The organism is Streptomyces sp. ISL-12 (genome assembly GCF_018614415.1).
GTDB lineage: Bacteria > Actinomycetota > Actinomycetes > Streptomycetales > Streptomycetaceae > Streptomyces.
Genome location: NZ_JAGGOO010000110.1, coordinates 1 through 56,869, shown reverse-complemented (window position 1 = coordinate 56,869; position 56,869 = coordinate 1). Strand labels below are relative to the sequence as shown.

Genomic DNA, 56,869 nt, shown 5'->3' with positions numbered 1-56,869 from the left:
CGAACTGCTCTCGCTGCAGCAGCCGCTCACCCCGGCGGAACAACGGGACCTGAGCGACAGCGAACGGCTCTTCATCGTCGTCCACCAGGCGTCCGAGACCCTGCTCAGCCAGGCCCTCGTCGACCTCAGACACATCGAGCCCGCCCCGTGCGGACCGCAGTGCCTCGCCGACCGGCTGGAGCGCGTGATCCGGCTGATGGACGCCCTGACGGGGCAGTTGACGCTGCTGCGCCACGCGCTGCGCCGGGAGGACTTCCTGCGGTTCCGGGACCGGTTCGGCACGGCGAGCGGGCTGGACTCGGAGCAGTTCAGGGAGCTGTTCACCCGGGTCAGGCGGCTGACGAAGAACGGCGTGGGGGACCGTACGCCGCAGGAGGCCCGGCTGCTCGGCGAGCTGGACGACGCCGTACGGCGGTGGCGCACCACCCACCTGGAGATGGTCAGCCACATGCTCGGCGAACTGCCCGGCACGGGCCAGACCTCCGGCGCCGGCTTCCTGGCCGCCCGCCTGGACGGCACACCGCAGCCCGAGCGGCCCGCCGCACCGCGGACCCGCCCGGCCTCCGAGGACACCCCCCACCCCCGGCCGCTGCCCACGCCGTCCGCCTCGTCCGCCCGCCCCTCGCTGGGGCACGTGGTCGTCATGGGCGGCAGTGTGGCGGGGCTGCTCACCGCACACGTCCTCGCGGACCACGCGGAACGGGTCACCGTACTCGAACGCGACCACTACGAGGCCGGCCCCGCACCCCGCGCGGGGGTACCGCAGTCACGCCACACCCATGTCCTGCTCACCAGCGGCATGCACGCCCTGGACGAACTGCTGCCGGGGCTGCTGCCCGAGCTGACCGAGGCGGGCGCGCCACGGCTCGCGGTGCCGGGGGACCTCGGGGTGTGGCAGGCGGAGCAGTGGATATCCCGCCGCAACCCGTCCCAGCCGATCATGACCCCGTCCCGCCCCCTCCTGGAACACCGCGTCCGCGGCCGGATCGTGTCCGACCCCCGCGTCGAGGTGCGGACGGGGGTGGAGGCGACGGGCCTGCTCGGCCGCCCGGGACACATCACCGGCGTCACCGTCCGGGACCGCGGCGGCGACCACCACTCCCGGCGGGAGCTGGCGGCCGACCTCGTGGTGGACGCCACCGGACGGGCCAGCCGCACCCCCCAGTGGCTGACCGACCTGGGCGGCCGGGCCCCCGCCGAAGAGGTGGTGGAGACCGGACGGGCGTACGCCACCTGCGTCTTCCACGCCGACGACCCGGACGCGGACCTCAGGGGCTTCTACATCGTGCCCGACGCCGGGCAGCCGTTCGGCGCCATCGTCCTGCCCGCCGAGGACGACCGCTGGATGGTCACCCTCTCCGGACCGCGCGACCGGACGCCGCCCATCGACGCCGAGGGCTTCGTCGACTACGCCGGCCTGCTGCCGCACCCCGCCGTCCACAAGTGGCTGAGCACCGCACGCCCGCTCGCCCGGCCCGTGGGCTACCGGCACACCGCCAACCGGCGCCGCCGCTACGACCGGCTGGGCCGGGAGAACACCGGACTGCTCGTCGTCGGGGACGCGGCGTGCGCGCTCAACCCCGTCTACGGGCAGGGCCTGTCCGCGGCGGCCCTGAACGCGGTCGCCCTCAGGAACGAACTGGCCGGCCCGCTCGCCCCCTCGGCGCACGCCCTGCAACGGGCGGTGCTGCGCTCCTCCCGCTCCGCCTGGGAGGTGGCGACGGGTGCGGACAGCCCCATGCCGGGCGCCACCGGCAACGCGGTGCGCACCGGCCCGCTCGCCCGGCTGCTCAACCGCTACCTCGGCCGGGTGCGCGACCACGTGCCGAGCGATCCGGTGATGTGCGCCGCCAACCGCGACGTCCTCTTCCTGCTGACCCCGCCCCACACCTTGCTCACCGACCCGCGGGTCCTGCGGCGGGCCCTGCTGGGCACCGCCCGGCCCACCTCCCGTGACCTGCCCACGCCGTGACCACCTCCAGCCGACGAAGGTGCAGCATGCGACACGCCAGTACGCCCCCGGACCGTCCCCGCGCGGACCGGTCCCGGACGGTTCCCCGACTCCCGGTCCAGCTCCCGGTCCAGCTCCCGGCCCGGCTCCCGGTCCGCCTCGCGGGTGGCCGGTGGGGCTCATGACGACGACCCCGGTCCGCAGCGAATCGCCGGTGCTCGACACCGGCCGTACGATGCTCGGCCCCGCCCTGCGCGACGCCGTCCGCGCCCACCTGGGGCCGGAGATGAGCCGGATCGCCCAGTACCACTTCGGATGGACCGACGCCGAGGGCCGGCCCACCGGCAGCTGGGGCGGGAAGATGGTCCGGCCCACCCTGGCCCTGCTGTCGGCGCGGGCGGCGGGCGCGTCCGCCGCGGACGGACTGCCCGCCGCGCTCGCCGTGGAGCTGGTGCACAACTTCTCCCTGCTGCACGACGACATCATGGACGGCGACCGCACCCGCCGGGGCCGGGCCACCGCCTGGACGGTCTTCGGGGCGCCCAACGCCATCCTGGCCGGCGACGCGATGGCCACCGCGGCCACCTCCGTGCTGCTGACCGCGCCGGGCGCGGGGGCCCGCTCCGCCACCGTGACCCTGATGGCCGCCACCCAGCGGATGATCGACGGCCAGGCATCCGACGTCGCGTTCGAACGGCGCGACGACGTGACCCTGGCCGAGTGCCTGCGCATGGCCGGCGACAAGACGGGCGCGCTGCTCGGCTGCGCCTGCGCGCTCGGCGCCGACCTGGTGGCTGCCGAACCCGCCCTGGTCGAACGGCTCGCCGCCTTCGGCGAACACATCGGCCTCGCCTTCCAGCTCGTCGACGACCTGCTGGGCATCTGGGGCGATGCGGACCGGGCCGGCAAACAGATCGGGGCCGACCTGCGGGTCCGCAAGAAGTCCCTGCCCGTGGTCGCGGCCCTCAACGCGCCCGGTACGGAGGAGCTGCGCGCCCTGTACCTGAGCCCCGAGCCGCTGACCGAGCGCGCCGTCGAGCGCGTCGCCGACCTCGTGGAGCGGGCCGGGGGACGGGACTGGGCACAGGACGAGGCGGCCCGGCAGGTCGCCGCGGCGGAGACGTGCCTGGCCACCGCCGGGATCGCCGACGACGTGCGCGACGAGTTCCTGGAGGTCGCCGGGTTCATCCTCGGCCGCCAGCTCTGACACCCCTCTCGATGTCCCCCTCCCGCTGTCCCCCTCTTGCTGACTTCCTCTTGATGTCTCCCTTCCGTTTTCCGTTGAACAGAAAGGCCGACCCATGACCGAGTCCAGGGCGATCCCCATCGGAGGCCGGGCCGACGGCTGCCCGTTCGCTCCCGTCCAGGAGCTGTACGACGCGCAGAAGGACGAGGAACTGCGCCGGGTCCAGGTGCCCAGCCCGATGCTGGGCTCCTTCGACGCGGTCGTCGTCACCCGGTACGAGGACGTCAAGGCCGTGCTCGCCGACGACCAACTGCGCATGGGCGGGTCCATGCCGTACCAGGCGGGCAACCTGCTGAGCTACGACGGACCCGAACACACCCGGCTGCGCCGCATGCTCACCGGCTCCTTCACCACCAAGCGGGCCCGGGAGCTGCGGCCGCAGATCCAGGGGGTCGTCGACTCCGCGCTGGACGCGGTGGAGGAGGCCGGCCACGGCGCGGACCTGGTGCAGCTCTTCTGCACCCCCATCCCGACGCTCGTCATCTGCGAACTGCTGGGCGTGCCCTACGCCGACCGCGAGGAGTTCCAGCAGCGCACCGTGGTCGCGCTGGACTTCAACTCCAGCCGTGAGACACAGATGCAGAAGGCCGCCGAGATGGAGGCCTACATGGCCGGGCTGGTGGCCCGCCACCGCGAGGAGCCCGGGGACAACGTCCTGGGCCGGGTGGTGCGCGAGTACGGCGACCAGCTCACCGACAGCGAACTGGCCGGCATCGGCAACATGCTGCTCATCGCCGGGCACGAGACGATCGCCAACACCCTGTCGGCGTCCGTCGCCCTGCTGCTCCAGCACCCCGACCAGCTCGCGGTGGTCCGCGACGACCCCGAGGCGGTCGACGGGGCGGTCGAGGAACTGCTGCGGTACTGCGCCCCGGCCACGATCCTGCCGCGCCAGGCGGCCGGCCCCATCTGCGTGCGCGACCAGCGGATCGAGGAGGGCGAGCGGGTCGTGGCGTCCGTCCTGGCCGCCAACCGGGACCTCGGCACGGCCGACCAGGACCTGGACCGGCTGGACGTACGCCGTCCCGTGCAGCGCCACCTCACCTTCGGCTTCGGCCCGCACCAGTGCCTGGGCCAGCAACTGGCGCGCATGGAGCTGCGGGTCGCCCTGCCGGCGCTGCTCACCCGGTTCCCCGCCCTGCGGCTGGCCGTCCCGCAGGAGGAGCTGGACTACCGCACCAACGCCCTGGTGTTCGGGGTGAACAGCCTGCCGGTCGCCTGGTGAGCGGCCTGCGCGTCGAGACCGACGAGAGCCGGTGCCTCGCGGTCGGCAACTGCGCCCTGCTCGCACCGGAGGTCTTCGACCAGAGCGACGAGGACGGCACGGTCGTCCTGCTGGACGCGGCCCCGCCCGAGCACGCGCACGCCTCGGTGCGGGAGGCGGCCGAGCGGTGCCCGGCCGCCGTCATCACCCTGCGCGCACACACACCGGCCGGCCATGAATGACCCACGACCCAGGGGAAAGAGACCAGGGGAAAGCAATGCGTGACACAGAGGTGCCCGTTCTCGTCGTCGGTGGCGGCGGCTGCGGACTCGCCGCGTCGGTCTTCCTGTCCGAGGCGGGCGTGCGCCACCTGCTGGTGGAGCGGCGCGAGTCGACATCCGTACTGCCCCGGGCGCACTACCTGAACCAGCGCACCATGGAGATCTTCCGGCAGTACGGCATCGCCGACGACGTCTACGGGATCAGCTGCCCGCCGGACAACATGAGCGAGGTCGTCTGGAGCACCTCGCTGGCCGGCGACGGCCCGGTGGACGCCCGGGAGCTGCACCGGATGGAGTCCTTCGGCGGCGGCAGCCCGACCGGACCGTACGCGGTCGACAGCACGGGCCCGTCGACCAACCTGCCGCAGCACCGGCTGGAACCGCTGCTGCGCCGGCACGCGGAACGACGGGCCCCGGACAGCCTGCTGTTCCACCACGAGATGACCGGCTTCACCCAGGACGAGCACGGCGTCACGGCGCGGGTGACCGACCGGACCACCGGCGAGGTGAGCACCGTACGCGCCCGCTACCTGCTGGGCGCCGACGGCGGCCGGAGCGTCGGCAAGGCGCTCGACGTGGCCATGGACGGCGCGGGAGGCGGCTTCACCATCATCTCCGTCCACTTCAGCGCCGACCTGTCGCGCTGGTGGCCCGGTGACAAGGTGCTGATGACCCACATCATCAGCCCTGAGGGCGAGGTCTCCGTGGTGGTGGCGACCGGGCCCCGCTGGGGCCTGGCCTCCGACGAGTGGGCGCTGCACTTCCGGGTGCCGCCCGGCGCCGAGGCGGACCTCGGCACGGAGGCGATCGCCGTACGGGTGCGCGAACTCCTCAAGCTGCCGGGGGAGTTGGATGTGCGGGTCCACCACGTCAGCGAGTACCGGCCGGAGGCCGTGGTCGCCCGCTCCTTCCGGGTCGGCCGGGTCTTCCTCGCCGGGGACGCCGCGCACCGGCAGCCGCCCGCCGCCGGGGGCGGCCTGAACACCGCCGTCCAGGACGCGCACAACCTCGCCTGGAAGCTCGGGGCCGTGCTCGACGGCCGCGCCGGCGAGGCGCTCCTCGACTCCTACGAGGCGGAACGGCTGCCCGTCGCCCGGCGCAACGTGGGCTGGGCGATGAACTGCCTGCTCAACTACGGTGTGCTCTTCGCGAGCCTCGGCGTGGTCCACGGCCGGCCCGAGGCCACCCGGGCCAACTTCCACGAGCTCCTCGCCGACACCCCCCTGGGGCAGACCCGGCGGACCGTGGTGCGCGAGGTGTTCGGCACCCAGCGCATCGAGTACCAGGCGCACGACATCGAACTCGGCCACTCCTACCCGGCCGGCGCGGTGGTCCCCGACGGCACCCCGCCGCCGCCCCGGGACCCCACGGGCGCGACGTACCACCCGGTGGCCCGGCCGGGACACCGGCTGCCGCACGCGTGGCTGCGGCACGGCGACACCCGGGTGTCGACCCACGACCTGGTCGACGGCCGGGCCGGCTTCGTACTGATCACCGGACCGCTGAGCGAGTGCTGGGCGGTCGCGGCGAAGAAGGCCGAGGACACCCTCGGGGTGCCGCTCACCGTGGTGTCCGTCGGCGGCCGGGCCGGCGCGGCGGACTACTGGGACGCCGACGGCGCCTGGACCGCGGTGCGCGGGACCGGCGACGACGGCGCCGTCCTGGTACGGCCGGACCAGCACATAGCCTGGCGCAGCGCGCAGGCGGGCCCGCGCGTCGACCAGGAACTCGGCGCCGCGCTCCGCCGGATCCTCGGGCACGCCGACGCGACCACCACCGGGAGCTGACCGTGCCCGTCACCGACGCCGAACGCGTCGTCCAGGACTTCCTGACCCGGATGGGGCCGACCCCGGACGACGTCAGGAAGACCATGGACGGTTTCCTGACCGACGACTGCGTGTGGGAGAACCCGGGGGCCCCGGTGTGCCGGGGCAAGGAGGAGATCTTCGCACTGCTGCCGGCCGACTTCGCGCGGCTGGAGGTCCGCTTCCGGCACCTGGCCACCACCGGGCACACCGTCCTGGCCGAGCGGATCGAGAACATGCTCCGCACCGACGGCACCCCGATCGCGCTGAACCTGAGGGTGATGGCGGCGTTCGAGCTGCGCGACGGCCGGATCAGCGCCTGGCGGGACTACTACGACCACACCCACCTCATCTCCGAGCGCCCGGACTGGTGACCATGACGAACGACCGAACGGAACTGCTGAACCTCCGGGCCGACCTGGTGAGCCGGGTCCACAAGTTCGGCCCGGTCTTCGCGGAGGGCGTCGCCGAGGGGGAGCGGGAGCGGCGGCTGCCCGAGGCCACGGTGCGCGCGATCGACGAGTCACAGGTGAGCCGACTGTGGACCGCGAGCGCCTACGGCGGCCTGGAGACCGACGTCCGCACCATGAGCGAGGTCGCCAAGGCCCTTTCCCACCACTGCCCGTCCACCTCGTGGGTGGTCAACAACATCAACGGGTCGAACCTGCTCGCCGCGAAGTTCCCGCAGGCCGCCCGGGACGAGGTGTTCGGGAGCGACCCCGGCGCCAAGCTGGCCTCGGTCTTCGCGGCCACGGGCACCGCGGTCCGTACCGACGGGGGCTTCCTGCTCACCGGCAACTGGCCGTACGCCACCGGCATCCTGCACGACGACTGGGCGATCCTGGTCGCCAAGGAGGTCGACGGCGACGGCCGGCCGGTGGGCGGGCTCTCCCTGCTGGTGCCCGCCGCCGACCTGACGGTCGAGGACACCTGGCACACCGTCGGCATGCGCGGCACCGGCAGCCACACCGTCGTGCTCCGGGACGCGTTCGTGCCCGAGCACCGGGTGATCCCGGCCGAGCGGCAGCGGGGACGGGAGAACGCCACCGACACCACCCTGCCCCCGCTGTTCCGGACGGCCGCGATCGCGGCCATGGGCGTCGTCTGCGCCTCCGTGGTGGTCGGCGTCGGCCAGGCCGCGCTCGCCCTCGTCGTCGACCGGGCGCCCGGCCGGTCCATCGCGCCCAGCACGTACACCAGCCAGCCCGGCTCCCAGACCTTCGTCTCCGCGCTCGGCCAGACCGCCCTGACGATCGACGCGGCCGAACTCCACGTCAACCGGGCCGCCGACGTCATCGACGACGCCGCCCGCGCGGCCGTGGACCTCCCGGAGAGCGAACTGCGCCGGATCCGCGGGGACGTCGGCCAGGCGGTCAACCTCGTCACCGTCGCCCTCGACGAGCTGATGTGGGCCCACGGCGCCGCCGCCTTCGCCGAGTCCAACCCATTGCAGCAGTACTGGCGCGACGCCAACACCGCGGCCCGCCACGCCCTGCTCAACCCCCGCATCGGGCGGGAACTGTACGGCGGTTCGTTCTTCGGCCTGGACCTCGTCGTGCCCAGTCTCTGACCCACCCACCAACCCAAGGATCACCATGGTCTGGTTGCCTCCCGTTCTCATCCCGATGTCGCAGGTCGCACCGGTCACGGAGGGGCCGGCCGACGTACCGGACGCGCTCTTCTGGGCCCTCGCCGGGCCGACCGCGGCCGGCTGGCTGCTGACCTACGTCCTGGCCATCCGGCAGGCGTTCACTGACCGGCGGGTGGGCATCCCCGCCTACCTGGTGGCGGTGAACTTCGCCTGGGAGTTCAGCCTGACCTTCGTGCTGGAACAGACCCCCACCCAGCGCCAGATCAACGTCCTGTGGGTGATGTTCAACGCCGTCCTGCTCTACCAGGCGCTGCGGTACGGACCGCGCGACTATCCCGGGCTCACCCCGCGGGTCTTCCGGTGGAGCTTCGCCGGGGTGCTGCTGTGGGCGGCGGTGATGGTCGTCGTGGGGGCCAACGAGTTCCACGACCGGGACGGCATGTACACCGGGATGATCATCCAGGTGCCGCTGAGCGCCTCCTTCCTGCTGCTGCTCAAGCGGCGCGGGTCCAGCACGGGGCAGTCCATGCAGCTCGCCGTCGCCAAACTCGTGGGCTCCCTCTTCGCCGGCCTGACCGCCTTCGTCGTCTACCCGTCCCACCACCTGCTCCAAGTGCTGGTGCCCACCTACGTCGCCCTGGACATCGCCTACGTGGTGCTGCTGCGCCGGACGATGCGCCGGGAGGGACGGCCGCTGTGGGCGTCTCGCGCGCCCGCGGCCGTCCCCGGCGCCTCCGCCGTCCCCGGCCCGGCCGAAGCCGGTGCCGACGCGGCGGAAGCCGGTGCCGGGCGGGCTCAGGAGCGCCGCAGCCCGGTCAGATGACGCCGCTGCGCAGCGCGTAGGCCACCGCGTGCGGCCGGTTGCGCAGGTTCAGGCGCCGGGTGACCCCGAAGACGACGCGTTTGACGGCCCGTTCCGACAGGCACATCCGGTCGGCGATCTCGGCGGTGTCCAGGCCCTCCGACATCAGCCGCAGCACATCGATCTCCCGGGGGGTCAGTCCGGAGGTGTGCAGGCCGTGCGGTGACAGCACCTCGCGCTGCATCCGCTCGATCTGCCGCAGCAGTTCCCCGAGCAACTGGGTGGGGTAGACGCCGCCGCCGGCCGCCGCGGTCAGCACCGTCTCCTGGATGCGGTTGCTGGTGGCGGCGACCCGCGGCAGTACCGCCACCACATTGCACTCCACCGCGGTGAACAGGTCGGTCCGGTCGATCTCGGACGGGATCAGCACCACCGGCACGCGGAGGGTGTCCTTGATCTTGCGCAGCAGCGACGTCACCTCCACGGTCATCCGCTCGGCGACGATCACGGCGACATCCACCGGATCGGGGCGTTCCGGCGAAACCACCTCGATGTTCGGCGCGGAATCGAGATGACCGCTCACCGCCGATTGCGTGAGCGGGTCCGGAGCACGCACGAGGGCTTTTATCGAACGTACCGTGGTGTTGGCGGTCATGGTGGATCCTCCAGGAAAGGCAGCGTGTTCGCCGGGACATCCGGTCGGAATGCCAGGCGTCGAAGTGGTACTTCCTGAGCCGTTTCGCGGTGTTCGCGGTGTCGTCCGCTCAACACGTCCGGAAAGGTCGACGCGACCGGGTGAGCCGGCCGCGGGACGGGCCCGGACAGGTGGTCCTGCTGCGCATCCCTGGGTCGTGGACGAGGTCCTGGCGCTGAAGCGCCGGTATTCGCCGCACAGCCGGTGTTTCGTGCGTGTCCGGCTTGGGGTCGTACTGTGCCAACACGTCAAAGCTCCCCGAGAGTGGCCTGATGTGGTCCGAGACAGTCGGAAAACGATGTCAAGAACGATACTGAGGCCGACCTCGGGGAGCCGGTGGAGCGCGGTGTTCCTGTTCCTTCAGGGGGAATCCCTCATTCAGCCGGCGACGACCGAGACCGACCCTCCGTCGACCGGTTCCATCGTCTCGGCGAGGACCAGGGCCTCCTCGATCAGGGTCTCCACGATCCGGTGCTCGGGCACGGTCTTGATGACCTTCCCCTTGACGAAGATCTGCCCCTTGCCGTTGCCGGACGCCACACCGAGGTCGGCCTCGCGCGCCTCCCCGGGGCCGTTGACCACGCACCCCATCACGGCGACCCGCAACGGCACCTCCATGCCCTCCAGCCCCGCGGTGACCTCCTCGGCGAGCTTGTAGACGTCCACCTGGGCCCGGCCGCAGGAGGGGCAGGAGACGATCTCCAGCTTGCGGGGCCGCAGGTTCAGCGACTGCAGGATCTGCCCGCCGACCTTGGCCTCCTCCACCGGCGGGGCGGACAGGGACACCCGGATGGTGTCGCCGATGCCCTGGCGCAGCAGCGCGCCGAACGCCACGGCGGACTTGATGGTGCCCTGGAACGCCGGCCCCGCCTCGGTGACCCCCAGGTGCAGCGGGTAGTCGCAGCTCTCGGCGAGGATCTCGTACGCGCGGATCATGATCACGGGGTCGTTGTGCTTGACCGAGATCTTCAGGTCGTGGAAGCCGTGCTCGGCGAAGAGCGACGCCTCCCACAGCGCCGACTCGGCCAGCGCCTCCGGCGTGGCCTTGCCGTACTTGCGCATCAGGCGCGCGTCCAGCGACCCCGCGTTCACCCCGATCCGGATCGGGGTGCCGTGGTCCCGGGCCGCGCGGGCGATCTCGCCCACCTTGTCGTCGAACTTCTTGATGTTGCCCGGGTTCACCCGCACCGCGGCGCACCCGGCCTCGATGGCCGCGAAGACGTACTTCGGCTGGAAGTGGATGTCGGCGATGACCGGGATCTTGGACTTCGCGGCGATCGCGGGCAGCGCCTCGGCGTCGTCGGCGCTCGGGCAGGCGACGCGGACGATGTCGCAGCCGGCGGCGGTGAGTTCGGCGATCTGCTGGAGGGTGGCGTTGACGTCGGCCGTCACGGTCGTGGTCATCGACTGCACCGAGACGGGGTGCTCGCTGCCCACCCCGACCGATCCCACCCGCAGCTGACGGGTGGGCCGGCGTTCGGCGAGGGTGGCAGGTGGCAGAGCGGGCATACCGAGCGCGACCTGGGTCACCGCGGTGTCCTTTCCGAAAGGGGTGCTGATGGGTGTGTCGCCGCGACGGCGCCGTGCAGGGCGAGCGCGGTCTCCGCGACGGAACGCGCGGTGAGGCCGTGTTCGGCGAGGACGGCCGGCCGTTCACCGTGGTCCAGGAACTCCCGGGGCAGTCCCAGCGCGTGCACCGGGGTGCCGACCCGGGCCTCGGCGCAGGCCTGGGCCAGCGCGGCGCCCACGCCGCCGACGCGCACCCCGTCCTCGACACAGAGCGCGATCCGGTGCCGGGACGCCAGATGGGTCAGGGCGGGACTGGCCGGCAGCACCCAGCGCGGGTCGACGACGGTCACCCCGACGCCCTCATCGGCCAGCAGCTCCGCCGCCTCCAGCGCGGGGGCGGCGAGGACGCCGGTGGAGACCAGCAGGACGTCGAGCGGCCGGGACCGGGTGCGGTGCAGGATGTCCACGCCCTCCATCCGGGTCAGCGCGGGGATCTCCGGACCGGCACCGCCCTTGGGGAACCGCAGCGCGGTGGGACCGTCGTCGACGGCCAGCGCCTCGCCCAGCAGTTCGGCGAGCCGGACGGTGTCGCGCGGCGCCGCCACCCGCATCCCGGGCACCGCGCCCAGCAGGGCGAGGTCCCACATGCCGTGGTGGCTGGGCCCGTCGGGGCCGGTGACCCCCGCGCGGTCCAGCACGAACGTCACCGGCAGGCGGTGCAGGGCCACGTCCATCATGATCTGGTCGAGGGCGCGGTTGAGGAAGGTGGCGTAGAGGCAGACCACCGGGTGCAGGCCGCCCATCGCCAGCCCCGCGGCGCTGGTGACCGCGTGCTGCTCGGCGATGCCCACGTCGAACACCCGGTCCGGGAACCGCCGGGCGAACCCGTGCAGACCGACCGGGCGCAGCATCGCGGCCGTCAGCGCGACGACGTCGGGCCGCTCGGCGGCGAGCCGCTCCAGCTCCGCGCCGAACGCGCCGGTCCAGCTGGGCGACGAACCGCCCCGCGGCCGTCCCGTGGCCGGGTCGAGGACACCGATGCCGTGCATGCGGTCGGCCTCGTCGTTCTCGGCCGGGGCGTAACCGCGGCCCTTGTCGGTGACACAGTGCACCACGACCGGCTGGTCCAGGTTCTTCGCCAGCTGGCAGGCCAGTTCGACGGCGCCGATGTCGTGCCCGTCCACCGGGCCGAGGTAGGCGAAGCCGAGCGTCTCGAACAGGGTCGGGCTCGGGGGCCTGCCGCCCCGCAGCTCCGCCAGGTGCTCGGCCAGCCCGCCGACCGTGGGGTCGTAGGAGCGGCCGTTGTCGTTGAGGACCACCACCACCGGCCGCTTGCCGCTGCCGAGGTTGTTCATGGCCTCCCAGGCCATGCCGCCGGTCAGCGCGCCGTCCCCGATGACCGCGACCACCCGGCGGTGCTCCTCGCCGAGCAGCCGCTGTGCCTTGGCCAGGCCGTCGGCGTAGGACAGGGCCGTGGAGGCGTGCGAGTTCTCCACCAGGTCGTGCGGGGACTCCGCGCGCAGCGGATAGCCGGACAGTCCGCCCGTCGCGCGGAGCGTGTCGAAGGCGGCCTGCCGGCCGGTGAGGATCTTGTGGACGTAGGACTGGTGGCCGGTGTCGAAGACGATGCGGTCCGTCGGCGAGTCGAAGACCCGGTGCAGCGCGATGGTCAGCTCCACCACGCCGAGGTTGGGACCGAGGTGTCCTCCGGTGGCGCAGACCTTGTCGACCAGGAACTCCCTGATCTCACGCGCCAGTTCGGGCAACTGCTCGGGAGGCAGTTCCTTGAGCTCCCGCGGACCGGTGATCCGGCCGAGCACACTCGATGACACGTCTCTCCTCGCTCAGCTGGAACGCCCGTCCGCCGTCCGCCGCGTGGTGCGGCGTACCGGCGAGGGCAGGTCGAAACTCACCGTCTCGCGGGCGATCTCGCGCTCCTCGACCTGGACCGGACCGAAGGTGCCCAGCCGGTCCACGACCTCGGTGACCAGGGCGGGCGGCGCCGAGGCGCCGGCCGTGAGCCCGACCGTGCGCACGTCCGTCAGCCACTGCGGCCGGATGTCGTCGGCCCGGTCGATCAGCTCGGCGCGGGTGCCCTCGCGGCGCGCGAGTTCCACCAGCCGTACCGAGTTGGAGGAGTTCTCCGAACCGACGACCAGGACGAGGTCGGACTCCTCGACGATTGCCTTGAGCGCGGCCTGCCGGTTGGTGGTGGCGTAACAGATGTCGTCCGTGGGAGGTTCCTGCAACTGCGGGAACCTGTCCTTCAGCGCGCCGACGACCTCGGCGGTCTCGTCGACCGCGAGCGTGGTCTGGGTCAGGTAGGAGAGCTGCCCGACGTCGGGCGGCAGGTCCTGGACCTCGTCGGGTGTCGAGACCAGCACCATCGACTCCGGTGCCTCACCGAGCGTGCCCTCGACCTCCTCGTGCCCGGCATGGCCGACGAGCACGACCGTGTCGCCGCGGGCCGCGAACCGGCGTGCCTCGGCGTGCACCTTGGCGACCAGGGGGCAGGTTCCGTCGATGACGTCGAGGCCGCGCCGGTCCGCCTCCCGGCGCACGGCGGGGGAGACCCCGTGCGCGGAGAACACCACCGTCGCCTCGTCGGGCACCTCGTCCAGCTCCTCGACGAAGACCGCGCCGCGCCGCGCGAGGTCGTCGACGACGGTGACGTTGTGCACGATCTGCTTGCGGACGTAGACCGGGGCGCCCCGCTGCTCCAGAGCCCGCTCCACGATCTCGATGGCCCTCTCGACACCCGCGCAGAAGGAACGGGGGCCGGCCAGCAGGACTCGGCGGGCGACGCCGTCCCCCGCGTACTCGTACGAGCTCACATCAGCCATGATCGGGACAGTAGGGACGGCACGGCAGCGGTTCTACGGCCGTTTCCAGTTTCCGGAACGGTGGTTGCTCCCGCGCCGGGCCACCGGCCGACAAAAGGGCCCGATCCCGAGCACCCTGGGGACAGCAACCCCGGCCGGCCTTGAGCCCGCCCGCGGCGCGCGGGTAGGCATGGACACCGGTTCGTGCGTGCCTCGGCGAGGGGAGCATCCGGGTGGACGGTGAACGACATCCGTATCAGGCGTCGTGCCCGGCGGCGGCCGTCGGCACGGAGCTGCGGACGGCCGCGCCCGCGTCCGTGGGAGGCCCGCTGCGCAAGGCGCTCACCGTACTGGAGGCACTGGCCGAGGCGTCCCGGCCACTGACCCTGTCGGAACTGTCACGGCTGGTGAACCTGCCGAAGTCGACGCTGCACCGCCTGATGCAGGCGCTCACCGACATCGGTCTCGCCGTCCGCCGGGAGTCCAAGTCCTACGAGATCGGCACCTATCTGTCCCGGCTGGCGGCGACGGGCGGCCCCGCCGGGGTGCAGCGCCTCAGTTACCCGGTCACCCCCTTCTTGCTCGAACTGTTCCAGCTCACCAACCGGATCGTCAGCCTCGGCACCCTGTCGGGGACGAAGGTCCAGCACGTCGGGACCCTCTACGGGCAGGAGCACGTCCGGCTCGCGATGGCGCTGCGCCAGCCGGTCCCGGCGTACGGCTCGGCGGCGGGCAAGCTCCTGCTCGCCATGTCCCAGCGGAACCCGGCGGACCTCTTCGGCACGGCGACGGCCGGCACCGGCATGACCCGGGCCCGGACGGAGGCGATGCGCCGCGAGTTCGAGCGCATCCGGCGCACCGGGCTGTCCTACGCCCGCAGCGAGACCATCCCCGACCTGGTCGAACTGGCCGCCCCGGTCCGGCTCGGCAAGGCCGGACCGGTCGCCGCGGTGGTGCTGGGCGACACGGTGAACACCAGGGACCTGCGCAGCGTCGCGCGCGCCCTGCTCGACACCGCCGACGCCATCGAGCAGCGACTGGCCGACGGGGGCTGATCCGCCTCCGCCGCCGCGGTGCGGGTCACGGCGGTCACAGGTGGCGGCGGCGGTCCGCGCGCGCCCGGTCGTAGGCCGCCCGCGCCTCCGTGGCGGCCGGCCGCGCGGACACCTCGGCCACCGGCACGTCCCACCACGCCTCCGCCCCGGGGGCGGTCGGTGCCGGGTCGGTCTCGACGTACACGCAGGTCGGCCGGGACGCGGCGCGGGCCGCGGCCAGCGCCGCGCGCAGCTCGCCCACGGTCTTGGGGCGCAGGACGTCCATCCCGAGGCTGGCCGCGTTGGCGGCGAGGTCCACGGGCAGCGGATCGCCGGTGAACGAACCGTCGGCGGCCCGGTGGCGGTACGCCGTGCCGAACCGCTCCGCGCCCACCGACTCGGACAGGCCGCCGATGGAGGCGTAGCCGTGGTTCTGCAGCAGGACCAGCTTGACGGGGAGGTCCTCCTGCACGGCCGTGACGATCTCCGTCGGGTTCATCAGATACGTGCCGTCGCCGACCAGCGCCCACACCGGGGTGCCCGGCGCGGCCTGCTGGACGCCGAGGGCGGCCGGGATCTCGTAGCCCATGCAGGAGTAGCCGTACTCCAGGTGGTACTGGCGCGGGGACCGGGCCCGCCACAGTCTGTGCAGGTCGCCGGGGAGCGAGCCGGCCGCGTTGATCACCACGTCCGTGTCGCCGACGACCTCGTCCAGCGCGCCGATCACCTGCGTCTGGGTCGGTACGGCGCTGTCGTCCCCGGCGCGCAGGGCGGCCTCGACGACCCGCTCCCAGCGTTCCTTGCCGGCGCGGTACCCGGCCGCGTAGGCGTCGTCCACGCGGTGGCCGGCGAGGGCGTCGGTGAGCGCCCGCAGGCCGGTGCGCGCGTCGCAGACCAGGGTGCGGGCGGCGAGCTTGTGGGCGTCGAAGGCGGTGATGTTGAGGTTGAGGAAACGGACGTCCGGGTGCTGGAAGAGGGTGCCGGAGGCGGTGGTGAAGTCGCTGTAGCGGGTGCCGACGCCGATCACCAGGTCGGCGGCGCGGGCCAGGGCGTCGGCGACCGCGGTGCCGGTGTGCCCGATGCCGCCGACGTCGGCCGGGTGGTCGTGGCGCAGCGAGCCCTTGCCGGCCTGGGTGGAGGCGACGGGAATGCCGGTGGCGTCGGCCAGTTCGCGCAACGCCTCCTGCGCCTCGCTGTGGTGGACGCCGCCGCCCGCGACGATCAGCGGACGGGCGGCGGAGCGGATCGCCGCCGCGGCGTCGGCCAGTTCCGCCGGGTCGGGCGCGGGGCGCCGTACCCGCCAGACGCGGTCGGCGAAGAACTCCTCGGGCCAGTCGGCCGCCTCCGCCTGCACGTCCTGCGGCAGCGCCAGGGTCACGGCGCCGGTCTCGGCGGGGTCCGCGAGGACCCGCATCGCGTTCAGCGCGGAGGGGATCAGCGCCTCGGGGCGGGTGATCCGGTCGAAGAAGCGGGAGACGGGGCGCAGGGTGTCGTTGACCGACACATCCGCCGCCGACGGGTGTTCGAGCTGCTGGAGCAGTGGGTCGGCGGGGTGGGCGGCGAAGTAGTCGCCGGGGAGCAGCAGCACCGGCAGGCGGTTGACGGTGGCCAGGGCGGCGCCGGTGACCAGGTTGGTGGCGCCGGGGCCGATCGACGTGGTGACGGCCTGCGCGGAGAGGCGGTCGAGCTGCCGGGCGTGGCCCACCGCCGCGTGCACCATGGCCTGTTCGCTGCGGCCCTGGTGGTACGGCATGACGCCGGCGTACTCGACGAGGGCCTGGCCGATCCCGGCGACGTTGCCGTGGCCGAAGATCCCCCACATCCCGGCGATCAGCCGGTGCCGTACGCCGTCCCGTTCGGTGTACTGGGCGGCCAGGAACCGCACCAGGGCCTGGGCGGTGGTCAGCCGGAGCGCGCTCATGCGGTCCCCTCAGGGGCGGTGTACAGGGGGAGCCGGGGGTCGACCGGCTGCTCGGGCCAGGTGTCGCGGACCCAGGCGTGGCCGGGGTGGTCGCTGATCAGCCAGGCGCGTTCGTCGGCGGGGCCCGCCATGACGTTGAGGTAGTACATGTGGTGGCCCGGCACGGCCATCGACGGTCCGTGCCAGCCGTCGGGGACGAGGACGACGTCGCCGTCGCGCACCTCGGCCAGCACGTCCGTGCCGCGGCCCCGGCCGGAGGGCGAGACCCGCTGGTAGCCGAGGCCGGGGACGCCGTCGTGGGCGGCGAACTCGAAGTAGTAGATCTCCTCCAGCTCCGCCTCCTCGCCGGGGCGGTGCTCATCGTGCTTGTGGGGCGGGAAGGAGGACCAGTTGCCGCCGGGGGTGAGCACCTCGACGGCGATGAGCTTGTCGCACTCGAAACCCTGCTCATCAGCGCCTCCGGCGCGGGCCGCCGCGCCGAAGTTGTTGACCTGGCGCGAGCAGGCGCCCGCGCCGCGCAGTTCCACCGGGACGGCGGAGGCCGGTCCGTAGCGGGCGGGCAGGCGGCGGGCGCAGCGGGCGCCGGCGAGCGCGAACCGGCCGCCGGCGGCGGACGAGACGGTCGCGCGGGCGTCGCGCGGGACGTAGGCGAAGTCGCTGACGGCGCTGAACACGTCGGGCCGGCCGTGCAGTGCGAAGGCGGCGTCGTCCGCGGTGACCGTGCAGCCGCCGGCCAGCGGCAGCACGATCCACTCGCTGTCCCCGGCGTCGAAGGTGTGCGAGCCGCCCGGCGGGAGGGTGAGGACCCGCAGGCCGCTGTACCCCCATCCGGCCGTCTCCGGGGTCACGTCGACCGTGTAGGGGCCGCTTCCGGCCTTGCCCGCGGGCAGGTGGTACGTCATCGCAAGCCTCCCTCTCCCAACAGCCCGACCGCCGTGTCCACCGCCCGCTCCACACTGCCCTCGGCGGGGTAGAGCAGCGAGCGGCCCACCACCAGGCCCTGGACGGTGGGCAGGCGCAGCGCCTTGCGCCAGCGCGCGTACGCCGCCTCCTGATCGTTCCCCACATCGCCGCCGAGCAGCACCACCGGCAGGGTGGAGGTCTCCAGAACCTCGGCCATGTCGTCCGGGTCGTGGGTGACGGGCAGTTTCAGCCAGGTGTAGGCGGAGGTGCCGCCCAGCCCCGAGGCGATGGCGATGGACCGGACGACGGCTTCGGCGGACAGGTCGGTACGGACCCGCCCCCCGGTCCGGCGGCACAGGAACGGCTCCACGAACAGCGGCAGCCGGTGCCCGGCCATCGCGTCCACGGCGTGGGCGGCGGACTCCAGGGTGGCCAGCGAACCCGGGTCGTCGAGGTCGACGCGCAGCAGCAGCTTGCCCGCGTCGAACCGGAGCCGGGCGAGGTCCTCGGCGCGGTGCCCGGTGAACCGGTCGTCCATCTCGAAGGCGGCGCCCGCCAGGCCCCCGCGGTTCATCGAGCCCACCGCTATCTTGCCGTCCAGCGCGCCGAGCAGCAGCAGGTCCTCCAGGATGTCGGCGGTGGCCAGCACGCCGTCGACGCCCGGCCGGGACAGCGCGGCGCACAGCCGCCCCAGCAGGTCCGCCCGGTTGGCCATGGCGAGCGGGCGGTCCCCGACGCCGAGGGCGCCGCGCGCCGGATGGTCGGCGGCCACGATCATCAGCCGCCCGCTCTCCCCGATCAGCGGGCGGCGCACCCGGCGGGCCGCCGCCTCGGCGATCGCCTCGGGGCGCCGTGCTCTGACCGTGGTGAGGTCGGCGAGGGTGAGGGGCACGACGGGACTCCGTTCGGGAGGTCAGGGGTAGGTCCGGCCGCCGGGGGTAGAGATCGGTCGCCCTTTCCGACGCGGGACGCCCTTTCCGGTGTAGGGCGCCGGATACCGTCCTGTCAATACTTTGTACGGACATTCGGACTTTTTGCTGAAGCGATGTCTTGACAAAGCATTGACATCGGGGGCGCGACGCACTTGTATCCGGTCTTGTATCCGGTCCCAGCGCAAGCCTTCTCCCTACGGCACTCAAGCACTACGGCACTACGGCACTCAGCTCCCGTCGCTACAGTGAGGTGCAGGAAAGATGGACCGCTCCGCTCCAGCCCGCCCCACCCGCCACCGCCCCCGGCGGTTCGTCCCGGCCCTGGCGCTCGCCGCGGCGGCGGCCCTGACCCTGGCCGGCTGCTCCAGCGGCTCCGGGGGCAAGGAGGCCGACGAGGAGGGGACGTCCGGAGCCTCCGCGGGCAAGGCCGACACCCCCCGGATGACGGTCGCCCTGGTCACCCACCAGGCGGTCGGCGACACCTTCTGGGACATCGTCCGCAAGGGCGCCGAGGCCGCCGCCGCCAAGGACAACATCAAGCTCGTCTACTCCAACGACCCCAACGCCGGCAACCAGGCCGGCCTGGTGCAGAACGCCATCGACCAGAAGGTCGACGGCATCGCGGTCACCCTCGCCAAGCCGGACGCCCTCAAGAGCGTGGTGAGCAAGGCCCGGCAGGCCGGCATCCCCGTCGTCGGGCTCAACTCCGGGCTGAGCGACTGGAGGCAGATGGGGCTGACCGAGTTCTTCGGGCAGGACGAGAGCGTGGCCGGCGAGGCGTTCGGCAAGAAGCTCAACGAGGTGGGGGCCGAGAAGGCCGTCTGCGTCCTGCACGAACAGGGCAACGTCGGCCTCACCCAGCGCTGCGACGGGGTGAAGAAGACCTTCGAGGGCTCGGTGGAGAACCTGTACGTCAACGGCACCGACATGCCGTCCGTGCTGTCGACGATCACCGCCAAGCTCAAGCAGGACAGCTCCATCGACCACGTCGTCACCCTCGGCGCGCCCTTCGCCATGACCGCGGTGCAGTCGGTGGCGGAGAGCGGGGGCGAGGCGAAGGTGGCCACCTTCGACCTCGACAAGGAGCTGACCGGCGCGATCCAGAAGGGCGACATCGAGTTCGCCGTCGACCAGCAGCCGTACCTTCAGGGCTACTTGGCGGTCGACGGACTGTGGCTCTACAAGAACAACGGCAACTACAGCGGTGGCGGTGAGCAGCCGGTGCTGACCGGGCCGGCCTTCGTCGACGAGTCCAACGTCGACCAGGTCGCCGAGTACGCCGCGAAGGGCACCCGGTGATGAGCGGCGCCCCACAGGCGGTGACCGCGCGGCCGGCCGCCGGGGCGCGGCGGACCGGACGCCCCCTGGTGCTGCGGCTGCTGGCCCGGCCCGAGGTCGGGGTGTTCCTCGGGGCCGTCGCCGTCCTCGTCTTCTTCCTGGTCGCGGCGCCCTCGGTCCGGCAGGGCGGCTCGCTGGCGACCGTCCTCTACCAGTCCTCCACCATCGGCATCATGGCGCTGCCGGTCGCCCTGCTGATGATCGGCGGCGAGTTCGACCTGTCGGCCGGGGTCGCCGTGGTCACCTCGGCGCTGACCGCGAGCATGCTCAGTTACCAGCTGACCGTCAACGTCTGGACCGGCGTGCTCGTCGCCCTGGTGGTCTCCCTCGCCGTCGGCGCGTTCAACGGCTGGATGCTGGTGAAGACCCGGCTGCCCAGCTTCCTCGTCACCCTCGGCACCTTCCTGATCCTCCAGGGCGTCAACCTCGCCGTCACCAAACTCGTCACCGGCAACGTCGCCACCGACGACATCAGCGACATGGACGGCTTCGGCCAGGCCGAGGCACTCTTCGCCTCCTCCTTCGGCATCGGCGGCGTCCAGGTGAAGATCACGGTGGTGTGGTGGCTGGTCTTCGCCGCCCTGGCCACCTGGGTGCTGCTGCGCACCAAGTACGGCAACTGGGTCTTCGCCGTCGGCGGCGACCAGGACAGCGCCCGCGCGGTCGGCGTGCCCGTGACCTTCACCAAGGTCTCCCTGTTCATGCTGGTCGGCTTCGGCGCCTGGTTCACCGGCATGCACCAGCTGTTCTCCTTCAACACCGTGCAGTCCGGCGAGGGCGTCGGCCAGGAACTGATCTACATCGCCGCCGCGGTCATCGGCGGCTGCCTGCTGACCGGCGGCCACGGCTCCGCGATCGGCCCGGTCTTCGGCGCCTTCATGTTCGGCATGGTGAACCAGGGCATCGTGTACGCCGGATGGAACCCCGACTGGTTCAAGGCGTTCCTCGGTGTGATGCTGCTCGGCGCCGTCCTCGTCAATCTGTGGGTCCGCCGCACGGCGACCCGGAGGTGAGCACATGACCGACACCCCCCTCGTCGAACTGCGCGGCGCCGGCAAGTCCTACGGCACCGTCCGCGCCCTGCACGGCGTCGACCTCGCCGTCCACCCCGGCCGGGTGACCTGTGTGCTCGGCGACAACGGCGCCGGCAAGTCCACCCTGATCAAGATCGTCTCGGGGCTGCACCAGCACACCGAGGGCGCGTTCCTCGTCGACGGCGCACCCGTCCGCTTCACCACCCCGCGCGAGGCCCTGGACCGGGGCATCGCCGCCGTCTACCAGGACCTGGCCACCGTCCCGCTGATGCCGGTGTGGCGCAACTTCTTCCTCGGCTCGGAACTGACCCGCGGCCCCTGGCCCGTCCGCCGCCTCGACATCGCCCGCATGAAGCGGACCGCCGACGAGGAGCTGCGCGCCATGGGCATCGTCCTGGACGACCTGGAGCAGCCCGTCGGCACCCTCTCCGGCGGACAGCGCCAGTGCGTCGCCATCGCCCGCGCCGTCCATTTCGGCGCCCGCGTCCTCATCCTGGACGAACCCACCGCCGCGCTCGGCGTGAAGCAGTCCGGCGTGGTGCTGAAGTACATCGCCGCCGCCCGCGACCGCGGCCTCGGCGTCATCCTCATCACCCACAACCCCCACCACGCCTACCTGGTCGGCGACCACTTCACCGTGCTGCGCCTGGGCACCCTCGAACTGTCCGCGGCCCGCGGCGACATCACCCTGGAGAAGCTGACCGACCACATGGCCGGAGGCGCCGAACTCGCCGCGCTCAAGCACGAGCTGGCGCAGGTCGGCGGAGCCGACACCGCCGCTCTCCCCGACGAGCGGGACTTCACGTCGCCCAGGGAAGGAAACACCTGACATGACCCCCGTGCTCGACCGCATCCGGGTCGGCTCCGCCCCCGACTCCTGGGGCGTCTGGTTCCCCGACGACCCCCACCAGGTGCCCTGGGAACGCTTCCTGGACGAAGTGGCCGAGGCCGGCTACTCCTGGATCGAACTGGGCCCCTACGGCTACCTCCCCACCGACCCGGCCCGCCTCACCGACGAGGTGGACCGGCGCGGCCTGAAGGTCTCCGCCGGCACCGTCTTCTGCGGCCTGCACCGCGGCCCCTCCGAGTGGGACGCGACCTGGGAGCAGGTGAGCCGCGTCGCCGCCCTCACCCGGGCGATGGGCGCCGGGCACCTCGTCGTCATCCCGTCCTTCTGGCGCGACGACAAGACCGCCGAGATCCTGGAACCCCCGGAGCTGACCCGCGAGCAGTGGTCCCACCTGACCCGGGGCATGGAACGCCTCGGCCGCGAGGTGCGGGACACCTACGGCCTGGACATCGTCGTCCACCCGCACGCCGACACCCACCTCGACACCGAGGAGCACGTCGAGCGCTTCCTCGACGCCACCGACCCCGGCCTGGTCAGCCTCTGCCTGGACACCGGCCACTACGCCTACTGCGGCGGCGACAGCGTCAAGCTCATCGAGACCTACGGCGAGCGCGTCGGGTACCTGCACCTCAAGCAGGTCGACCCCGAGATCCTCGCCGGGGTGCGGGCGGACGGGCTGCCGTTCGGGCCGGCCGTGCGGCGGGGGGTGATGTGCGAACCGCCGAGGGGCGTGCCCGAGCTGGAACCGGTGCTGGTGGCGGCCCAGCGGCTCGGCGTGGACCTCTTCGCCATCGTCGAGCAGGACATGTACCCCTGCGAGCCGGACCGGCCGCTGCCCATCGCGGTCCGCACCCGCCGCTTCCTGCGCTCCTGCGGGGCCTGACGGGGTCTGACAGGGCCTGCCGGGCCCTTTTCGAGGGACCACCCGGAACGGCTCGGGGAGCCATTGTCAGTGGCGCGCGTTAGCGTCGACAGCGATGGCCCTTCGTCCCGTTCCGGGAGGCAGTCATGACCACGCGGCTCAATCCGTACCTCAGCTTCGACGGCGACGCCCGCCAGGCGCTGGAGTTCTACGAGGAGGTGTTCGGCGGCACGCTGACGCTGAACACCTACGCGTCCTTCGGCGGGTCGCCCGGCCCGGACGCCGACAAGATCATGCACGGCCTGCTGGAGACACCGGGCGGCCTCACCCTGATGGGCGCCGACGCCCCGCCCGGCACCGAGCACACCCCGGGGAACGCCTTCTCGATCAGTCTCAGCGGCGACGACGACGCCGAGCTGCGCGGCTACTGGACCAAGCTGTCCGCGGGCGGCACCGTCGACGTGGCGCTGGAGAAGCAGATGTGGGGCGACGTCTTCGGCATGTGCCGGGACCGGTTCGGCGTCTCCTGGATGGTGAACATCAGCGAGCCGGCCTCCTGACCGGACCGCTCACGCCCGGCGTACCTCCTCCACCGTCACCGGACGGTGCTCGCGCAGCGACAGCGTGCACGCCTCCGCGATCCAGCCCGCCTCCAGCGCGTCCTCGATCCCGCACGGCGACGGCCGCGCCCCGGCGACCACCTCCGTGAAGGCGGTCAGCTCGGCGCGGTAGGCCGCGGCGAAGCGGTCCATGAAGAAGTCGTGCGGGGTGCCGGAGGGGAAGGTCACGCCCGGCTCCGCCGAGCGCAGCGGCAGCCGGTCCTCCAGGCCGACCGCGAGGGAGTCGGCGAAGCCGTGCAGCTCCATGCGGACGTCGTGACCGCGTCCGTTGTGCCGGCTGCTGGACACCACCGCGACCGTGCCGTCGTCCAGGGTGAGCACCGCCGAGGCGGTGTCGGCGTCGCCCGCCTCCCGGATGTACGCGGCACCCCGGTTGCCGCCGACCGCGTACACCTCGGTCACCTCGCGGCCCGTCACCCAGCGGATCATGTCGAAGTCGTGCACCGCGCAGTCCCGGAAGATGCCCCCGGAGGCGGCGACGTACGCGGCCGGCGGCGGCGCCGGGTCCAGCGTGGTCGACCGTACGGTGTGCAGGGGGCCCAGCTCGCCGGAGCGCACCGCCGCCCGCGCCGCGGCGAACCCGGCGTCGAACCGCCGGTTGAAACCGATCTGCACCGGCACCTCACGCCCCGCGACGGCCTTCAGCACCTCCGTGCCCTCGGCCATGGTGCGGGCCACCGGCTTCTCGCAGAAGACCGGCACCCCGGCGTCCACCCCGGCCCGGATCAGCGCCGGATGGGCGTCGGTCGCCGCCGCGACGACGAGCCCGTCCACCCCGCCGGCCAGCAGCTCGGCGGGGGAGTCCGCGACCCGCGCGCCGAACCGCTCGGCGGCGGCCCGCACGGCGCCGGCCGCCGGATCGCACACGACCAGGGACTCCACGGCGCCGAGCCCGGCGAGGGTCGCGGCGTGGAAGGCGCCGATGCGGCCGAGACCGAGGATGCCGATACGCATGGGGGTGCTCCTAGGAGATCCTGAGAGAGGGGAGGCGCGGGGTCACGCCGACGGGCCCACGGTGACCCAGGCGCCGCTCGCGGCCGAACGCTCCATCGCGTCCAGCACGGCCGCGCCGCGCACCGCGTCCGTCAGCGTCGCGCCGTACGGGGTCCCTTCGGCGACCGAGCGCAGGAAGCGGTACGCCTCGATCACCTTCAGGTCGTCGTAGCCCATGGCGTTGGCCGCGCCCGGCTGGAACGCGGCGAACTCGCCGTCGCCCGGACCGACGTACACCGTGCTGACCGGCTGGTCCTGGTACGCGGTACCGCGGCTGACGCCCAGCTCGTTCATCCGCCGGAAGTCCCAGAACACCGCGCCCCTCGTGCCGTGCACCTCGAAGCCGTAGGCGTTCTGCTCGCCGACCGAGACCCGGCACGCCTCCAGCACGCCGCGGGCGCCGGAGGCGAAGCGCAGCAGACAGCCGACGTAGTCCTCGTTCTCCACCGGGCCGAGCTCCCCACCCGTCGCCCGGGTGTGACCGGCGGTGGCGGCGGCCGGGCGGGCCCGCTCGGGGACGAAGACGGCGGTGTCGGCGGTCACGGCGGCGATGTCGCCGCACAGGAACCGGGCCAGGTCCGCGCCGTGCGAGGCCAGGTCGCCCAGCACCCCGCTGCCGCCGCGCTCCCGCTCGTACCGCCAGGTCAGGGCCGACTCGGGATGGGCGGCGTAGTCGCTGAACAGCCGGACGCGGACATGGGTGACGGCGCCGATGTCCCCGGCGGCGATCAGGTCACGGGCCGCCTCGACGGCGGGCGCGCCGCGGTAGTTGAAGCCGACCGCGCCCTGGACCCCGGCCTTGGCGACGGCGGCGGCCACCGCGCGGGCGTCCTCGGCGTTCAGCCCGACCGGCTTCTCGATCCACAGGTGCTTGCCCGCCTCGGCCATCGCGACGCCGATCTCGCGGTGCAGGAAGTTGGGGGCGGTGACGCTGACCGCCCGTACCCGGGGATCGGCGGCCACCTCGCGCCAGTCGCGGACGGCCGACGCGAACCCGAACCGGTCGGCGGCCTCCTCGCCCCGGCCCGGCACCTCCTCGGCGACCACGACCAGCTCCGGACGGACGGCGAGCCGCGGATAGTGGTGGCGGACGCGGGCGTAGGCCTGGGTGTGCACCCGGCCCATCCAGCCGAAACCGACGACGGCGACGCCGAGCGTCCCCTGCGGGCGAACCACCGGGTGAACCATGCGAGCCCCTCTTTGGACCGGTCCAGCACCTGTCCCTGTCACCCTGAGGACTACTGGCCCGTGGTGTCAAGGCTTTGACAGGCGATGCACCCCGTGGAACGGTCCAGCCATGAAGCAGCCGACCATCCGTGACGTGGCCGAGCGGGCCGGGGTCTCCAAGTCGCTGGTCTCCCTGGTGCTGCGCGGCGCCGACGGGGTACGGCCCGAACGGCGCGAGGCCGTGCTGCGGGCCGCGCGGGAACTCGGCTACCGGCCCAACGCGGCGGCCCGCAGTCTGAGCGAGCGGCGCACCCGCACCGTGGGCGTCCTCCTCGACGACCTGCGCAACCCCTGGTTCGTGGACCTGCTCGACGGGCTGAACGCCGTGCTGCGCGACAACGACCTGCACGTGCTGCTCTCCGACGCCCGCCTCAACCGCCGCTCCGGACCCGGCGACGCCGCGGGCCCCCTGCGCGACCTCGGTGTCGACGGCCTGGTCGTGGTCGGCACGCTGCCCGACCCGGCCGCCCTGGCAGACGTCGCCGGGCGCGTCCCCGTGGTGGTCGCGGGCGCCCGCGAGGCGGTGCCGCCCGGCGTGGACGTGGTGGCCGGCGACGACGAGCGCGGGGCGCGGCTGGTCACCGAGCACCTCATCGGCCTCGGCCACCGGGCGGTGGCGCACCTGGCGGGCTACGGGGCCGTCGGCGAGCTGCGGCGGCGCAGCTTCGCGTCGGCGATGCGCGCCCACGGCCTCGCCGGCCGGGCCACCGTCGAGCCCTGCGACATGACCGAGGAGGGCGGCTACCGCGCCACCGTCCGGCTGCTCGGCACAAGCGGACCCGGGCGGCCCACCGCCGTCTTCGCCGTGAACGACATCGCCTGCGTCGGCGCCCTGTCGGCGGCGGAGGAACTGGGACTGCGGGTGCCGCACGACCTGTCCGTGGCCGGATACGACAACACGAGCATCTCCCGGCTGCGCCACCTCTGGCTCACCACGGTCGACAACGCCGGCCACGAGGTCGGCCGCCGCGCCGCCCGCCTCCTGCTCGACCGGCTCCGCGCCCCCGGCCGACCGGGCGGCCTGCACCTCGCGGCTCCCTCGCTGGAGATCCGGGGGACCACGGCCGCGCCCCAGGGATGACGACGGTCGAGCCCCGCCGATGAGCACCGCAAAGACGCCGCACAGCGCCCCGTAATTCGGCGAACAAAATTGTTGACAATCTTGTTTGGATAGATTTACGTTCGACGAGCACTCACTCAGGGAGGGCACATGCCGAAACAAGCCGGTCCGAGCACCGGGGAGCAGGCGAAACAGCTTGCGCTCGGACAGCTGCGGGAGGCGATTCTGCGCGGCGACATGGCACCGGCCCAGCGGCTGGTGGAGAACGAACTCGCCGAACAGTTCGGTGTGACACGGGCCAGCATCCGGGCCGCACTGATCGACCTGGAATCGCAGGGACTGGTCGAGCGCATCCGCAACCGGGGGTCGCGGGTGCGGGTGGTGACCGTGGAGGAAGCGGTCGCCATCACCGAGTGCCGGCTGGTGCTCGAAGGGCTCTGCGCGGCGAAGGCGGCGGCAGCCGTCACCGACGAACAGGTCGTCGAGCTGACCGACCTCGGTACGGCGATGCGCAAGGCCGTGGCCGACGGCGAACCGCTGACCTACTCGGAACTCAACCACCGACTGCACACCCGGATCCGGGAGTTCTCCGGCCAGTTGACGGCGCTGGAGCTGCTGGAGCGGCTCAACGCCCAACTGGTGCGCCACCGCTTCCAGTTGGCGCTGCGCCCGGGACGGCCCCAGCAATCCCTGAACGAGCACCTGGCCATGATCGAGGCGATCGAGGCCAGAGACCCACAGGCGGCCGAGGCGGCCGTCCGCGCCCACCTCACCAGCGTGATCGAGGCGTTGCGCGACTGACCCGCACCGGGCGGACGCGCATCCGCTCACCCCGGTGAGCGAGGAGCGAGGGCGTGCCGGCGCCCCGGCCCGAAGAGGAAGAGAACCCGTGTACGCGTACCCGCACACCCCGAAGGAGCAGGCATGAGCGGCGTCATCGTCACCGACCCGCCGAAGGCGGAGGCCAAGGACGTCGAGGCCCTGTCCGGGTACGGCGTGGCCACCGTGTCCGAGGCGATGGGCCGCACCGGCCTCCTCGGCCCGCACCTGCGCCCGATCCAGCAGGACACCCGGATCGCCGGCACCGCGGTGACCGTGCTGTCCTGGCCCGGCGACAACCTCATGATCCACGCCGCCGTGGAGCAGTGCGGCGAGGGCGACATCCTGGTCGTCACCACCACCTCGCCGTCCACCGACGGCCTGTTCGGCGAGCTGTTCGCGACGGCGCTCCAGCAGCGCGGGGTGCGCGGGCTGATCATCAACACGGGTATCCGGGACACCTCCGAGCTGCGCGAGATGGGCTTCCCGGCCTGGTCCGCCGCCGTGTCCGCGCAGGGCACCGTCAAGGCGACCGGCGGCAGCGTCAACGTGCCGGTCGTCATCGGCGGCCAGGTGATCCACCCCGGTGACGTGATCGTCGCCGACGACGACGGCGTGGTCGTCGTCCCGCGCGAGAAGGCCCGGCGGACCGCCGAGGCGTCCCGGGCCCGGGAGGACAAGGAGGCCGCGACCCGCGCCGCCTTCCTGGAGGGCCAGCTGGGCCTGGACCGCTACGGCCTGCGCGAGAAGCTGGTCCAGCTCGGCGTGACCTACCAGTCCTACGAGGAGTACACGCGCGGCGGGGACGCGTCGTGAGCGCACCCGACGAGGTCCGCTGCATGCTGATGCGCGGCGGCACCTCCAAGGGCGCCTACTTCCTGGCCGAGGACCTCCCCGCCGACACCGCCGCCCGCGACGACCTGCTGCGGCGGGTCATGGGCAGCCCCGACCCGCGCCAGATCGACGGGCTGGGCGGCGCCCACCCGCTGACCAGCAAGGTCGCCGTCGTCTCGGCGTCGGACGATCCCGAGGCCGACGTCGACTACCTGTTCCTCCAGGTCGACGTGGACACCCCCGAGGTCACCGACCGGCAGAACTGCGGCAACATCCTCGCCGGGGTGGGCCCGTTCGCCGTGGAACGCGGACTGGTTCCCGCCCAGGACGGTGAGACGTCCGTACGCGTCCGGATGCGCAACACCGGGGAACTGGCGGTCGCCACCTTCCCCACCCCGGGCGGGCGCGTCGACTACACCGGGGACGCCGAGATCTCGGGCGTACCGGGCACCGCCGCCGCGGTCGTCATCGAGTTCCCGCAGGGCAGCTCCCCGCTGCTGCCCACCGGCAACGTCCGCGACACCGTCGCCGGGACCGAGGTGACCTGTGTCGACAACGGCATGCCGGTCGTGCTGATCCCGGCGGGCGCCCTGAAGGTCACCGGCTACGAGGAGCCGCGGGACCTGGAGGAGGACACGGCCCTGGCCGACCGCCTCAGGGAGATCCGGCTGGCGGCCGGCCGGCTGATGGGCCTCGGGGACGTCGAGTCCACCACCGTGCCCAAGCTCAGCCTGCTCGCGCCGCCCCGGGACGGCGGCGCGGTCACCACCCGCACCTTCATCCCCGTGCGCTGCCACACCTCCATCGGCGTCCTGGGCGCCGCGAGCGTGGCCGCCGGACTCCGCCTGCCCGGCGGGGTGGGGGAAGGCATCGCTCAGCTGCCCGGCGGCGACCGCGTCCGCGTCGAACACCCCACCGGCTTCCTGGACGTCGAGACCGCCGTCGATCCCGGGGCCGACGGCACACCCCCGGTGGTCCGCCGTACCGCCGTCGTGCGCACCGCACGGAAGATCTTCGACGGCACCGTGTTCCCCCGGTCGGCCGGGACGGCCCCGACCCCCGCACCATCCTCTGGAGGCAACGATGACTCCGCCGCTCGGTGACATCGCCCACATCGGTCACACCCAGCTGTTCACGCCCGACCTCGACGCCAGCGTCGGCTTCTTCACCGACTTCCTGGGCCTGACGGTCAACGGCCAGGACGGTGACACGGTCTACCTGCGCACCTACGACGACTACGAGCACCACAGCCTGGTGCTCACCGCCCGAGAGACCCCCGGCCTCGGCCGGCTCGCGCTGCGCACCTCCAGCGAGGACGCCCTCCAGCGCCGGGTGCGGGCCCTGGAGGAGGCCGGCCGGGGCGGCAAGTGGGTCGAGGACGAGCCCGGCATCGGCCGGCTCTACCTCACCACCGACCCCGACGGCCACGAGCACGCCCTGTACTGGGAGAGCGAGCACTACCGGGCCCCCGACGAGCTGAAGCCCGCCCTGAAGAACCAGCCGCAGGCCAAGCCCAACCGGGGTGTCGGCGTCCGCCGTCTCGACCACATCAACTTCCTCGCGTCCGACGTGCTCGCCAACGCCGAGTTCCAGGAACACCTCCTGGGCGCCCGGCCCACCGAGCAGATCCGCCTGAACACCGGCAAGATCGCCGCCCGTTGGCTGACCTTCACCAACAAGTCCTACGACGTCGTCTACACCGAGGACTGGACCGGCTCCGAGGGGCGGCTGCACCACATCGCCTTCGCGACCGAGAACCGCGAGGACATCCTGCGCGCCGCCGACCTCGCCATCGACACCGGCGTGTTCATCGAGACGGGCCCGCACAAGCACGCCATCCAGCAGACGTTCTTCCTGTACGTCTACGAGCCCGGCGGCAACCGCGTCGAGCTGTGCAACCCGCTCACCCGCCTGGTGCTGGCGCCGGACTGGCCGCTGATCACCTGGACCGAGGAGGAGCGGAAGAAGGGGCAGGCCTGGGGGCTGAAGACCATCGAGTCCTTCCACACCCACGGCACCCCGCCGGTCGCCTGACGATCCGCACCACGGGCCACGTGGGTGGGCCGCGCACACCGGTGTGCGCGGCCCACCCACGTGGCGCAGGGGGAGGGGCCGGTCGCTATCAGATCGTTGCTGAGATTGTTAACAAAACCGTTGACACTCAATGGCCGGAACTTTAGCGTCTAGCGCACACCACGGGTCGAGCCGCACGAGCCGCGCGGACCCGCTTCATTGATCCCCTCCAGGGAACTCGTCCTGGTCGAGAGGAAAACAACGATGTCCTCCTCCCCCGTCCTGTCCTCAAAGGGCAGCAGACTGGCCCTGCTGGTCGTCGTCCTGTGCTGGGTCGCCGTGCTCTTCGACGGCCTGGACATGTTCATCTACGGCTCGGTGCTGCCCCACATGCTGGAGGAGAAGGCTCTCGGGATCACCTCCGGCCAGGCGGGCGACCTGGGCAGCTACGCCACCTTCGGCATGCTGGTCGGCGCGCTGACCGCGGGCACGATCGCCGACCGGATCGGCCGCAAGAAGCTGATGCTCTCCTGCGTCACGCTCTTCTCCCTGGCCTCCGGCCTGTGCGCCGTCGCCGACAGCGTCGCCGTCTTCGGTCTGGGCCGGACCCTGGCCGGCGTCGGCCTCGGCGGTCTGCTGCCCACCGCGATCAGCATGGTCTCCGACTACGCCCCCAAGGGCCGCGCGGCCCTCACCATCGGCCTGCTGATGACCGCCCACCACGCCGGCGGCATCCTCTCCGCCTACGTGGCCCTGTGGATCGTCGAGCCGCTCGGCTGGCGCGCCGCCTTCTGGGTCTGCGTGCTCCCCCTGCTCTTCGTCCCGGTGCTGCTGAAGTGGCTGCCCGAGTCGCTGAGCTTCCTGGTCGCCCAGGGCCGCCGCGACGAGGCCGCCGAACTGGCCGCCCGCTACGACGTCGACCTCCCGGCCCCCAAGACCGGCACGGCCGCCGGCGCCCGCTGGGGCAACCTCGCCGCCCTCTTCCAGGGCCGCGAGTGGATCCAGACGCTGCTGTACTGGCTGGCCTCCTTCGGCGGACTGCTGCTCGTCTACGGCGTCGCCACCTGGCTGCCCACCCTGATGCGCAGCGAGGGCTACGAGCTGGGCTCCGCGCTGACCTTCGTGGTCCTGTTCAACCTCGGCGGCATCGTCGGCATGCTGATCGCCGGCCGCGCCTCCGACCGATTCGGCGCCCCGCGCATCTCGGCCCTCTGGTTCGCGCTGACCGCCGCCGGTGTCTTCCTGCTCAGCGTCCACATGCCGCTGGCGCTGACCTTCGTGGTCGTCTTCCTCACCGGCGTCTTCCTCAACAGCGCCCAGGTCATGATCTACGCGACGGTGTCCATCGGCTCCACGCCCGACAGCCGCGCCACGGCCGTCGGCTGGACCTCGGGCATGGGCCGCTTCGGCGCGGTCTTCGGCCCGTGGCTGGGCGGTCAGCTGCTCGCCGCGAACAAGGGCGACTGGGGCTTCACCGCGTTCGCGCTGGCCGGTGTGGCGTCCATGGTCTTCATCGGCATCGCCGCCGCCCGCACGGGCAAGCGGACGGCCGGGGACGGCGCCGGGCAGAAGCTGGTGGGCGCGGCCCACTGAGCGGCACCGCTGCGCGACGCCGGCCCCCGCGAGGACGCGGGGGCCGGCGTTTTCTCACGGCGAGTTGACGCCCAGCGGGGCGTCCAGCTCGTCGCGGCAGTCCTCGGGCACCGCGTACGCCCTCAGCGTCTGGACGGGAACGGCCCCGGGGGAGGGCGGCAGCGCCGGCTCCCGGGCCGCCTCCGCACGCTCCCGCGCGATCTCGTCGGCGATCTCCTCGCAGTCGTAGGAGTGGCTCCCCGTGGGTGCCGGCGTCGGCTCCTCGGCGGGGAACTCCGGGCCGTCCGCGTACGGGTCCGAGGAGAGGACGCAGGTGGCCGTGAGGCCGGCCAGACACAGCCCGGCCCAGACGGCGACGACGCGCCGGCCGGCGTTCGGCATGGTCAATGCTTCCCCCTTCGCAAGGCTTCCGGTGCCGCCGGAACGACGACACCGCCCCGGCCCACATCATGCTGCGGACCGGGGCGGTGACGTACAGGGGGGTGACTCAGCGGGGACGGCGGGACAGCCAGGCGGCGGCCAGCGCGCCGGAGATGTTGTGCCAGACGGAGAAGACCGCGGCCGGCAGCGCGGCCAGCGGGCTGAAGTGGGCGGTGGCCAGCGAGGCGGCGAGCCCGGAGTTCTGCATGCCGACCTCGAAGGCCATGGCGCGGCTGCCGCCTTCGCCGAGCCGGCCCAGCCGGCCCGCGCCGTACCCCAGCGCCAGGCCCAGGCCGTTGTGCAGCACCACGGCGACGAACACCAGCAGGGCGGCCGACTTGATGGCGTCGGCGCTGCCCGCCACCACCACGGCCACGATCACGGCGATGGTCAGCGCGGAGAGCCACGGCAGCACCGGCAGCGCCCGGGTCACCCACCGGCTCGCGACCAGCCGGACGACGATGCCGGCCAGGACCGGCAGCAGCACCGTCTTGAGGATGTCGGTGACCATCGAACCGGCGTCGACCGGCAGGTACTCGCCGGCCAGCAGCAGTGTCAGCGGCGGGGTGATCAGCGGGGCCAGCACCGTGGAGACGGTGGCGACGGAGACGGACAGCGCCACGTCGCCGCGCGCCAGGTAGGTGACCACGTTGGAGGCCGTGCCGCTGGGGGCGCAGCCGACCAGGATCACCCCGGCGGCGAGCTGCGGGGAGAGGTGGAGGAGGTGGGCGATGGCCCAGCCGAGTCCCGGCATGATGACGTAGTGCGCGACCAGTCCGAGCGCCACCGCCCAGGGCCGCTTGGCGACCCCGCGGAAGTCCTCCGGGGTCATGGTGACGCCCATGCAGAACATCACGACGCCCAGCAGATAGGGCACCCCCTCGCTCCAGCCGGCGAAGCTGCCAGGGAGCAGCAGCCCGAGGGCGCCGGCGAGGAGGACCAGTACGGGGAAGACGGTGACGGCACGCCGTGCGGAGCGGTCACCGGTGGCCGCGGTGGTCGCGCTCGCCGCGGTGTCGTGGTGTTCGGTTCGTTCGGTACTCACCGTGCGAGACAACGCCTGGTCAGGTGCATGATGCAAGCGTGTCTCGCGATGTGATTCGTCACATCAGCCGCATCAGCCGCCGCATCACCTGCATCAGCCGCATCGGCGCATCGGCCCGTGGGTCAGTCCTTGCCCATCCGGTCCTCGTCCGACAGGTGCTCCACCGTCTGGCCGGTCTCCGTGAACGTACGGGTCACATGGCCCGAGGAGTACACCCACAGGATGCGCAGCGGAGTGTCGCCGACGTTGCGGAACAGGTGGGGGACGGGGGAAGGGATGTAGGTGGTGTCGAACCGCTCCAGCTTCGTCACCTCACCGTCGACCCACACCTCCGCCTCCCCGTCGAGGACGGTCACGTGCTCGTCGCAGTTGTGCGAGTGCAGCGGCGCCCCGGAACCCACCGGGTACACGCTCATGCCACTGGTGATGCGGTTCTCACCGCCGGCCGACGGGGTGGTGATCAGGGGGGTGGTCACCACGGCACCACCCCGGTCGAGCGGGGGGACGGACGCGGCCTTGACGATGGTGGTCATCGTGGGGGTTCCTCTCCGGTCGAGGTCCTGCGCCGGACGACGTTAGGTCGCGCGGGCGCGAACCGGTGCCCTCGGGCGTGCAGTTTTACGTTGCGTTCCGCAAGGGGTGTGCCGCAACGGCCCGGCTGTACCGTCACCTGTCACCGCGGGCCTTTCGACCCGCCCGGGAAACGCGCCGGAAAGAAAAGGCAGGTGTCGGCCGGATGAGGCTCCCCGTTCTCACCGAAGAGGAAATGGACCAGCGGCAGCGGGAGTTGGCCGCGCGGATCGCCGGACGCCGCGGCGCGGTCCGCGGCCCCTTCCGGGTCTGGCTGCACAGCCCGGAGATGTGCGAACGGGCCGAGTCGCTCGGCGCGTTCGCCCGGTTCGACTGCGGCCTGCCGAAACACCTGCGGGAGTTGGCGCTGCTGTTGGCGGCCCGCAACTGGGACGCGCAGTACTCCTGGAACGCGCACGTCCACCAGGCGATCGAGGCCGGTGTCCCGGAGGCGGCCGTCAAGGCCATCGCCGAGAAGCGCGAGGCGGTCTTCGGCAACGACGCCGACCAGGCGTTCTACCGGTTCTGCAAGGAGGTCCTGGAGGACCACTTCGTCACCGACGCCACCTTCGCCGCGGCCCAGGCGCACTTCGGCAGCAAGGGTCTGGTGAACACCATCGGCGCGCTCGGCAACTTCACCATGCTCGGCATGTGCCTCAACACCTTCCAGGTGGACCTCCAGCCCGACAAGGAGCCGCCCTTCCCCGACGTCCGCGGCTACGGCCGGGTCGCCCCCGACGGCGACGGGGCCCGGCCGTGAGCGCCGTACTGGACCCGACGGGTACCGGTGTGCGGGCCGTGCTGCGGGTACGGGGCGTCACCAAGAGCTTCGGCGGGGCCGCCGCCCTCAAGGGCGTCGACCTCGACCTGTACCCCGGTGAGATCCACGCCCTGATGGGCATGAACGGTGCCGGCAAGTCCACCCTGGTGCAGGTCCTCAGCGGCGTCCACCGGCCCGACGGCGGCACCGTCGAGGTGGGCGGCGAGCGGCACGCCGGACTCACCGTGCGCAAGGCCCGCGGGCTCGGCGTCTCCTCGGTGCCGCAGCGCCGCGAACTGGCGATGGGGCTCACCGTCGCCGAGAACGTCATGCTGGGCGACCTGCCCACCCGGGCCGGCGCCGTGCGCTGGAAGGCGGTCCGCGCCCAGGCGAGGGCCGCGCTCACCGGCCTCGGCATCGACATCGACGTCGACCGGGTCGCGGGCACCCTCACCGTCGCCGAGCAGACCATGGTCGAGGTCGCCCGCGAGGTCCGGCGCGGCGGCAGGGTGCTGATCCTGGACGAGCCGACCGCCTGCCTCAGCGCCCGGGACGCCGGGCGGGTCCGCGCCCTGGTGCGCCGGCTGCGGGACGAGGGCGTCGCCGTCGTCTACATCTCGCACTACATCGACGAGGTGATGTCCCTCGCCGACCGGGTCACCGTGCTGCGCGACGGCGCCCTGGTGCGCAGCGCCCCGGTGGCCGAACTGGACCCCGCCTCGCTGGTACGGGCCATGGCCGGCCGGGACGTGGTCTCCACCCGCCCCGAGCGCCCGGAGCCCGAGGACGACCACGGGCTGGTCGTGCGCGGACTGACCGACGGCCGCGCCGTCCGCGACTTCACCGTCGAGGTCCGCAAGGGCGAGATCGTCGCCGTCCTCGGCCCGGCCGGCGACGCCCAGTCCCGCCTGTTCGACCTGCTGTCGGGCCGTCGCCGCCCCGATGCCGGCGAGGTCCGCGTCGACGGCCGCCCCGTGCCCTTCGGCAAGGTCAAGGCGTCCCTCGCCAGCGGCCTGCGCTGCGTCACCGGGGACCGCCGCTCCCTCGGCCTGGTCCAGGGCATGACCGTGGACGAGAACCTGATGCTGGCCGGCGACCGCTTCGCCCGCCGCCGGCTGCACCGTGCCGCCCACCTCGCCCGCCGCGCCGCGCCCGTCCGCACCGCCTACGGCGTCGTCGCCCTCTCCGGCAACCCGCCGGTCGGCGCGCTGTCCGGCGGCAACCAGCAGAAGGTGCTGCTCGGCAAGTGGCTGGAGACCGAGCCGGTCGCCTGCTTCCTGGAGGACCCCACCAACGGGGTGGACGTCGCCGCCATGGCCGACATCCACGCCCTCGTCGACGGCCTCGCCGCCCGCGGTGTGGCCGTCCTGCTCGCCTCCTCCTCCGCCGAGGAGGTCATGCGCCTGGCCGACCGGGTCGTCGTGGTGAGCGCCGGCCGCACCGTCGCCGAGCACGACATCCACGCCATCACCCGCGACGAACTGGTCGCGACCGCACTCGGAGGTCAACCGCAGTGAGCCTCAAGACCCCCTCCGCCGCCCCGGACGTCACGGCCGACGGCCCGCCCGGCCGGGCGGACTCCCGCCCCGGCGCCCGGAACCTGCTGCGCGTCCCGCACGGCGGCCTGATTCTCGTACTGATCCTGGTCTGTGTGTTCACCGCCGTGCAGGCGGACGCCTTCACCTCCTCGCAGAACCTGCTCAACGTGCTGCGCCAGGTCAGCGTCAACGCCGTCATCGCGGCGGGTCTGACCCTGCTGATGACCGCCGGCGGCATGGACTTCTCCATGGGCTCCAACGCGGCCGTCACCCTGTGTGTGGGCGCCCAGTTGCTGGACGGCGGCTGGTCCACGTCCGCCGTGGTCGTCGTCTGTCTCGCCCTGGCCACCCTGATCGGCCTGGTCAACGGGCTGGTGGTGACCTTCACCCGGGTCGCCCCGTTCGTCGCCACCCTTGCCTCGGCGATGCTCCTGGACGGTGTCGCCCTGCTGGTCCTGGACGGCATGAGCGTCACCACCGGCGACAAGATGTCCGCGCTCGGCAACGACGAGGTCGCCGGTGTGCCGTACCTGACGGTGGTGGCCGTGCTGGTGCTGGCGCTGACCGGGGTCACCCTGCGGTTCACCACCTTCGGGCGGGACGCGTTCGCGATGGGCGGCAACGAGCACGTCGCCCGCCTCAGCGGCATCGACGTCGACCGGCGCAAGCTCGCCCTGTACGCGCTCGCCGGGGTGCTCGCCGGTCTGGCCGGCCTGATGCTGCTCTCCCGGCTCGGCGCCGCCGCGCCCAACACCGCCGGGCTCCAGACCCAGTTGACCGCCGTCGCCGCGGTGGTCATCGGCGGCACCTCGCTGGCCGGCGGCCACGGCACGATCGTCGGTACCGTCTTCGGCGTGATCCTGCTGGGTGTGGTCGGCAACGCGCTGAACCTGCTCCAGGTCGACAGCAACTACCAGCTCGTCGTCACCGGCGGGGTGCTGCTGGTGGCGGCCGTCATCAACGAGTTCCAGCGCAGGTCCGCACCGGGGCATTAGCGGCGCGTCGCGGCGTACGCCCTTCACCTTCGCGCGTCCCCCCGTTCCCGGCGCAGCGTTTTGCCTTCGCGCGTCCCCCCGTTCCCGGCGCAGCGTTTTGCCTTCGCGCGTCCCCCCGTTCCCGGCGCAGCGTTTTGCCTTCGCCCGTTGCCCCCGCTCCCGGCCCAACCCGTCACCTTCGCGCGTCCCCCCCCGCTCCCGGCGCAGCCCCCACGCACGCACCTTCTCTTCGACGACGCAGGAAAGGTTCGACCCATGAACTCCGTCCGCTCACGCCGCACCGTCGCGGCCTCCCTCGTCGGCGCCGCCGCCCTGGTGCTCGCCGGATGCGGTTCCGGCGACGACAGCGGGGGCGCCGCCGAAGGCTCCGTCTCCCTCGGGTTCGTCAACGGCTCCAACACCCACTTCCACTCCTGTCTGCTCAAGGCGGTCGAGCAGGAGGCCGAGGCGCAGGACGCCACGGTCTACTCGGCCAACTCCAAACAGGACGCCGGGACCGAGCTGTCCAACATCGAGGACATGATCTCCCGCAATGTGGACGCCCTGATCGTGCAGACGGTCAACGTCGACGCCCTGGAGGGCGACATAGCCAAGGCCAAGAACGCGGGCATCCCGATCTACCTCACCTCGGTCGCCACCTCCGACATGGACGACGTGCTCGGCGCCGCGGTGGTCGACCTCAAGAAGGTCGGCGCGCTGGACGCCGGATGGATCGCGAAGGACGCCGCCGGCAAGGACGTGACGGTCGGCGTGGTCGCCGGTGCCCCGGGCGCCGCCTCCGACCTGCTGGTCGGCGGCTTCAAGGACGCCCTGCCGAAGACCGCGAAGGTCGTCGCCGACCAGCCCGGCATGTTCAACCCGGCCAAGGCGCAGGACGTCGCCGAGAACATGATCCAGGCCCATCCCGGCCTGGACTACGCCTTCGTCGCCAACGAGGAGATGGCGTTCGCGGTGCGCAAGGCGTTCGACGCCGCCGGCGCCGAGGACGTGAAGATCGTCTCGGTGAACGGCACGGAGGACGGCATCGCCGCGGTCGAGGACGGCCGCCTGGCCGCCACCGTCGCCAACTCGGCGATGACCATCGGACAGACCGCCGTGAAGAGCACGATCGGCCTGCTCGGCAAGGCACAAGGTGTTGACAAGATCTCTGACATTCCTCTTGTCTTGGTCACGAAGGACAACCTGAGCGAGGCTCCGCAGTACTGCCCGAAGTAGGCCCCCCACCGGGAACCGGCGCCCCCTCACCGCACGAGCCACCCGCACGAGCCGCACCCGCACAAGCCTCACCGCACGAGCCGCGCACATCCCGCCCGCCGCACGTCCGGCCTGCCCCGTGGACCCGCCACCGGGGCGGGCCGACGGCGCGACGGGCCCTTGCTCCCCGCCCCGCGCCGCCGGTCGGGCGGGGAGCGGCCTTCGGAGGGAAACATGGACCGTCTGCTCCTCATGCACAGCCTCGTCACCGTCGCCCAGGTCGGCAGTTTCAGCGGAGCCGCCAAGAAACTCGGGTCGTCGGGCTCCCTGGTCTCCCGGCACGTCGCGGAGCTGGAACGCCAGGTGGGGGTCCGCCTGGTCAACCGCACCGCCCGTTCGGTCAGCCTGACCGAACCGGGTCGCCGTTACGCGGAGTTCGCCGCCCGCATCCTGGACGAGATCGAGGCCGAGGACGCCGGCATCGCCCAGCTCCACGACCGTGCCGAGGGCACCCTCAGCGTCATCTGCCCCAAATGGATCGGCAGCCTGGACCTCGGCGACGCCATCGCCGCCTTCTCCGCCGCCCATCCCAAGATCCACATCCGCTTCGAACTGGGCGGCATGTCGGACCGCACCTACGACTTCCTGGACAGCGGATTCGACATCGCCTTCCACACCCGCGACCTGCGGGACTCCAGCGTCCGCCTGAAGAAGATCTCCTCGCTGCCCTTCGTGCTGTGCGCCTCCGAGGAGTACATCGAGCGGCACGGGGACCTGACGCACCCCAACGACATCGCCCATCATGACTGCCTGGTGCACGTCAACGACCCGGTCTGGCGGATCGGCCACGGCCACGCCAGCACCCTGCACAAGATCCGCAACATCGTCTTCTCGTCGAACTCCTACATCGCCCTGCAGAAGGCCGCCGTGCACGGCCGGGGCCTCGCCCTGCTGCCCCAGCGCCCGGTCCACGACGACATCGCCGCCGGCGCTCTGAAAGTGCTGCTGCCGGAACTGGCCGTCCCCGACCGCCCGCTCTACGCGATCTACGGCCCCGGCCGGGACACCCCGCGCAAGGTGAGCGTCTTCCTGGACTTCCTCGCCGACTGGTTCTCCCGGCACCCGATCACCGCCGCCCGGCCCTGAGCGCCGGGCCGCGCCCGCCGCGGCTTCGACCGTGCCGGCGGCGCAAGAAAGGGTTGCGCACCCGGCGGCCCCCGGGCCATTGAGGCCCCGCCCCCGCGAAACCTACGCTCACCAGGCGAGACGGAAACGAGGAAGCCATGGGAATCCAGCGCATCGAGTCGGTCACCCACAGCGTCGACGACCTCGGCGCATGCGTCCGGTTCTTCGAGGACTTCGGTCTCTTCCTGGTGGAACGCACCGACGAACACGCGGTGTTCGAGACGCTCACCGGACAGACCCTCCACCTGGACACCGACCCGGGCCCCCACCTGCCGCCCCCGGTGGAGGACGGCCCCACCCTGCGCGAGGTCGTCTGGGGCGTCGACACCCGGGAGGAACTGGACCGACTGGTGACCGCCGTCGCCCGCGACCACCGGGTCCGCACCACCGCCGACGGCGTCCACCACACCGTCGACAGAAGCGGCTTCGGCGTGGGCCTCACCCTCGCCCGGCCCAGGAAGGTCACCGTCGAACCCCGTCGCACCAACACCTACGGCAGCGTCCACCGCTGGAACGAGCCGCTGGAGCCGCTCACCCGCGCCCACCCGCTGCGCATGTGCCACGTCGCCCTCAACATCGCCAAGAAGGGCAAGGACGAGGCCGTCGCCTTCTACACCGGCCTCCTCGGTTTCCGCCCCACCGACGTCGTCGAGCCCATGGGCGTCTTCATGCGGGCCCCCGGCGACGACGACCAGCACACCATGCTGCTCTGCCACCGCCCCGACCGCGTCAGCGTGAACCACATCGCCTACGAGGTGCCCGGCTTCGACGACGTGATCGAGGGCGGCAACTACATGATCGAGCGGGGCTGGCGGGAAGCCCGCAGGCTGGGCCGCCACACCGTCGGCTCCAACGTCTTCCGTTTCCTGCACGCCCCTTGCGGCGGCCGGGTCGAGTACGCGGCAGACATGGACCGGGTCGACGACACGTACGAGACCCGCGTGCACGAGACCACCCCGCCGCACCACATCTGGGCCCTGCGCACCAACCGAGACCAGGACGCCCCCGCGTCCTGAAACCCTTTCGAGAGGGCACCCACCCATGACCACCGACCACGGCCACCCCGCCGTCCGCATGTACATCGCGGGCGAGTGGTGCCAGGGCGAGACCGGACGTACCGCCCCGATCGTGAACCCCGCCACCGAAGAGGTGATCGGCGACGTCCCGCTGGCCACCACGGCCGACCTGGACCGCGCGCTCGACGCGGCGGCGCAGGGCTTCCAGGTGTGGCGCGCGACCCCGGTCACCGAGCGCACCCGCATCCTGCACACCGCCGCCGATCTGATCGCCGAGCGCGCCGCCGAGATCGGCCGGACCGCCACCCGGGAACAGGGCAAGCCGCTGCGCGAGTCCACCGGCGAGGCCCGCCGCACCGCCGCCACCCTGCGCTGGCACGCCGACGACGCCCGCCGCGCCTACGGCCGCATCATCCCCACCGACCCCGGCACCGTCCTCACCGTGCGCCGCGAACCCATCGGCCCCGTCGCGGCGTTCGTCCCGTGGAACTTCCCCGTCGGCGGCCCCAACCGCAAGATCTCCTCCGCCCTCGCGGCCGGCTGCTCCCTCGTCATCAAGGCGTCCGAGGAGACCCCGGCCAGCGCCATGGAACTGGTCCGCTGCTACGCCGACGCGGGCCTGCCGCCCGGCGTCCTCAACCTCGTCTTCGGTGAACCCGCCGAGGTCTCCGAGCACCTCATCGCCTCCCCGGTGACCCGCCTGGTCGCCTTCACCGGCTCCGTCCCGGTCGGCAAGCTCCTCGCCGCCAGGTCCGGCCAGGTCATGAAGCCCTCCCTGATGGAGCTGGGCGGCCACGCCCCGGTGATCGTCTGCGCCGACGCCGACCCCGTGACGGCCGCCCGCACGGCTGCCCGGGCCAAGTGGGCCAACGCCGGCCAGGTCTGTACCTCGCCCAGCCGCTTCCTGGTCCACGCGTCGCTCGTGGAGGAGTTCACCGCCGAGTTCGTCAAGGCCGCCGAGGCGGTCACGGTCGGCGACGGGCTGGACGCCTCCACCACCATGGGCCCGCTCGCCAACGAGCGTCGCCTCAAGGCCATGGAGCGCCTCACCGCCGACGCCGTCGCCCACGGCGCCGAGATCCGCACCGGCGGCGAACGCCTGGACCGCCCCGGCTGGTTCTTCGCGCCGACCGTCATCACCGGCGTACCCGAGGACGCGGAGCTGCTGAGCGAGGAGCCGTTCGGCCCGCTCGCGCCGATCGTCGCCTTCCACGACCTCGACGAGGCGCTCGCGCTCGCGAACAGCCTGCCGTACGGGCTGGCCGCCTACGGCTTCACCGACTCAGCCGCCACCGCCGAGCGGCTCTCCGCCGAGCTGGAGGCCGGCATCCTGTCGGTCAACCACTGCGGCGGCTCCGTCCACGAGGCCCCCTCCGGCGGCGTCAAGGACAGCGGCTACGGCCGTGAGGGCGGCCCCGAGGCACTCGACGCCTACCTGATCACCAAGCGCGTCTCCCACCTGCTGGTGCCATGAGGTACGCGCGCGTCGCGGTCGGCGGACAGGCGGTGTGGGGCCGCGTGGGGGAGCGGGACATCGAGCTGCTGTCCGGCTCCCCGCTCGAAGGGACCGGCATCGACGTCGTCGGCACCGTGCCCCGCGAGGGCGCCCACTGGCTGCCGCCCGTCGTCCCGCCCGTCTTCTACGCCGTCGGCCTGAACTACCCCCGGCACATCGCCCACGCCGGGGTGCCGACGCCCGAGCGCCCCGAAGTCGGCTACCGGGCCAACAACGCACTCACCGGCCACCTCACGCCGATCGTGAAACCGGCCGAGGTCACCGGCCGCTTCGAGGCCGAACCCGAACTCGTCGCCGTCATCGGCCGCACCCTCAGGCACGCCACCCACGACCAGGCCCGCAAGGCGGTCTTCGGCTGGACCGTCGGCAACGACATCAGCGCCCGCACCTGGCAGCACCAGGACCGCACCCTCTGGCGCGGCAAGAACAGCGACACCTTCAAGCCGATGGGCCCCTGGATCGAGACCGACGTCGACGCCCTCGCGCAGACCACCACCCTGCGCGTCAACGGCGTCACCCGGGCCGAGTTCGCCACCGGCGACATGGTCTTCGACCCGTACGACTACATCGTCGAGATCACCCGGCACATCACCCTGCACCCCGGCGACGTGCTCTGGATGGGTGCCGAGTCCGTCTGCCCGCTCGAACCCGGTGACACCGTCGAGGTCGGCATCAGCGGCATCGGCACGCTCTCCAACCCCGTACACCTGGAAGGGAACGACTCATGAGCGCAGCACCCCGCTACATCCACCACGTCAACTTCCCCACCACCGACCCCGACCGGACCGCCGAGTGGTACGCCAAGGTCTTCGGCATGAAGCGGATCATGCCCAAGTCCAACACCCGCGTGGTGCTGATGACCCGCGGCACCTTCGACCTGCACTTCACCCCGGTCGAGGAGATGGAGCGCATGGCGCCCTACCACTTCGCCGTCGAGGTCGACGACTGGGACGAGTTCCTCGCCCACCTCAAGGAGCTGGGCATCCGGCACACCCGGCCCGTTCAGCGCCCCGAGAACCAGTCCAAGTTCTGCTACATCCACGACCCCGACCACACCATGATCGAGCTGGTCCACCACGCCAAGCGCCCCAACTGACCGCTGCTGCTGAGGAGTTGCATCCCATGCCCTTCGCCGACTCCGACGGCACCGCCGTCTACTACGAGCGCCACGGCAGCGGCCCGGCGATCATGTTCGTGCACGGCAGCGGTGGCCACCACGCCATCTGGTGGCAACAGGTCGCAGCCCTGCGTGACGAGTTCACCGTGGTCACCTTCGACCTGCGCGGCTTCGGCAAGTCCGACAGCTCGATGCCCGAGTTCGACGGCCAGGACTTCCCCGGTGACGTGCTCGCGGTCCTCGACAAGGAGGATCTGACCGACGTCATGCTGGTCGGCCAGTCCATCGGCTCCGTCGCCGCCCTGCGCGCCGGCCTCATGCGCCCCGACCGGGTCTCCTCCGTCGTCCTCGGCCACTCCCTCGGCGGCATCGGCCACCCCGAGCTGCGGGAACTGGCCGCCGCCGACCGCGCCGAGGCCGTCAAGCTGCCCGTCGTCGACCGGCTGCTGACCAAGGCGTTCCAGACCGAACGCGCCGACCTCACCTTCCTGTTCCAGCAGATGGGCACGTTCAACGTGGCCAGGATGCAGGACCTGCGCAACCTCGACACCGACGGCCCGACCCTGGACGAGATCCAGCAGGCCGGCGTCAAGGTCGCCTTCCTGGCCGGTGAGAAGGACGCGGTGCTCGGCGTCAAGACCGTCACCCGCGCTCACGAACTGCTGCCCGGCTCCCACCTGGAGATCGTCCCCGGCGCCCCGCACTCCATGTACTGGGAGACGCCCGGGCCCTACAACGCCGCTGTCGCCCGGCTGCGCCGCACCCTCACCGCCCCGGAGGAAGCCGCCCTATGAGCAGTATCAGCCTCGACGCCGCCGAGGAGATCATCGCCGCCGCGTTCAAGCGCGCGCAGGGCGTCGGCAAGGCGGTGAGCGTCGCCGTCGTCGACGCCGGCGGCTTCGTCGTCGCCGTCCGCCGCTCCGACGGCGCCCGCCCGCTCACCCCCGACATCGCCCGCGCCAAGGCCTACACCGCCGCCGTGATGCAGCGCCCCGGCAGGATGCTGAAGAAGTGGCAGGAGAGCCAGCCCGTCTTCTTCTCCCAGCTCTCCCAGCTCCCCGGCGCCGCCCTGCCCATCATGGCCACCGACGGCAGCGTCACCATCAAGAAGGACGGCGAGGTCATCGGCGGCCTCGGCGTCGCCGGCGGCACCGCCGAGGAGGACCAGACCATCGCCGACGAGGTGCTCGCATCCCTCGGCTACGAGCTGGAGTTCGCGGCCTGGGGTGTCGCCGGCTCCCCGAAGGAGAGCTGACCATGGCGGACACGTACAACTACCGCATCGACCACCACGGCAGCCTGGTCCGCCCGGCCGGCCTCGTGCGCGACGACCCGGACTCCGTGGCGGACGCGGTCGCCGAGGCCGTCGTCGACCAGCGCAAGCTGCGCTCCACCGTCGTCACCGACGGCGACTTCCCGTGCGAGGACTTCCGCGGTGCCGTCCTCGACCGCGTCACCGGGTTCCGCCGTACCGACGAGACGGGCCCCGACGGTCTGGTCCGCTGGGTCGCCGAGTCCCTGCCGAAGGCGGACGGCCCGCCGCTCGCCGACCGGGCCGCCCGGCTGAGCGAGCTGACCCTGATCGCCCCGAAGGTGTCCCTGCCCTCCCCGGCGTACCTCGCGGCCACCACGTACCAACCCGGCCTCGGCATCTCCTCCGCCCGCGAACTCGGCGAGGCCCTCGCGGAGATCGTGCGGGCGGAGATCGCCGCGCTGGTCGCCGGCGGCGTCCGCCTGATCCAGCTCAACAACCCGCTCCTGCTCGGCCAGGCCGGGACCGAACCGGCCCCCGGTGGCGCCCTGTCCTTCGACGACGCCCTCGCAGTGGACGCGCAGGCCGTACGGCCGGCCGAGCGGCCCGAGGGCGTCCGCGTCGCCGTGGCCCCGGGCTGGGCGGCACCGGCCGCCGTGGACCGCGCCCGCGCCGAGCGGATGTACGCCGGCCTTCCCGCCGACCGCTGGGTGCTCCCTTTCGACCAGGGCACCGCGGCCGAGACGGACCTGGTGCGGGCGCTGCCCGAGGGGCGGGACTTCTGCCTGGGCGTGGTCGACGCGACCGTTCCGGCACTGGAGGACATCGACACGGTGATGTCCCGCATCGACCCGCTGGAGGCGTTCGCCGACCTGGAGGACGCGGCCGTGTCCCCGTCCCGGGGCTTCGCGGACGTCGCGGCGCGGCCGCTGCTGACCGCCGAGGACCAGCGCCGCAAACTGGTGCTCGTGGAGACGATCGCGCGCTACTGCTGGGGCAACGAGTTCTGACGGCGCGGGGAAGGGGACCGGCTCAGCCCTTGGTGTTCAGACACCGCTCGGCGGTCAGCGGCCGGCCGGTCGGCCACGCCACCCCCTGGTAGGCGAGGTGCCCGCCGGGCCCTTCGCCGCCCTCGGCCACCAGCCGGACGATCGCCACCGCCTTGTCGTACGGGGTGCCGTCGCCGCTCAGGCAGATCCACCCGCTCGCCCCGGGCACCCTGTGCACGCCGTGCAGCCGGCGCCACGCCTCCCCGATGGCCGCGAGATCCGGCACCTCGCCCTTCTCGGTCACCCGGTTCTCGATGCCGGTGATGGCGGTCAGCGCCGAGTCGTACATGGTGATGGTGCGCCCGTCGGAGAGGTCGGTGGCGCCGATGTCCCCCGGATCGTGCGCGGCGTCCGGCTCCAGCAGCCCGGTCAGTTTCGCGAGGTCCGCGGGCGAGCCGCCGGTCGAGGGCGGCGCGGGGCTGCCGCCCGCCGCCCACACGTCCGGGTGGGTGATGGTGGCGTACTCCACGGTCAGGCCCTTGCCCCGGGTGAGCGCGCCCCAGTCGAGGCTCGGCTCCAGGGTGATGGTCGACGCCCCGGAGACGGTGACGAGGGTCAGATGCCGGTCGGTGCAGCCGCGCCGGCCCAGCGCGTTGATCAGCTGGGCGAGCGCGGCCGGCCGTCCGGCGAAGTACAGGGTGGTGGCCCGGGAGTCGCAGATGTTGTTCACCATCTGCTGGAAGTCGTTGTTGGTCACCCGCTGGGCGTCGTACTGCTCCGGGCCGCTCGCCGCGTTCCTGGTGACCTCGCGGAACGCCTCCCGCAGGGACTTCGCGTACAGGTCGGTGCCGCTGATGTCCTCGATGAGGAAGGACTTCGTGTCGTCCTCGTCCAGGTAGTGCCGCAGTGCCCGCGCCTGGTCGTGGTTGGACGGCACCACCTTCACCAGGCCGGGGTACGGCGTCTTCCCGCCGTCGGCGAGACCGGTGGCGGTGATGGGGCCGCCCACCACCGGGATCTTCTTCTCCCGGGTGAGATAGCCGATGGTGTCGGCGTTCTCCTGGACACTGAGGTTGAACCCGAACACCGCCCGCAGCCGGTCCTCGTCGGAGGCGGCCATCTCGGCGAGCCAGTCGGCCACCCGCCGGCCGTGTTCGAGGTCCCGGCCCGGGTTGGCGAGGACGAGCCGGACGGGCACGTCCTCCGGGGCCACCACGTCGGCCCGGTACTGCGCGAGATAGGCACCCTGGACCTCGCGCAGCAACTGGGCGCGGTCCGCCGCGCTCTCCTCGCCGGGCGTCATGGGGATCATCAGGGCGATGGTGGCGTACGGCGTGTCGCCCTGCTCGACACGGTCGTTGAGTTCCTCGATCCGCGCGGACACGGCGGCGAGGGCGTCGTCGAACACATAGCCGCCGTCGCTGATCCCCACACACTGGCCGTCCTCCCGGACCAGCCGTTCGTTTCCGCTCTGGCAGTAGTCCGGCAGCGCGGCCGTCCAGCAGACGACGGCCACCGCGCCGCCCGCGACGACGGCGCAGACGGCGGCGACGGCGTTGCGGACGCGGTGGTCGACACCGGCGTGCCACACCCACCACAGGACCAGTGCCACGGCGACGACGAGCGCGCTCGCCCCGCCGAACAGCAGCCATCCGGGCCAGAACTCGGGTGCCGGCACGTCAGTGGTCCCTTCGCTCGGCCGGAACGGGCAGTTCGGGAACGCGCCGCCCCTGGGCGAGCAGCGCCGGCCAGAGCCGGGCGGCCTCCACGGTGGCGATGTCCTGGTCGTCGTAGGCGATGTCGAAGCCGCTGAGCAACTGGCGCAGCCGGTTGTCCGGGCTGTCCGGGTCGTCCGTGTAGAGGGAGGAGAGCGTGGACAGGTCCTGGAGGCGGGTCACCAGCGCCGCGACGGCCCGGTGCCGGCCGTCGGGACGCGGCCCGGGACAGGCCGGGCAGTAACCGGGCCCCTCCGGGTGCTGCTCCGTGTAGCCGTCCGGGGGCCGGGGGGCCGCGCAGACGAACTGCACGGCGGCCAGCCAGGAGCGCCGGTCGTCGGTGCCGAACAGTTGATGCAGTCCGGCCACGGCCTCCTCACGGTGTCCCAGGGCCAGGGTGTGGTGGAGCCGGGCGATCAGCGCGTCCCGGTCGTCGTCGGCGGCGGCCCGGCCGTAGTGGGCGGCGGCGGCCGAGTGCAGCCGTGTCCAGTACGCGAAGGCGTCGGGCCCCCGGCGGGCGGGGGTGCACTCGGCCCGCAGCCGGTGCAGCAGCAGTTCGCGCAGGGTCCGGTCGCCGACCGGGGGCACGAAGCCCGCCTCGCCCGCCCAGGGGGACCGGTCCCAGTGCCCGGCCCGCAGAAAGGCCCGCACCCGGTCCCCAGCCGGCTCCTCGCCGTCCCCGGGCCCCGGCAGCCGCCGTACGTCGTCGAGGCGCAGCGCCACGGCCCAGGGCAGCAGGGGCTCGATCAGCGACCGTTCGGGCACCAGGTAGTGCAGCAGTACGTCCGCGACGCTCGCCTCCTCGGCCGGGCCCGCCGGGGGGAGGCCGAGCAGCGCGCGGCCCAGGCCCTCGGTCGCGCACCGGCGCAGCACACTGTCCCGGCCGCGGCGCAGGTCCTGCCGGGCGGCGTCGATCAGCGGCCGGGCCAGGCCCGCGCGGCCGGCGCTGATCTGCCCGGTCACATCGGGCAGCCCCCGGGGGCAGCCCGTGCCGAGGGCGGCCGCGATGTCCGCGGTCCGCAGCGCCGGCGCCCTGAGCCACAGCTGCCAGGCGTCGGGTGACCGTCCCCGCGGGCTCTCCCAGGCGAGCGTGCCGATCCTCGTCACGTCGGCCGGGTGCCGGTCCCGGCCCGGTGCCCCGCCGGGGCCCGCGCCGAGCCGGGTGCTGACGAGCACGGGACGGCTGACGTCCGCGCCCCGGCCGGCGTCCGGCCCCGCGGCCTCGGCGTACGCGGTCAGCAGCAGGTCGAACAGGCGCTCGCCGGTGGGGGTGTGCGTGTCGTCCAGGACGACCAGGGGCAGCGGGCGGGTGAAGAAGTGCCAGGCCCGGTAGTAGGCGTCGATGTCGGCGAAGAACGCCGCGGCCAGCCGCCGTTCCAGGTCGTCGCGGGCGGGGGCCGGAAGCTCGAAGCCCAGGTGCTGCGCGTACCGCAGCAGTTTCTCGATCCCGGTGCCCGGGACGCCGAGCGGCCGCTCGTCCCACCACCGCAGCGCCGCCGCGTCCAGCCCCTGGCCGCCGCGGCCCCGACGGGCCTGGCGCAGCAGCTCCCGCACCAGGTCCTCCAGCGGCGCCAGCACCGGGATCCACCGCAGCAGCGGGACCGTCGCGTCCACCAGGGCACCGAAGCGTTCCCGTACGGCGGGTTCGCCGGCCGAGTCCTCCAGCGCCTGCTCCAGGTCCTGCCGCTGCCGCTGGAACGTCGCCAGCTCGGCCGGGCTCGGACCGTCCGGGTCGGCCCGCGGCGCCGACTCCTCCAGGGTGACGACGGCCAGTACGGCACAGGTGAACCGGGGGAACGCGATGCGCCCGAACCTCGGCACGCCGGCGTTCAGCTCGTGGACCAGCCAGGCGAGGGCCGCCAGCGGGCGGGAGGCGAGCAGGCCCGCGCCGTCCGCCGGCGGCGCCACGGCCGGGACCGCCCGGTCGGTCGCGGGCCACTTGGCGACGTGCAGCCGGTTGACGTACCGGTCGTGCAGGGCCTGGCACACCGCCGTCCGGCCCGTCCCGCGCCCTCCGTAGATCCTGATGACCGGGGCGCCGCCGGGCCAGCCGGGCCGGGTGCCCTTGCCCCGCGCGTCCAGGCCGACCGCCCGGGGCACGAAGGTGTCCAGCAGCGGCCCGTACCCGTGGAGTTCACCGTTCGCCATCCACGCCCCCGTGGGTGTGCGGTCGCCAGGGATGGCCGGGAACTTAGCACGGACACCTCCAACACCACAGGGCGGCAGGGAAGTTGGTACCTACCTGAGATCTCCGCCCGTCACAGCACCTCGGCGAAGGTCACCGACCGGTCCGTCAGCAGCGGCCACACGGCCTTGACGATCTGCTCCTCGAAGTGCGGGGCCGCCTTGTGCGCCTGGAACCCGGCGGCGTCCTCGTACCGCTCGTACAGCAGGAAGCCGCCGGGTTCGTCCGCCACCGCGTGCACGTCGTAGGCGAGGTTCGCCGACTCGGCGCGGGTCGCCTCCCGCGCCCTCAGCAGCGCGGCGCGCACCGCTTCCGCGTCGGCGGGCGCGCAGCGGTAGTGGGCGACGACTGCGTAGGCCATGAGCGGTCCCTCCTCGGCTCGGGACGGTGTCCGGGCGCACCGTCCCGACGGCAGATTCCAGCATGGATCGTGCGTGGATCGCCCCCCGCCCGGCCCGCGCGCGGCGCAAGCAATGCCTGCCGCCGCGGGGCTGGTGGGCCGGCCCCGGCATGGTGTGTCGTCGCTTCCGGCCCGCACGGCCGACCCGCTGACCGCGCCCCCCTGTGCCGCGGCCGACGAAGGAAGTGATCTGATGCGCACCCTGGAAACACTCCTGGGCGGGGAGTGGGTGACGACCGGCGAGTGGATCGACGTCCACGACCCGGCCGACGTCCGCACCCCCGTGGCCCGGGTCCCGGCCCTCTCCGCCAAGGACGTCACCCGCGCCTACGACCACGCCGAGCGGGGCTTCACCGGCTGGAAGCGCACCAGCCCCTTCGAGCGGGCCCGCGTCCTCACCGGCGCCGCCCGGCTGATCCGCGAACGGCTCGACGAGATCGCCGCCGACGTCACCGCCGAGAACGGCAAGACCCTGACCGAGGCCCGCGGCGAGGCCGGCAAGGCCGCCGACTTCCTCGACTACTACGCCGGCCTCGCCCGCCAGGGCTACGGCACCCTCCTGCACGACGCCCGCCCCGACACCCGTACGCACACCCAGCGCGAGCCCGTCGGCGTGCTCCTGGTCATCAGCCCCTGGAACGACCCGCTGATCACCCCGGCCCGCAAGCTCGCCCCGCTGCTCGCCACCGGCAACGCGGCCGTCTTCAAGCCGGCCACCGACACCCCGCTGTCCGGCCTGCGCTTCGCCCGCGCCCTGCACGACGCGGGCCTGCCGGCCGGGGTGCTGAACGTGGTGACCGGCCGGACGCCGGAGATCGAGGAGGCGCTCCTGGACGACCCGCGGATCGCCGGCGTCACCTTCACCGGCTCCAACGAGGTCGGCGACCGGCTCCGCCGCCGCCTCGCCGACCGCAACGTCCGCTTCCAGGGCGAGCTGGGCGGCAAGAACGCCTCCGTCGTGCTGAGGGACGCCGACCTGCCGGCCGCCGCGCGGGCCGTCGCCGCCGCCGCCTTCGGCCAGGCCGGCCAGCGCTGCACCGCCACCAGCCGGGTCGTCGTCGAGCGGCCGGTGCACGCGGAGTTCACGAGGCTGCTGGTCGCGGAGGTGGAGAAGCTGAGGGTCGGCCCGGGCACCGACCCGGCGACGACGACGGGCCCGCTGTCCGGCCCCCGGCAGCGCGACAGCGTCCTCGCCGCGCTGGCCAGGGCGGTCGAGGAGGGGGCCCGGGTCCTCACCGGCGGCGGCGCCGACACCGAGGGCGACCGCGCGCACGGCTGCTACGTGCGGCCCACCGTGCTCGGTGACGTCACTCCCGAGATGGCCGTCTGGCGGGACGAGGTCTTCGGGCCGGTCCTCGCCGTCCGCGCCGTCGACGACTTCACCCGGGCCGTCGAGGCGGTGAACGACTCCGTGTACGGCCTGGCCGCGGCCGTCTTCACCCGCGACCTCGGCGCCGCGTACCGCTTCGCCGACGAGGCCGAGTGCGGCCAGATCGCGGTCAACCACCCCACGCCCGGCTGGGACGTGCACCTGCCCTTCGGCGGCTTCCACGACTCCGGCACCGGCTACAAGGAGCAGGGCGACGAGGTCCTGCGCTTCTCCACGCGGGTCAAGACGGTCGCCGTCCACTTCGGCGCGTGAACGAGCTTTCGACGAAGGAGGACGCCGATGGCTGACGAGACGATCGGCATCGTCGGCGCCGGCATCGTGGGCCTGGCCCTGGGCCGCGAGATCGCGCTCCGCAGGCCCGGCACCCGCGTCGTGGTCTTCGAGAAGGAACCGCGGGTCGCGCTGCACCAGACCGGCCACAACTCGGGCGTCGTGCACGCCGGCATCTACTACCCGCCCGGCAGTCTGAAAGCGGACCTGACCGTCCGCGGCGTGGCGCTGCTGCGCGAGTACTGCCAGGACCGCGGCCTGCCCTACCGGGAGATCGGCAAGCTGGTCATGGCCGTCCGCGAGGACGAGCTGGGCCGCATGGAGACCCTCTACCGGCGGGCCAAGGACAACCACGTGCCCGACCTCAGAAAGGTCTCCCGGGACGAGATCAAGGAGCTGGAACCCCACGCCGGCGGCATCGCCGCCCTGCACTCCCCGCGCACCGCGATCACCGACTACCCGGCGATCGCCCGTCAGTTCGCCGAGGACATCACCGCCTCCGGCGGCGAGGTGAAGCTCGGCTTCCCCGTCACCGGCATCACGGAGGTCCCCGGCGGCATCGAGGTGGCCTCCGGCGAGCGGCGCCTGAGGACGGACCGGCTGATCCTCTGCGCCGGCCTCCACTCGGACACGGTCGCCAGGTTCGCCCGGGACCGGCCAGAACCCAGGATCGTCCCGTTCCGCGGCGAGTACATGCTCCTCAAGCCCGACCGCACCCACCTGGTGCGCGGCCTGCTCTACCCGGTCCCCGACCCCCGCTACCCCTTCCTCGGCGTGCACTTCACCCCGCGCGTCGACGGCACGGTGGAGGTCGGCCCCAACGCCGTCCTCGCCCTCGCCAGGGAGGGCTACCGGCTCACCACGGTCTCCCCGCGCGACCTGCTCGGCCTCGCCGCCTACCCCGGCACCTGGAGGATGGCGGCCCAGCACTGGCGTACCGGCGTCAAGGAGTACCGCGGCTCGCTGTCCACCGCGGCGTTCATGCGCGACGCGGGACGCTACGTCCCCGGGGTCGGCGCCCAGGACGTGGTGCGCGGCGGAGCGGGCGTCCGCGCCCAGGCCCTGGACCGGGACGGCACCCTCGTGGACGACTTCCGCATCCACCGGGCCGGCCGGATCACCGCCGTGCGCAACGCGCCCTCACCGGCCGCCACCGCCTCCATGGCGATCGCCGAACACATCGCCGACGCCGTCTTCGGCGACGCCTGACGCGGTCCGCGAACGCCCTGCGTACCGCGCGCTTTCGCGCAACAACAGGTTGCGCCCCGGGCTCTCTGCAAGGCCCCGGCACCCACCTAGCGTTCCTCCCACACCACCGCAGCGCCCCTCGACGAGAAAGCGAGTTCACGACATGTTCGTCGTCGACACCCAGATCCACATCTGGAAGGAAGAGACCCCGGACCGCCCCTGGGTCCCGGGCGCCCGCGAGCGCATCCGCCTCAACGGCCACCGCGAGGAACCCTTCTCCTACGAAGAGGCCCTGGAGCTGATGGACGAGGCCGGCGTCAACCGGGCCCTCATCCTCCCGCCGTCCTGGGAGGGCAACCGCATCGACTACGCCCTCGAAGCGTGCGAGGCCCACCCCGACCGCTTCGGCATCATGGCCCGCGTCCCGCAGGACAACGAGGCCGAGGGCACGGCCCTGCTGAAGGACTTCGCCCAGAACCCGCACATCAAGGGCACCCGGCTCACCTTCCACCGCCCGCAGGACCGCAACTGGATGATCGACGGCACCAACGACTGGTACTGGCCGGTCGCCGAGCAACTCCGCGTCCCGACCATGGTCCACGCCCCCATCTGGAAGCGCGAGCTGGGCGAGATCGCCGCCAAGCACCCCGAGCTGAAGATCATCATCGACCACATGGGCATCATGGCCCGCTGCGTCGACGACGCCATCGGCTACTGGGTCCAGGAGACCGCCGACCTCGCCCCGCACCCCAACATCTACGTCAAGGTGTCGGCGCTGCCCGGCTACTCCACGCAGCCGTTCCCGAACAACAACATCCAGAAGTACGTGCGCGAGATGGTCGACAAGATGGGCCCGCGGCGCTGCTTCTACGGCACCGACATCACCCGCCTGCTCGGCCACGGCATCACCTACACCGACACCATCGAGCAGTTCACCAAGCACTGGGACTTCACCCCCGAGGAACTCGAATGGATCATGGGCCGCGGTATCTCCGAGGTCCTGAACTGGCCGTACGAGGGCTGAGGGACCGGACGAGATGACGGACAGCGACAACAAGCCGGGCGCCGACGGCGGTGACGCCTTCGTATCCGCCTTCACCGCCGCCGGCGCCGACTACCTCTTCTGCTCCTCGGGCTCCGAGTGGGCCCCGGTGTGGGAGTCGCTGGCCCGCCGCCACCGCGACGGCGAGCCGGCCCCCGAGTACCTGGACCTGACCCACGAGACGGTGGCGGTCGGCATGGCCACCGGCTACGGACTGCTCCGGCGCCGTCCCCAGGGCGTGCTCCTGCACGCCGCCCCCGGTCTGCTCCAGGGCTCCATGGCCGTGCACGGGGCGCTGCTGGCGGGGGTGCCCATGGTGGTGGCCTCCTCGGAGTCCACCACGTACGGCGACGGTCCCGGCCAGGACCCGGGCGGCCAGTGGTACCGCAACCTGTCCGTCGTGGGCGGCCCGCACCACCTGGCCCAGCCGTTCACCAAGTGGGCCAACGAGGCCGCGCACATCAGCACCCTGCCCACGATGATCACCCGGGCGGCGGAACTGGCCTGGCGGGCCCCGGCCGGCCCCGCCTACCTCGACATCCCGCTGGAGACCCTGCTGGAGGACTGGGACGGCCGCGAGGCCAAGCCCGTCGTGCCACCCGGCTCCACGCACTCCTCGCCCGAAGAGGCCGACCGGGTGGCGCAGTTGATCCGCGAGGCGGAGAACCCGGTCGTCGTCACCGAGACCGCGGGCCGCGAGGCGGGCGGCTTCGAGGCCCTCGTCGCCTTCGCCGAGGCATGGCACGTCCCGGTCGTCGAACCCGACTCGGCGGTCTGCGGCAACTTCCCGCGCACCCACCCCCTGCACGCCGGCAGTGACATCGGACCGTGGATGACCGAGGCGGACCTGATCCTCCTGGTCAACTGCCGGGCCCCGTTCTACCCGCCGAGCCGCCGGCCGTCGAAGGCCAGGGTCGTCGTCATCGACCAGGTGCCGCAGCGCCCGCACATCGCCTACCAGGTGCTGTTCGCGGACGCCTACCTGGAGGGCGACGTCACGCACACCCTGCGCCAGCTCACCAAGCGGGCGAAAGACCTGGACCAGACCGCGGTGACCGCACGCCGGGCGGCCCAGGAGACACGCCACACCGCCGAACGCGAGGCGATCGCCGCCGCCGAGGCGAAGGCCGGGCAGTCACGGGGAGCGGACCCGGTCCTGGTCGCCGCCACGCTACGGCGGCTGCTGTCCGGCCAGGACGGCATCGTCGTCGACGAGACCATCACCCACAGCAGGACCGTCAGACGCCACCTGCGCACGGACGCCCCCGACTCCTACTTCTACGTCCAAGGCGGCCTCGGCCAGGGCATCGCGGTCGCCCTCGGCGTCAAACTCGCCGCCCGGGACCGGCCCGTGATCCTCACCGTCGGCGACGGCGCCTTCGCCTACAACCCGGTGATCCCGTCGTACGACGCGGCCAGGAGCTACGACCTGCCGCTGCTGATCGTGGTCTTCAACAACCGCGTCTACAAGTCGATGAACCTCAACCACCGCCGCTTCTACCCCGAGGGCGCCGCCGCCGGGACCGGCGAGTGGCTCGGCACCGACCTGCACCGCCTGCCCCGCCTCGCGGCCTTCGCCGAACCCTTCGGCATGCACACCGAGACCGTCGACACCACCGACGCCCTCGTGCCCGCCCTGGAGCGCGCCCTGAAGGCCGTGGCGGACGGCACCACCGCCGTCGTGGACGTCCTCGTCACCCGCTGACCGACCCAGGAGACCTACGCACCATGACCGACACCCCGACCCCGGCCCCGAAGCCGGGCAAGGTCCGCGTCCCCGCCGACGACCTGCGCGCCTTCGCCGCCGCCCTCCTGGAGAAAGGGGGCCTGAGCCCCGAGCACGCCGCCACCACCGCCGACGTCTTCGTCTGGGCGGCCCGGCGCGGCGTCGAGTCGCACGGCGTGGCCCGCGTCCCCGCCTACCTCGACCTGCTCGCCGAGGGCGTGGCCAACGCCACCCCCGACCTCAAGGTCGAGTCGACCACCCCGGCGGCAGCCGTCATCGACGCCGACCGCGCCCCCGGTCCGGTCGCCCTGACCGCCGCCGCCGACGAGGCGGTCGAACGGGCCCGCGCCTTCGGCATCGCCTCCGTCGGCGTACGCCGCACCGTGCACACCGGCGCCATCGGCTACTACGTCTCCAGGATCGCCGACCAGGGCCTGGTGGGCCTCGGCTTGGTCGCCGGCATGCCCAACATGGGCTACACCGGCGTCAAGGGCGCGGCCGTCGCCACCAGCCCCCTGGCGATCGCGGTCCCGGCCGCCGGCCACGCCCCGTTCCTCCTCGACATGGCGACGGCCACCATCGCGCTCGGCAGGATCCGCCAGGCCAGGGCCGACGGCACCCCGCTCCCCGAGAACGCCGCCGCCACCGAGAACGGCACCCCCACCACCGACCCGTCCCTGGCGGTCATGCCGCTGCCGCTGGGCGGCGCCAAGGGTTCGGGGATGTCCCTCGCCTTCGAACTCCTCACCAGCGTCCTGGTCGGCGCGCCGATTCTCGCCTCCTTCCACTCGGCCGACCCGGCCGGCCGCCGGCACCGCCAGAACGCCCTGCTGATCGCCGTCGACCCGGCGGCCTTCGGCGGCAGCGCGGAGAAGTTCACCGGCGCCGTCGACACCACGCTGGACACCCTCAAGGGCCTGCCGGTCGCGGAGGGCGCGTCCGGCGTGTACTACCCCGGCGAGCGCAGCGCCGCAGTGGCGGCCGAGCGCGGCGCGAACGGCGTGCCGGTGGCCCCCAAGGTGTGGCGCGAACTGACGCGGGCCGCCGACAAGTTCGGCATCACACCGCCCGACGCCGCCTGACCCGGGGGACCGTACGTCGCCGGCCGCACTCAAGGGGGGACGGCCGGCGACTTCCCCCACTCCGGGCATACGGTAGGCTTGACCTGCGAGTTCACGGGACGTGGCGCAGCTTGGTAGCGCACTTGACTGGGGGTCAAGGGGTCGCAGGTTCAAATCCTGTCGTCCCGACTTGAGAGAGTCGCAGGTCGGAGGGTTCGCCGGAGCAATCCGGCGGGCCCTCCGCTGTATGTCTTGGGGACCATTTGGGGACCAGGCGGTCTAGGGCCTGTCGTTTGGATCACGCCGCAGACGCGGGGTCTGGCACGCGCATCTGCGGCGTTGTCGTCACTCGCCGAC

52 protein-coding genes and 1 tRNA gene (1 of these 53 cut by a window edge) are annotated in these 56,869 nt (G+C 72.7%); 38 read left to right on the top strand and 15 right to left on the bottom strand.

The features are described from left to right. The 8 genes from J7I94_RS27955 to J7I94_RS27920 form a co-directional block, all read left to right on the top strand. On the top strand, positions 1-1,972 hold the 3' portion of the coding sequence (locus J7I94_RS27955; RefSeq protein WP_215171310.1) for a tryptophan 2,3-dioxygenase family protein. It extends 38 nt beyond the left edge of the window; the window shows 1,972 of its 2,010 coding nt (coding positions 39-2,010); the start codon falls outside the window, past its left edge; it ends in the stop codon at positions 1,970-1,972. Between the two features lie 160 nt (positions 1,973-2,132). Further along, positions 2,133-3,158: a polyprenyl synthetase family protein gene (locus J7I94_RS27950; RefSeq protein ID WP_215171308.1), complete on the top strand. Its 1,026-nt coding sequence runs from the start codon at positions 2,133-2,135 to the stop codon at positions 3,156-3,158. A 94-nt stretch (positions 3,159-3,252) separates the two neighbouring features. Beyond that, positions 3,253-4,422 carry a cytochrome P450 gene (locus J7I94_RS27945; protein WP_215171306.1) on the top strand — a complete coding sequence of 390 codons (1,170 nt, stop codon included), beginning with the start codon at positions 3,253-3,255 and terminating at the stop codon, positions 4,420-4,422. Between the two features lie 5 nt (positions 4,423-4,427). Beyond that, the gene (locus J7I94_RS27940; protein WP_215171450.1) at positions 4,428-4,643 is read left to right on the top strand and encodes a ferredoxin; all 216 of its coding nucleotides are present in this window, start codon (positions 4,428-4,430) and stop codon (positions 4,641-4,643) included. 35 nt (positions 4,644-4,678) lie between these two features. Then, complete coding sequence (locus J7I94_RS27935) at positions 4,679-6,469, top strand: FAD-dependent monooxygenase (RefSeq protein ID WP_215171304.1); 1,791 nt, start codon at positions 4,679-4,681, stop codon at positions 6,467-6,469. Between the two features lie 2 nt (positions 6,470-6,471). Continuing rightward, a complete protein-coding gene (locus J7I94_RS27930; RefSeq protein ID WP_308114727.1) occupies positions 6,472-6,861 on the top strand; it encodes a limonene-1,2-epoxide hydrolase family protein in 390 nt (129 codons plus the stop codon). 2 nt (positions 6,862-6,863) lie between these two features. Then, entirely contained in the window at positions 6,864-8,057 is a 1,194-nt protein-coding gene (locus tag J7I94_RS27925; RefSeq protein ID WP_215171302.1) for a hypothetical protein, read from the top strand. Positions 8,058-8,082: 25 nt separating this feature from the next. Beyond that, positions 8,083-8,901, top strand: a complete 819-nt coding sequence (locus tag J7I94_RS27920; protein WP_215171300.1) for a hypothetical protein — start codon at positions 8,083-8,085, stop codon at positions 8,899-8,901. Here J7I94_RS27920 and J7I94_RS27915 read toward each other — a convergent pair. From J7I94_RS27915 to ispH, 4 genes are all read right to left on the bottom strand, one after another. Continuing rightward, a complete protein-coding gene (locus J7I94_RS27915; protein WP_251075853.1) occupies positions 8,894-9,535 on the bottom strand; it encodes a response regulator transcription factor in 642 nt (213 codons plus the stop codon). The two genes, J7I94_RS27920 and J7I94_RS27915, sit on opposite strands and share 8 nt — an antisense overlap. 417 nt (positions 9,536-9,952) lie before the next feature. Continuing rightward, positions 9,953-11,104, bottom strand: a complete 1,152-nt coding sequence (gene ispG / locus J7I94_RS27910) for a flavodoxin-dependent (E)-4-hydroxy-3-methylbut-2-enyl-diphosphate synthase (protein ID WP_215171298.1) — start codon at positions 11,102-11,104, stop codon at positions 9,953-9,955. Further along, positions 11,101-12,915 (bottom strand): 1-deoxy-D-xylulose-5-phosphate synthase, encoded by a 1,815-nt coding sequence (locus tag J7I94_RS27905; protein ID WP_215171296.1) that lies wholly within the window; start codon positions 12,913-12,915, stop codon positions 11,101-11,103. Before J7I94_RS27905 ends, ispG begins: the two co-directional genes overlap by 4 nt. A gap of 12 nt (positions 12,916-12,927) precedes the next feature. Further along, the gene (gene ispH, locus J7I94_RS27900; protein WP_215171294.1) at positions 12,928-13,926 is read right to left on the bottom strand and encodes a 4-hydroxy-3-methylbut-2-enyl diphosphate reductase; all 999 of its coding nucleotides are present in this window, start codon (positions 13,924-13,926) and stop codon (positions 12,928-12,930) included. Positions 13,927-14,138: 212 nt separating this feature from the next. Between ispH and J7I94_RS27895 the strand changes: the two genes are divergently transcribed. After that, the gene (locus J7I94_RS27895) at positions 14,139-14,960 is read left to right on the top strand and encodes a helix-turn-helix domain-containing protein (RefSeq protein WP_308114726.1); all 822 of its coding nucleotides are present in this window, start codon (positions 14,139-14,141) and stop codon (positions 14,958-14,960) included. A 34-nt stretch (positions 14,961-14,994) separates the two neighbouring features. On the opposite strand, the gene iolD is transcribed toward J7I94_RS27895, so the two are convergent. From iolD to J7I94_RS27880, 3 genes are read right to left on the bottom strand one after another with little or no spacing between them, the layout of a single operon-like run. After that, positions 14,995-16,860, bottom strand: coding sequence for a 3D-(3,5/4)-trihydroxycyclohexane-1,2-dione acylhydrolase (decyclizing) (gene iolD, locus J7I94_RS27890; protein WP_215171292.1), 1,866 nt, complete (start codon positions 16,858-16,860; stop codon positions 14,995-14,997). Continuing rightward, positions 16,857-17,762, bottom strand: a complete 906-nt coding sequence (iolB, locus tag J7I94_RS27885; RefSeq protein ID WP_215171290.1) for a 5-deoxy-glucuronate isomerase — start codon at positions 17,760-17,762, stop codon at positions 16,857-16,859. Before iolB ends, iolD begins: the two co-directional genes overlap by 4 nt. Then, positions 17,759-18,655, bottom strand: a complete 897-nt coding sequence (locus J7I94_RS27880; RefSeq protein ID WP_215171288.1) for a deoxyribose-phosphate aldolase — start codon at positions 18,653-18,655, stop codon at positions 17,759-17,761. The genes iolB and J7I94_RS27880 overlap by 4 nt, the downstream gene beginning before the upstream one ends. A 301-nt stretch (positions 18,656-18,956) precedes the next feature. On the opposite strand from J7I94_RS27880, the gene J7I94_RS27875 reads away from it, so the two are divergent. The 5 genes from J7I94_RS27875 (at position 18,957) to J7I94_RS27855 (ending at position 23,339) form a co-directional block, all read left to right on the top strand. Then, positions 18,957-19,994: a sugar ABC transporter substrate-binding protein gene (locus tag J7I94_RS27875; RefSeq protein ID WP_215171286.1), complete on the top strand. Its 1,038-nt coding sequence runs from the start codon at positions 18,957-18,959 to the stop codon at positions 19,992-19,994. Continuing rightward, positions 19,994-21,046: an ABC transporter permease gene (locus tag J7I94_RS27870; protein ID WP_215171284.1), complete on the top strand. Its 1,053-nt coding sequence runs from the start codon at positions 19,994-19,996 to the stop codon at positions 21,044-21,046. The genes J7I94_RS27875 and J7I94_RS27870 overlap by 1 nt, the downstream gene beginning before the upstream one ends. 4 nt (positions 21,047-21,050) lie before the next feature. Further along, on the top strand, positions 21,051-21,896 hold the full coding sequence (locus tag J7I94_RS27865) for an ATP-binding cassette domain-containing protein (RefSeq protein WP_215171282.1): 846 nt from the start codon (positions 21,051-21,053) through the stop codon (positions 21,894-21,896). Between the two features lies 1 nt (position 21,897). Next, complete coding sequence (locus J7I94_RS27860) at positions 21,898-22,800, top strand: sugar phosphate isomerase/epimerase (protein ID WP_215171280.1); 903 nt, start codon at positions 21,898-21,900, stop codon at positions 22,798-22,800. A 125-nt stretch (positions 22,801-22,925) separates the two neighbouring features. Next, the gene (locus J7I94_RS27855) at positions 22,926-23,339 is read left to right on the top strand and encodes a VOC family protein (protein ID WP_215171278.1); all 414 of its coding nucleotides are present in this window, start codon (positions 22,926-22,928) and stop codon (positions 23,337-23,339) included. Positions 23,340-23,348: 9 nt separating this feature from the next. Here the strand turns inward: J7I94_RS27855 and J7I94_RS27850 are convergent, their stop codons facing one another. Continuing rightward, on the bottom strand, positions 23,349-24,353 hold the full coding sequence (locus tag J7I94_RS27850) for a Gfo/Idh/MocA family oxidoreductase (protein ID WP_215171276.1): 1,005 nt from the start codon (positions 24,351-24,353) through the stop codon (positions 23,349-23,351). A gap of 42 nt (positions 24,354-24,395) precedes the next feature. Then, positions 24,396-25,517 carry a Gfo/Idh/MocA family protein gene (locus tag J7I94_RS27845; protein ID WP_251075862.1) on the bottom strand — a complete coding sequence of 374 codons (1,122 nt, stop codon included), beginning with the start codon at positions 25,515-25,517 and terminating at the stop codon, positions 24,396-24,398. A gap of 172 nt (positions 25,518-25,689) precedes the next feature. Between J7I94_RS27845 and J7I94_RS27840 the strand changes: the two genes are divergently transcribed. The 6 genes from J7I94_RS27840 (at position 25,690) to J7I94_RS27815 (ending at position 31,938) form a co-directional block, all read left to right on the top strand. Next, on the top strand, positions 25,690-26,700 hold the full coding sequence (locus J7I94_RS27840) for a LacI family DNA-binding transcriptional regulator (protein ID WP_215171272.1): 1,011 nt from the start codon (positions 25,690-25,692) through the stop codon (positions 26,698-26,700). Between the two features lie 129 nt (positions 26,701-26,829). After that, complete coding sequence (locus J7I94_RS27835) at positions 26,830-27,480, top strand: GntR family transcriptional regulator (RefSeq protein WP_215171270.1); 651 nt, start codon at positions 26,830-26,832, stop codon at positions 27,478-27,480. A 123-nt stretch (positions 27,481-27,603) separates the two neighbouring features. Continuing rightward, positions 27,604-28,314: a 4-carboxy-4-hydroxy-2-oxoadipate aldolase/oxaloacetate decarboxylase gene (locus J7I94_RS27830; protein WP_215171268.1), complete on the top strand. Its 711-nt coding sequence runs from the start codon at positions 27,604-27,606 to the stop codon at positions 28,312-28,314. 23 nt (positions 28,315-28,337) lie between these two features. Continuing rightward, positions 28,338-29,435: a 4-oxalomesaconate tautomerase gene (locus tag J7I94_RS27825; RefSeq protein WP_215171442.1), complete on the top strand. Its 1,098-nt coding sequence runs from the start codon at positions 28,338-28,340 to the stop codon at positions 29,433-29,435. Continuing rightward, a complete protein-coding gene (locus J7I94_RS27820) occupies positions 29,416-30,366 on the top strand; it encodes a catechol 2,3-dioxygenase (protein ID WP_215171266.1) in 951 nt (316 codons plus the stop codon). The genes J7I94_RS27825 and J7I94_RS27820 overlap by 20 nt, the downstream gene beginning before the upstream one ends. A gap of 243 nt (positions 30,367-30,609) precedes the next feature. Next, a complete protein-coding gene (locus tag J7I94_RS27815) occupies positions 30,610-31,938 on the top strand; it encodes an aromatic acid/H+ symport family MFS transporter (RefSeq protein ID WP_215171264.1) in 1,329 nt (442 codons plus the stop codon). 54 nt (positions 31,939-31,992) lie between these two features. Here the strand turns inward: J7I94_RS27815 and J7I94_RS27810 are convergent, their stop codons facing one another. The 3 genes from J7I94_RS27810 to J7I94_RS27800 all read right to left on the bottom strand — a co-directional run bounded on the left by J7I94_RS27810 (position 31,993) and on the right by J7I94_RS27800 (position 33,936). Continuing rightward, positions 31,993-32,325 (bottom strand): hypothetical protein, encoded by a 333-nt coding sequence (locus tag J7I94_RS27810; RefSeq protein WP_215171263.1) that lies wholly within the window; start codon positions 32,323-32,325, stop codon positions 31,993-31,995. Between the two features lie 100 nt (positions 32,326-32,425). Next, complete coding sequence (locus J7I94_RS27805) at positions 32,426-33,403, bottom strand: bile acid:sodium symporter family protein (protein ID WP_215171261.1); 978 nt, start codon at positions 33,401-33,403, stop codon at positions 32,426-32,428. Between the two features lie 122 nt (positions 33,404-33,525). Further along, on the bottom strand, positions 33,526-33,936 hold the full coding sequence (locus tag J7I94_RS27800) for a cupin domain-containing protein (RefSeq protein WP_215171259.1): 411 nt from the start codon (positions 33,934-33,936) through the stop codon (positions 33,526-33,528). Between the two features lie 233 nt (positions 33,937-34,169). On the opposite strand from J7I94_RS27800, the gene J7I94_RS27795 reads away from it, so the two are divergent. The 12 genes from J7I94_RS27795 to J7I94_RS27740 all read left to right on the top strand — a co-directional run bounded on the left by J7I94_RS27795 (position 34,170) and on the right by J7I94_RS27740 (position 45,556). Further along, complete coding sequence (locus J7I94_RS27795) at positions 34,170-34,733, top strand: carboxymuconolactone decarboxylase family protein (RefSeq protein WP_215171440.1); 564 nt, start codon at positions 34,170-34,172, stop codon at positions 34,731-34,733. After that, entirely contained in the window at positions 34,730-36,250 is a 1,521-nt protein-coding gene (locus tag J7I94_RS27790) for a sugar ABC transporter ATP-binding protein (RefSeq protein ID WP_308114723.1), read from the top strand. Before J7I94_RS27795 ends, J7I94_RS27790 begins: the two co-directional genes overlap by 4 nt. After that, entirely contained in the window at positions 36,247-37,266 is a 1,020-nt protein-coding gene (locus J7I94_RS27785; RefSeq protein ID WP_308114722.1) for an ABC transporter permease, read from the top strand. The genes J7I94_RS27790 and J7I94_RS27785 overlap by 4 nt, the downstream gene beginning before the upstream one ends. A gap of 255 nt (positions 37,267-37,521) precedes the next feature. Beyond that, positions 37,522-38,481, top strand: coding sequence for a sugar ABC transporter substrate-binding protein (locus J7I94_RS27780; RefSeq protein ID WP_215171257.1), 960 nt, complete (start codon positions 37,522-37,524; stop codon positions 38,479-38,481). Positions 38,482-38,694: 213 nt separating this feature from the next. After that, complete coding sequence (locus J7I94_RS27775; protein ID WP_215171255.1) at positions 38,695-39,606, top strand: LysR family transcriptional regulator; 912 nt, start codon at positions 38,695-38,697, stop codon at positions 39,604-39,606. Positions 39,607-39,743: 137 nt separating this feature from the next. Further along, a complete protein-coding gene (locus tag J7I94_RS27770; RefSeq protein WP_215171253.1) occupies positions 39,744-40,661 on the top strand; it encodes a VOC family protein in 918 nt (305 codons plus the stop codon). A gap of 25 nt (positions 40,662-40,686) precedes the next feature. Further along, entirely contained in the window at positions 40,687-42,135 is a 1,449-nt protein-coding gene (locus J7I94_RS27765) for an NAD-dependent succinate-semialdehyde dehydrogenase (protein WP_215171252.1), read from the top strand. Continuing rightward, positions 42,132-42,905 carry a fumarylacetoacetate hydrolase family protein gene (locus tag J7I94_RS27760; protein WP_215171250.1) on the top strand — a complete coding sequence of 258 codons (774 nt, stop codon included), beginning with the start codon at positions 42,132-42,134 and terminating at the stop codon, positions 42,903-42,905. The genes J7I94_RS27765 and J7I94_RS27760 overlap by 4 nt, the downstream gene beginning before the upstream one ends. After that, positions 42,902-43,273 carry a VOC family protein gene (locus J7I94_RS27755; RefSeq protein WP_215171248.1) on the top strand — a complete coding sequence of 124 codons (372 nt, stop codon included), beginning with the start codon at positions 42,902-42,904 and terminating at the stop codon, positions 43,271-43,273. Before J7I94_RS27760 ends, J7I94_RS27755 begins: the two co-directional genes overlap by 4 nt. A gap of 26 nt (positions 43,274-43,299) precedes the next feature. Further along, positions 43,300-44,088 (top strand): alpha/beta fold hydrolase, encoded by a 789-nt coding sequence (locus J7I94_RS27750; protein WP_215171246.1) that lies wholly within the window; start codon positions 43,300-43,302, stop codon positions 44,086-44,088. Further along, positions 44,085-44,549, top strand: coding sequence for a heme-binding protein (locus J7I94_RS27745; protein ID WP_215171244.1), 465 nt, complete (start codon positions 44,085-44,087; stop codon positions 44,547-44,549). Before J7I94_RS27750 ends, J7I94_RS27745 begins: the two co-directional genes overlap by 4 nt. Before the next feature lie 2 nt (positions 44,550-44,551). Then, entirely contained in the window at positions 44,552-45,556 is a 1,005-nt protein-coding gene (locus J7I94_RS27740; protein WP_215171242.1) for a methionine synthase II (cobalamin-independent)-like protein, read from the top strand. Positions 45,557-45,578: 22 nt separating this feature from the next. Here J7I94_RS27740 and J7I94_RS27735 read toward each other — a convergent pair whose 3' ends face one another. From J7I94_RS27735 to J7I94_RS27725, 3 genes are all read right to left on the bottom strand, one after another. Then, the gene (locus J7I94_RS27735) at positions 45,579-47,213 is read right to left on the bottom strand and encodes an ABC transporter substrate-binding protein (protein ID WP_215171240.1); all 1,635 of its coding nucleotides are present in this window, start codon (positions 47,211-47,213) and stop codon (positions 45,579-45,581) included. Between the two features lies 1 nt (position 47,214). Further along, on the bottom strand, positions 47,215-49,398 hold the full coding sequence (locus J7I94_RS27730; RefSeq protein ID WP_215171238.1) for a hypothetical protein: 2,184 nt from the start codon (positions 49,396-49,398) through the stop codon (positions 47,215-47,217). A 110-nt stretch (positions 49,399-49,508) separates the two neighbouring features. Beyond that, a complete protein-coding gene (locus J7I94_RS27725) occupies positions 49,509-49,796 on the bottom strand; it encodes a putative quinol monooxygenase (protein WP_215171236.1) in 288 nt (95 codons plus the stop codon). Positions 49,797-50,028: 232 nt separating this feature from the next. Here J7I94_RS27725 and J7I94_RS27720 point away from each other — a divergent pair, with 232 nt between their 5' ends. The 6 genes from J7I94_RS27720 to J7I94_RS27695 all read left to right on the top strand — a co-directional run bounded on the left by J7I94_RS27720 (position 50,029) and on the right by J7I94_RS27695 (position 56,701). Next, the gene (locus J7I94_RS27720) at positions 50,029-51,477 is read left to right on the top strand and encodes an aldehyde dehydrogenase (protein WP_215171234.1); all 1,449 of its coding nucleotides are present in this window, start codon (positions 50,029-50,031) and stop codon (positions 51,475-51,477) included. A 27-nt stretch (positions 51,478-51,504) separates the two neighbouring features. Then, positions 51,505-52,704, top strand: a complete 1,200-nt coding sequence (gene lhgO / locus J7I94_RS27715; protein WP_215171232.1) for an L-2-hydroxyglutarate oxidase — start codon at positions 51,505-51,507, stop codon at positions 52,702-52,704. 142 nt (positions 52,705-52,846) lie between these two features. After that, on the top strand, positions 52,847-53,707 hold the full coding sequence (locus J7I94_RS27710) for an amidohydrolase (RefSeq protein WP_215171230.1): 861 nt from the start codon (positions 52,847-52,849) through the stop codon (positions 53,705-53,707). A gap of 13 nt (positions 53,708-53,720) precedes the next feature. Then, positions 53,721-55,430 carry a thiamine pyrophosphate-dependent enzyme gene (locus J7I94_RS27705; RefSeq protein WP_215171229.1) on the top strand — a complete coding sequence of 570 codons (1,710 nt, stop codon included), beginning with the start codon at positions 53,721-53,723 and terminating at the stop codon, positions 55,428-55,430. Between the two features lie 23 nt (positions 55,431-55,453). Further along, positions 55,454-56,533 (top strand): Ldh family oxidoreductase, encoded by a 1,080-nt coding sequence (locus tag J7I94_RS27700; RefSeq protein ID WP_215171228.1) that lies wholly within the window; start codon positions 55,454-55,456, stop codon positions 56,531-56,533. Between the two features lie 94 nt (positions 56,534-56,627). Then, a tRNA-Pro gene (locus J7I94_RS27695) sits at positions 56,628-56,701 on the top strand. Positions 56,702-56,869 lie beyond the last annotated feature (168 nt).

Coding starts and splice junctions, on each gene's coding strand:
- J7I94_RS27765 (WP_215171252.1), top strand. CDS start 40,687: ATGACCACCGACCACGGCCACCCCGCCGTCCGCATGTACATCGCGGGC.
- J7I94_RS27840 (WP_215171272.1), top strand. CDS start 25,690: ATGAAGCAGCCGACCATCCGTGACGTGGCCGAGCGGGCCGGGGTCTCC.
- J7I94_RS27815 (WP_215171264.1), top strand. CDS start 30,610: ATGTCCTCCTCCCCCGTCCTGTCCTCAAAGGGCAGCAGACTGGCCCTG.
- J7I94_RS27945 (WP_215171306.1), top strand. CDS start 3,253: ATGACCGAGTCCAGGGCGATCCCCATCGGAGGCCGGGCCGACGGCTGC.
- J7I94_RS27770 (WP_215171253.1), top strand. CDS start 39,744: ATGGGAATCCAGCGCATCGAGTCGGTCACCCACAGCGTCGACGACCTC.
- J7I94_RS27825 (WP_215171442.1), top strand. CDS start 28,338: ATGCTGATGCGCGGCGGCACCTCCAAGGGCGCCTACTTCCTGGCCGAG.
- J7I94_RS27920 (WP_215171300.1), top strand. CDS start 8,083: ATGGTCTGGTTGCCTCCCGTTCTCATCCCGATGTCGCAGGTCGCACCG.
- J7I94_RS27850 (WP_215171276.1), bottom strand. CDS start 24,353: ATGCGTATCGGCATCCTCGGTCTCGGCCGCATCGGCGCCTTCCACGCC.
- J7I94_RS27800 (WP_215171259.1), bottom strand. CDS start 33,936: ATGACCACCATCGTCAAGGCCGCGTCCGTCCCCCCGCTCGACCGGGGT.
- J7I94_RS27730 (WP_215171238.1), bottom strand. CDS start 49,398: ATGGCGAACGGTGAACTCCACGGGTACGGGCCGCTGCTGGACACCTTC.
- J7I94_RS27870 (WP_215171284.1), top strand. CDS start 19,994: ATGAGCGGCGCCCCACAGGCGGTGACCGCGCGGCCGGCCGCCGGGGCG.
- J7I94_RS27725 (WP_215171236.1), bottom strand. CDS start 49,796: ATGGCCTACGCAGTCGTCGCCCACTACCGCTGCGCGCCCGCCGACGCG.
- J7I94_RS27795 (WP_215171440.1), top strand. CDS start 34,170: ATGGACCAGCGGCAGCGGGAGTTGGCCGCGCGGATCGCCGGACGCCGC.
- J7I94_RS27820 (WP_215171266.1), top strand. CDS start 29,416: ATGACTCCGCCGCTCGGTGACATCGCCCACATCGGTCACACCCAGCTG.
- J7I94_RS27710 (WP_215171230.1), top strand. CDS start 52,847: ATGTTCGTCGTCGACACCCAGATCCACATCTGGAAGGAAGAGACCCCG.
- J7I94_RS27865 (WP_215171282.1), top strand. CDS start 21,051: ATGACCGACACCCCCCTCGTCGAACTGCGCGGCGCCGGCAAGTCCTAC.
- J7I94_RS27835 (WP_215171270.1), top strand. CDS start 26,830: ATGCCGAAACAAGCCGGTCCGAGCACCGGGGAGCAGGCGAAACAGCTT.
- J7I94_RS27860 (WP_215171280.1), top strand. CDS start 21,898: ATGACCCCCGTGCTCGACCGCATCCGGGTCGGCTCCGCCCCCGACTCC.
- J7I94_RS27750 (WP_215171246.1), top strand. CDS start 43,300: ATGCCCTTCGCCGACTCCGACGGCACCGCCGTCTACTACGAGCGCCAC.
- ispH (WP_215171294.1), bottom strand. CDS start 13,926: ATGGCTGATGTGAGCTCGTACGAGTACGCGGGGGACGGCGTCGCCCGC.
- lhgO (WP_215171232.1), top strand. CDS start 51,505: ATGGCTGACGAGACGATCGGCATCGTCGGCGCCGGCATCGTGGGCCTG.
- J7I94_RS27745 (WP_215171244.1), top strand. CDS start 44,085: ATGAGCAGTATCAGCCTCGACGCCGCCGAGGAGATCATCGCCGCCGCG.
- J7I94_RS27845 (WP_251075862.1), bottom strand. CDS start 25,517: ATGGGCCGGGTGCACACCCAGGCCTACGCCCGCGTCCGCCACCACTAT.
- J7I94_RS27740 (WP_215171242.1), top strand. CDS start 44,552: ATGGCGGACACGTACAACTACCGCATCGACCACCACGGCAGCCTGGTC.
- iolD (WP_215171292.1), bottom strand. CDS start 16,860: ATGAGCGCGCTCCGGCTGACCACCGCCCAGGCCCTGGTGCGGTTCCTG.
- J7I94_RS27950 (WP_215171308.1), top strand. CDS start 2,133: ATGACGACGACCCCGGTCCGCAGCGAATCGCCGGTGCTCGACACCGGC.
- J7I94_RS27830 (WP_215171268.1), top strand. CDS start 27,604: ATGAGCGGCGTCATCGTCACCGACCCGCCGAAGGCGGAGGCCAAGGAC.
- J7I94_RS27875 (WP_215171286.1), top strand. CDS start 18,957: ATGGACCGCTCCGCTCCAGCCCGCCCCACCCGCCACCGCCCCCGGCGG.
- J7I94_RS27925 (WP_215171302.1), top strand. CDS start 6,864: ATGACGAACGACCGAACGGAACTGCTGAACCTCCGGGCCGACCTGGTG.
- J7I94_RS27935 (WP_215171304.1), top strand. CDS start 4,679: ATGCGTGACACAGAGGTGCCCGTTCTCGTCGTCGGTGGCGGCGGCTGC.
- J7I94_RS27760 (WP_215171250.1), top strand. CDS start 42,132: ATGAGGTACGCGCGCGTCGCGGTCGGCGGACAGGCGGTGTGGGGCCGC.
- J7I94_RS27915 (WP_251075853.1), bottom strand. CDS start 9,535: ATGACCGCCAACACCACGGTACGTTCGATAAAAGCCCTCGTGCGTGCT.
- iolB (WP_215171290.1), bottom strand. CDS start 17,762: ATGACGTACCACCTGCCCGCGGGCAAGGCCGGAAGCGGCCCCTACACG.
- J7I94_RS27700 (WP_215171228.1), top strand. CDS start 55,454: ATGACCGACACCCCGACCCCGGCCCCGAAGCCGGGCAAGGTCCGCGTC.
- J7I94_RS27755 (WP_215171248.1), top strand. CDS start 42,902: ATGAGCGCAGCACCCCGCTACATCCACCACGTCAACTTCCCCACCACC.
- J7I94_RS27705 (WP_215171229.1), top strand. CDS start 53,721: ATGACGGACAGCGACAACAAGCCGGGCGCCGACGGCGGTGACGCCTTC.
- J7I94_RS27775 (WP_215171255.1), top strand. CDS start 38,695: ATGGACCGTCTGCTCCTCATGCACAGCCTCGTCACCGTCGCCCAGGTC.
- J7I94_RS27780 (WP_215171257.1), top strand. CDS start 37,522: ATGAACTCCGTCCGCTCACGCCGCACCGTCGCGGCCTCCCTCGTCGGC.
- J7I94_RS27720 (WP_215171234.1), top strand. CDS start 50,029: ATGCGCACCCTGGAAACACTCCTGGGCGGGGAGTGGGTGACGACCGGC.
- J7I94_RS27855 (WP_215171278.1), top strand. CDS start 22,926: ATGACCACGCGGCTCAATCCGTACCTCAGCTTCGACGGCGACGCCCGC.